This window comes from Pseudomonas sp. PB101, from assembly GCF_009764265.1.
In the GTDB taxonomy this organism is placed as follows: Bacteria; Pseudomonadota; Gammaproteobacteria; order Pseudomonadales; family Pseudomonadaceae; genus Aquipseudomonas.
In genome coordinates, this window is the sequence record NZ_RWIR01000060.1 from 1 (window position 1) to 55,806 (window position 55,806).

Here is a 55,806-nt window from a genome sequence, read left to right on the forward strand (position 1 = left end):
GCGATGGCGTTTTGAGGATCGCCATCGCCAGCAAGCCGGCTCCTACAAGGATGGGTGTTTATTGCGGGCGAACGCGCAGGGTCAGGCCCTTGAGGAAGTTGCGCAGCAACTGGTCGCCGCACGGGCGGTAGTTGGTGTGGCCGAACTTGCGGAACAGCGCGCTCAGCTCAGGCTTGGACACCGGGAACTCGGCGGCCTTGAGGATGGCGTGCATGTCGTCTTCCTTCAGCTCGAACGCCACCCGCAGCTTTTTCAGGATGATGTTGTTGGTCACCGGCACTTCGATCGGCTGCGGCGGACGGCTTTCGTCCTTGCCGCGCTTGAAGATCACCAGGCCGTCGAGGAAGTGCGCCATGACTTCGTCCGGGCAGCGTACGAAACCTTCCTCGTCTTCCTCTTTTTTGTCGAGGTAGGTCAGCAGGTCCGGCAGGGTCACGTCCAGGCCGCCGAGCTTGATGATCTCGATGACTTTCTTGTCGCTGATGTCGAGCATGTAGCGCACGCTGCGCAGTACGTCGTTATGAATCATGTGTGCAGTCCTGATAATCAGCTGTGGGCGTCGCGGCCAGGCGCGGCGCCGAAATGTGTGGCGGCGAGAAAAGCCTTAGAACTTCTCTTTGCCGGACAAGTAGCGCCATTGCCCCACGGGCACCTTGCCGATGGACACGCCGCCGATGCGGATGCGGCGGATGGCGACGACCTTCAGGCCGACGGCCTGGCACAGCAGGGCGATGATGCCCGGTTGCGGATTCTTCATGGCAAAGCGCAGGCGGTTTTCGTTCTGCCAACTGGCCTTGACCGCCGGTAGCTCCTTGCCCTTGTAGGTCAGGCCGTGGTTCAGGCGGTTCAGGCCGTGAGCCGCCATCTCGCCTTCAACCTCGACCACATACTCTTGCTCGATCTTGTTGGAGTCGGCGGTGAGTTTGCGCAGGATTTTCCAGTCCTGGGTGAACACCAGCAGACCGCTGGCGTTGGCTTGCAGGTCGGTGCTGGCGGTCAGGCGCAGGAAATGCCCGCGCAACGGACGCTTGCCGTAGCGGTGCTCTTCGCTCAGGGTTTCGGCCCCGAGGGTGGCCATGGCGGTGTCTGCGTCCATGCCGGCCGGCACATTGAGCAGCAGGGTCACCGGTTCCGGCGCGGTGGCCTTGGCTTCTGGATCAAGTTCGACTTTCTGGGTATCGACCTTGAATTGCGGCTCGTCGATGACTTCGCCGTCGACGGTGACCCAGCCGCCCTCGATGAACAGCTCAGCCTCCCGACGGGAACAGCCGACGAGTTCGATGAGGCGTTTGGAGAGACGAATCGGGTCAGTCATGTCAGGGCCGTAACAAAAAAGGGGTGGGCATTGTACCTGCCTGGCGCCGGTTAATCCCGGTTCCATTTCAATGCATGTTTTTTGGTCTTATGGTGTATCAGCCATTGCGGGTGAGTTTTTCAGCCTGACGCACACGCATGTGCAGCAACGGATACGGCTGCCCCATGCCATCGACCTCCGAGCGACCGATGACCTCGAAACCCTGCTTGAAGTAGAAGCCGAGGGCCTGCGGGTTCTGTTCGTTGACGTCCAGTTCGTAGGCATTCAGGTGTTCCAGGGCATAACGCAACAATTTCTTGCCCAGACCCTGGCCGCGATGGTCGGGGTCGATGAAGAGCATTTCGATCTTGCCGGCCGCGACGCCGGCGAACCCGGTGATGCGTTGGCTCGAATCCTTGGTGCAGATCAGCATCACCGCGTCGAGGTAGCGGGTCAGCACCAGGTTTTTCAGCAGTTCGATGTAGCTGTCGGGCAGAAAGTCGTGGGTCGCGCGTACCGAGGCCTCCCAGACCCGGGTCAATTCTTCGTAGTCGCCGAGTTTCGGCGTGTGGATGACCGAATGCTGACGCATGCCCGTCTGCCTCTCATGCAGTGGTTGATAGGAATCCTTTCAACCTCAAACGATAGCCGTAAAAAAGCCCCGCATCTCGCAAGAGGGCGGGGCTTTGCGTATTTTTTGCGTTTAGATCTGTTCAGCCCACAGGTCGTATTCGTCGGCGTCGGTCACTTTGCACCAGACCTTGTCGCCCGGCTTCAGGTTGCTGCCGTTGTCGATGAATACGTTGCCGTCGATTTCCGGGGCGTCGAAGAAGCAGCGGCCCACCGCGCCTTGCTCGTCGACTTCATCGACCAGCACTTCGATTTCACGGCCGATGCGCATCTGCAGGCGCGCCGAGCTGATGGCCTGCTGGTGCGCCATGAATCGATCCCAGCGGTCCTGCTTGACGTCGTCCGGGACGACTTCGAGGTCCAGGTCATTGGCCGGTGCGCCTTCTACCGGCGAGTACTGGAAGCAGCCGACGCGGTCGAGCTGGGCTTCGGTCAGCCAGTTCAGCAGGTACTGGAAGTCTTCTTCGGTTTCACCCGGGAAGCCGACGATGAAGGTCGAGCGGATGATCAGGTCCGGGCAGATTTCGCGCCAGTTCTTGATGCGGGCCAGGGTCTTGTCTTCGAAGGCCGGGCGCTTCATCGACTTCAGCACTTTCGGGCTGGCGTGCTGGAACGGAATGTCCAGGTACGGCAGGATCTTGCCGGCGGCCATCAGCGGGATCAGCTCGTCAACGTGCGGGTACGGGTAGACGTAGTGCAGGCGAACCCAGACGCCGAGGGTGCTCAGGGCTTCGCAGAGTTCGGTCATGCGGGTTTTCACCGGCGCGCCGTTCCAGAAACCGGTGCGGTATTTCACGTCGACGCCGTAGGCGCTGGTGTCCTGGGAGATCACCAACAGCTCTTTGACGCCGGACTTGACCAGACGCTGGGCTTCGTCGAGCACGTCGCCCACCGGGCGGCTGACCAGCTTGCCGCGCATCGACGGGATGATGCAGAAGCTGCAGCTATGGTTGCAGCCTTCGGAAATTTTCAGGTAGGCGTAGTGGCGCGGAGTCAGCTTGATGCCTTGTGGCGGCACCAGGTCGATCAGCGGGTTGTGGTCCTGGCGTGGCGGCACGACTTCGTGCACGGCGTTGACCACTTGCTCGTACTGCTGCGGACCGGTCACGGCCAGCACGCTCGGATGCACGTTGCGAATGTTGCCTTCTTCGACGCCCATGCAGCCGGTCACGATGACCTTGCCGTTTTCCTTGATGGCTTCGCCGATCACTTCCAGGGACTCGGCCTTGGCCGAATCGATGAAGCCACAGGTATTGACCACCACGACGTCGGCGTCCTGGTAGGTGGACACGACGTCATAGCCTTCCATGCGCAGCTGGGTAAGGATGCGCTCGGAGTCGACCAGTGCTTTGGGGCAGCCCAGGGATACGAAGCCAACCTTTGGATTGGCCGACGCAGGAGTGGTGGACATGTCTAACCTCGGTATTTGTGACGCCTCGTGCCGAGTACGGCAAGACGACGGACGGGCGCTTATGGCGCCTCTGATCAAAAAGTGCGCAATTCTAGCGATGGTAAGCCCACTTGACCAGCTTTATGCAGGGAAATACGACGAGTGCTGCGCTATGCTTCGCGCCGTTACGCTTTACTGGTTTTTTACAGTCAACAAAACGTCTGTAACGAGAAGTAAAACAGCGCATGCTGCACGTCAAAGCATAGTGCTTCTTTCAAAGAGGCCCGAGTCTGGGTAGTAGGAGTGGTGGATGGGTCAGGCAAGTAGTCAGACTGCGGGCGCCGAGCATTCGGCGGTGAAGCCGATCGGCATGCTGGTCGCGGCAGTCGGGGTGGTTTATGGCGATATCGGCACCAGTCCGTTGTACACCCTCAAGGAAGTGTTTTCCGGAGGCTACGGCGTGCCGGTCACTCATGACGGGGTGCTGGGGATTCTGGCACTCATTTTCTGGTCGCTGATCTGGGTCGTGTCGATCAAGTACATGATGTTTGTACTGCGCGCCGACAACCAGGGCGAAGGCGGGATCATGGCCCTGACCGCGCTGGCCCGGCGGGCGGCGGCGGGGCATGCGAAGCTGCGCGGCTTCCTGGTGGTCTGCGGGCTGATCGGTGCGGCGCTGTTCTATGGCGACAGCATGATCACCCCGGCGATCTCCGTGCTGTCGGCGATTGAAGGCCTGGGGTTGGCGTTCGACGGGATCGACCATTGGGTGGTGCCTATCTCACTGGTGGTGCTGGTGGCGCTGTTCCTGATCCAGAGCCATGGTACGGCGCGCATCGGTATCCTGTTCGGGCCGATCATGGTGACCTGGTTCCTCGTGCTGGCTGCGCTGGGTGTCTATGGCATCAGCCAGCATCCGGAAGTCCTGCAAGCGATGAATCCGGTGTGGGGCGTACGCTTCTTCATCGTGCACCCGGGCATGGGCGTGGCGATTCTCGGCGCCGTGGTGCTCGCACTGACCGGTGCCGAAGCGCTGTACGCGGACATGGGCCACTTCGGCCGCAAGCCGATCGCTCGTGCCTGGTTCATTCTCGTGCTGCCGGCGCTGGTGCTGAACTATTTTGGTCAAGGCGCCTTGCTGCTGGGCGACCCGGAAGCTGCCCGCAACCCTTTCTACCTGTTGGCGCCGAGCTGGGCATTGATCCCGCTGGTCGGCCTGTCGACCATGGCCACGGTGATTGCCTCGCAAGCAGTGATTTCCGGTGCGTTCTCCCTGACCCGTCAGGCGATCCAGCTCGGTTACATCCCGCGCATGCACATCCAGCACACCTCCAGCGCTGAACAGGGCCAGATCTACATCGGCGCGGTGAACTGGGCGCTGATGGTCGGCGTAGTGCTGTTGGTGCTGGGCTTCGAATCTTCCGGCGCCCTGGCCTCGGCCTACGGTGTGGCGGTGACGGGGACCATGCTGATGACCAGCATTCTGGTGTCCGCGGTGATCCTGTTGCTGTGGAAGTGGCCACCGGTGCTTGTGGTGCCGGTCCTGCTGGGTTTCCTGCTGGTAGACGGTGTGTACTTCGCCGCCAACGTGCCGAAAATCGTTCAGGGCGGCGCATTCCCGGTGATCGCCGGTTTCGCGTTGTTCGTGCTGATGACCACCTGGAAGCGCGGCAAACAGTTGCTGGTCGATCGTATCGATGAGGGTGGATTGCCGCTGCCGATCTTCATCAGCAGCATCGCGGTACAGCCACCGCATCGTGTTCAGGGCACCGCCGTGTTCCTGACCGCGCGGCCGGATGCCGTGCCCCACGCGCTGTTGCACAACCTGTTGCATAACCAGGTACTGCACGAGCAAGTGGTGCTGCTGACGGTGGTGTACGAAGACATCCCGCGGGTGCCGCCAGCACGGCGGTTCGAGGTCGATGCCTATGGCGAAGGCTTCTTCCGGGTGATCCTGCATTTCGGCTTCACCGACGAGCCGGACGTACCGAAGGCGTTGAAGCTGTGTCATCTCGATGAGTTGGACTTCAGCCCGATGCGCACCACGTATTTCCTCAGCCGGGAGACGGTCATTGCCTCCAAGCTTGAAGGCATGTCCCGCTGGCGTGAGGCGCTGTTTGCGTTCATGTTGCAGAACGCCAACGGCAATTTGCGCTTCTTCAATCTGCCGCTGAACCGGGTGATTGAGCTGGGGACGCAGGTGGAGATGTAGGAGCGAGCTTGCTCGCGATGAACCTGAGATCACCACTGGGTGTCAGGTGTTCAGCGTTATCGTTGAAGTCCATCGCGAGCAGGCTCGCTCCTACAGGGATTTGTGGCGTTGAATGAAAAAGCCCCCGCTATCGTGAGATGGCGGGGGCTTTTCTTCAGCGAGGCTCAGCTCACTCTTGAGCTTCTGCTTCTTTGGCTTGCCGCTTCTCGATCACATCCACCAGACGCTTGGCCAGCGCCGGGTAGTTCTCGTCGAAGTGGTGGCCGCCAGGCAGCTTGATGGCTTCGCCCACCGCTGTCTTGTCGGTGCAGCCGCTTTCGTCGGTTTCTTCTTCGCCGTAGATGCACACCACTTTGGCGGCTGGCAGCTTGGCCATTTCCGGGCCGGTGGCGGCTTCCTTGCCGGCGTTGCCGAGCCAGCCTTCGACTTCGATCTCGAAGCTGCCGGTACGGGCGAAGGCCAGCAGGATGATCGCGTCGACGCGATTCTGTTCCGATTCGGCCAGACGGTTGTAGATCGCCGGCAGGACATCGGCGCCGAACGAGTAGCCGGTCAGGATGAAGCGCTTGGTGCCCCATTTCTGCCGGTAGTGTTGCATCAGTTCAGCCAGGTCCAGTGCGCTTTGCTCCGGGCTCTTGTGCTGCCAGTAGTAGCGCAGGGTGTCGATGCCGACCACCGGGTAGCCGATCTTGGCCATCTCGCCCGCCACGTCGCGGTCGAGGTCGCGCCAGCCGCCGTCACCGGACAGGAACAGGGTCACGGTGTCCCTGGCCTGGCCTGCCGGCACTTCGACCACCGGGATCTGCAGCCCGCCAGCGGACTTGTCGCCGCCGACGAGGATCTTGCGCAGTTCGTTGTTCAGCACCTGCGGGAGGTTGATGTCGTAGTCGCTGATGCTGGTTTCGGCGTTCGGTTGATCACGCACGAAGCCGGCACTGGTGTCGTCCGGGTTGTCGTTCCACGCGACCAGCCAATGACCGTGGGCGGCGCTTTTGGGCAGCAGGTGAGTGCAGCCGCCCTTTTCCAGGGCCAGGTCGACCGAGACGGCCTGGGCCTTGTCATTCTTCTGCTCGGACAGCCAGCGCCAGGCCAGCACGGCGCCCGGGCCGATGCCGCTGACCAGGGTGGCCGGGCCTTTGAGTTCCCGCAGGCCCGCTTGCAGGGCACGGCTTTGCAGCAGGCAGTCCTTGGGCAGGATCACCTGGACAATCTGTGCCGAGCCGCTGCGGCTCAGGGTCAGCAATTGCTTGTCGCTGAGTTTCTGGTCTTCGTTGACCGCCACCAGCACCTGGGCTTGTGGCGTGGTGCCGGGGATGACGCGGGTCATCGGCGCACCGTCGGCCGGGGTCAGCAATTGGAGGGTCGGTTCCGGTGCCGGGCGTTTCAGGTACCAGAATCCGCCACCAAGAATCAGGGCCACTACCACCAGTGTGCCCAATACATACCGCAAGGAGCGTTGAATCATCAGCGTTTCACCAATCCGGTCAAGCCGCCCGCGATCAGGGCGGCAGTGTCGGCCAGCGCAACCAGCGGATCGAGTCCGGCGGGCACGGCCATATAACGGGGTTCCCAATCAGGCTGGAACTTGTCTTTGAAGCGGCGCAAGCCTTGGAAGTTGTACAGCTGCTCACCACGGCGGAATACCATCGAGCCCAGGCGCTGGGTCAGTGGTGCGCCGCGACGGGGTTGCAACCCCGACAACGGCACCATGCCCAGGCTGAAACGCGCGTATCCATGATTTTTATAATGTTGAATCAGGCCGACCATCATGAATTCCATGGTCAGCTTCGGGGCGTCCGGGTGCGCGCGCATCAGGTCGAGGCTGGCCAGGTCGTGGCCGTAGGTCTCGAGCAGGTTGGCGAACGCCACCGGGCGTCCTTCGAAACGAATCACCGCGATGCGGAAATGCTTGAGGTAGTCATCGCTGAAGCGGCCCAGCGAAAAACCTTTCTCGCGCACGTTCTTGCCGCTCAGCCAGGCATCGGAAATCACCTTGAGCTCCTCCATCGGCGCCTGGCCCGGCTCATGGATTTCCAGCGACAGGCCGTCACGGGTGCCACGGTTCCAGGTGTAGCGCAGGTCCTTCATCTCCTTGCCCTTGGCTTCGAGATCAAAACGCTTGAGGTCGACCCGGGCTTCTTCACCGAGCTTGATCGCGGTCAGGCCGATGTCCATGTAGTACGGCAGGTTCTCGGCGCGCACTTGATAGAACACGGGACGGGCGTGGTGGATGTCGCACAGGTCGCGGAACTGCCAGATCATTTCCGCCCGTTGCTGGCCCGGGCCGATCGGGTCATACAGCGCCACCAGGCTGCGGCCGCGACGGGCGTACATCAGGAAGGCTTCGTCATTGGGGTGAAACAGCAGGGCCTTGTCACCGGTCAGGGCAAGGCCGCCATCCGGTTGGGCCGATGCCATCAGGATCTTGCTGGCGCGTTCCAGTTCCTCGGGTGTCGGCAGATGAATGACCGGGCGCGCGGTACGCAGCAGCCAGGTCAGGGACACCACCACCAACAGCACAGCGGCGCCGAGCAGCGAACGCAGGCCGCGAGGGGCATCGGCGTCGAGGGTGAACTGCCACCAGAGTTGGTGGCTGTACGGAACGTCCTGGTAGGCAAATAGCAGGAGCCACATCGATGCACCGAGTACGCACAGGCTGGCCACCAGATACAGCGGCGAGAACGGCAGTTCGGTCAGGCGGCTGGGGCGATAGAACGAGCGGCGGAAGACCCCGAGCAGGCTCGCCGTCAGTACCATCAGGCTGGCTTCTTCCCAGTCGAAGCCTTTGAGCAGCGAAAGCAGGGCGCCGACCAGCAACAGTATGGTGGTCAGCATCCACGCGGCCGACAGCCGGCGGCGCAGTCCTTGGGCCAGCAACAGGCAAAGCACGCCGACCAGGCTGGCGCCAAAGTGCGATGCATCGACCAGGCGATGGGGGATCAGAAAACCGATGTGTTCCAGGCGGGTATCGATCTCCGGGGTGGCGCCGGAGAACAGCAGGACAACACCGGACAGGAATACCAGCACCGCCAGTATCGGCGCCGCCAGGCCTGAGGCTGCGCGCAAGGTCTGGCGTGTCTGGAACAGACGCTGGCCTTCGTTGATCAGCAACAGCAGGCAGGCGACCAGCAAGGGCAGGACCACATAGATCAAGCGATAGAGCAGCAGGGCGGCCGCCAGTGGCGCGGCACCGAGGGTGTCGGAAAAGGCCGCCAGCAAGATCGCTTCGAAGACCCCGACACCGCCCGGCACATGGCTGAGCACGCCGGCGGCGAGGGCCAGCAGGTAAACCAGAAGGAACACACCGAAGGGCGGCGTTTCCGGCAGCAGCAGATAGAGCACGGTCGCGGCGGCCGCCACGTCGAGGGCAGTGATGAGCAATTGCAGGAACGTCAGGCGACGCCCGGGCAGGCGCAAGGTGCGGCGACCGATCCTGACCAGCAGGTTGTCCGGGTAAGGCTGATCCGGCAGGCGACGACGATAGATACCGATCGCCAGCACCGAAAACAGCACGAGCACTACGCTTGCCACCATGCCCAGCAACGTCTCGGAGAGCCCCAGGGCGGTGGACGCGGCAGGCAGGTCGCTGAGCGTCGCCAGGGCGGCCAGCGGTGGCAGTGCGCAACCCAGCGAGAGGCTGGCGAACAGCGTCATCTGGGCGACTTCAGCCGCCCCCAGGCCGTGACGGGCGTAGAGGCGATAGCGCACCGAGCCGCCCGACAGCATTGAAAGGCCGATGGCGTTGCCGATGGCAAAGGCTGTGAACCCGCCCAGTGCCAGGGTGCGCGGCGCCAGGCTCACCCCGGCATAGCGGCTGGCCGACCATTCGTAGCCGAGCAGAATGATGAAGCCCACCACGGTTGCGCCGAGCGCGCCCATCAAGGCAGGTTTGGGAACTTCGAGGATCGAGTCGTGCAGCGCGTAAAGGTCGAGCTCGCTCAGCAGGTGGCGACAGGCAATCAGCGCGATCGCGAACAACAGCAGGGTAATCGCCAGGCCGATGGGTTGGCGGTATTTGCTCAACCGATCAAGCAGGCGCAGACGCTCAGCCTTGATCGGTTGTGTCGCTGTGACAGTGTCTTGTGAATCAGACGAGTTGGCGCGCATCAATCACCTCTTGGATTGTGCGCGACAGGATGGGGGTATCCAGCCAAGTTACCAATCCCTGTAGAAAAAAATAATCACAAATATTAACGCCTGTCAGCGGAGACGGCGCGACATCGGTCGTGAAGGCTTCAGCCTGCGATAGAGCATAGTCTGAACCCGGCGCATGGGTGGCCCCAAACGGCTTGCTACACAGTGACAGATCATTGTTGCGAAAGGACTTTTTCAACAGATACAAAAAAGGCCACTCTTTCGAGCAGCCTTTTTTGATGTTTGGTTGCGGGAGCCGGATTTGAACCGACGACCTTCGGGTTATGAGCCCGACGAGCTACCAGACTGCTCCATCCCGCGTCTGTGTGGCGGCATTCTATAGAGAATCGCCGGGGTGTCAACCGTTAATCCCGAACCAGGTCAAATAAACGTTGAATCGCGTCAAACGGTCGCAGGCTTGCCCTAAGTTTCGGAATCAGAACGATTTTTGCTTACGGCTCGAGTCCATAGGGAAGTGGGTTCAGGTGCCCGGCGCTACAAAACAAGCACGCACAAAAAAGGCCACTCTTTCGAGTAGCCTTTTTTGATGTTTGGTTGCGGGAGCCGGATTTGAACCGACGACCTTCGGGTTATGAGCCCGACGAGCTACCAGACTGCTCCATCCCGCGTCTGTGTGGCTCATTCTATAGAGATGCGCCGGGGTGTCAACCTTCAATTCAGATAAAACCTGTTCTGCTTCAATCGGTTAGCTTGTCGAAGGGGAGGGTTTTCGGTCTGTGAGGCAGGCGGGGCAAGGCCTGTGGCTCTATTGGGAATGATTTTCCGATTGAAAAAATAAATTCATCAGCGACATTTCCCACGCGTCGAAAAGAACATTCAGACTACTGGTGCTATATACAGGTGTCGGTGAGATACTGCATATCCGTCAAACAAAGACGCCATTTCCTTGCCATGAACATTGCTTTGCCATGACTCAGCGAAAGATCATCCACGTCGATTGCGACTGTTTCTACGCCGCCATTGAGATGCGCGACGACCCGCGTCTGGCCGGCAAGCCATTGGCGGTGGGCGGGTCGGCGGATCGGCGCGGGGTGATCGCCACCTGTAATTACGAGGCGCGGGCGTACGGCGTGCGTTCGGCAATGTCCTCCGGGCACGCCCTGAAACTGTGCCCGGACCTGACCATCGTGAAGCCACGCATGGATGCCTATAGAGAAGCGTCCAGGGAAATTCACACGATCTTTCGCGACTACACCGAGATCATTGAACCGCTTTCGCTCGATGAGGCCTACCTGGATGTGTCGGACAGCGCGCATTTCGCGGGCAGTGCCACGCGAATCGCCCAGGATATCCGCCGCCGGGTCTCCAACCAGTTGCACATCACCGTGTCGGCGGGTGTGGCGCCGAACAAGTTTCTGGCCAAGATCGCCAGTGACTGGAAAAAGCCCAACGGCCTGTTCGTCATCACTCCGGACCAGGTCGAGGACTTTGTCAGTGGCTTGCCGGTGAACAAGTTGCACGGGGTCGGCAAAGTCACTGCCGACAAGCTCGGCAAGCTGGGTATCACCGATTGCCTGCAATTGCGCGAGTGGGACAAGTTGGCGCTGGTGCGTGAGTTCGGCAGCTTTGGCGAGCGACTCTGGAGCCTGGCCCGCGGGATTGATGAGCGAGTGGTGCACAACGACAGTCGTCGTCAGTCGATCAGCGTTGAAAATACCTACGACGTTGATCTGCCTGATCTGAAGAGTTGCCTGGATAAACTGCCCGAACTGCTGGAGACCCTGGCCGGTCGCATGGCGCGAATCGACAGCAGTTATCGTCCGGGCAAGCCATTCGTCAAAGTGAAGTTCCATGACTTCACTCAGACCACACTGGAGCAAGCCGGGGCAGGGCGGGATCTGGGGAGTTATCAGTTGATGCTGACCCAGGCTTTCAATCGCGGCGGTAAACCGGTGCGGTTGTTGGGGGTCGGGGTTCGGCTGGAAGACTTGCGGGGCGGGTTTGAGCAGATGGAGTTGTTTGAGCGGTAGTGGTCACCCTGATCGCGAGCAGGGTGACAACTAAGCTTTTCAATTCAATCCCGGGTTCGCTACCAGTCGTTCGCCATTCTGGGCCAGCGACTTGAGGAATTCGGTCTGCAATTCGGGATCATTGCGCGTCAGTTCGATCAGGCTCTGTTCCAGCTCGGTGGCTTCTTCTTCGAGACCCAACTCCGACAAGCGTTTGACCCGGTGAACCCATTGGCTGACCTCGTCGCCTTCGAGATCGTCATGAATCAGCCCGTGGGCCTCATAGAGCTTGCTGCGCAAGGTGCTGCTGATGGCCAGGGTCGCGTCGTTGCGGACATTGTCCTGGCCATCTTCGACACGAATCAGCAGCCGGGTCAGATGATTGATGTCATGTTCGGCGAACGGGTTATCCAACAGGTTCAGGCGCAGTACGCCGTTTTTGTCGGTGGTCAGTTCGAAGGTTTCCTTGCCGGCCTTGACCTCGACCGGGCGCTCGCTCCAGGGCAGGCTCGAGTACTCCGTGCGTTTGTCACGCTGGATTTCATCGATGCCGGCCAGGTTCTGCTGAGCGCGGCCATGGGACTGCACGTTCATGAACGGATTGAGCCCGGCGAAACCGTAGCTCAGCCAGTCTTTGGTCACGCTGTCCGGCAGGTTGCCGAGGGCGAACACATTGACCACGTTGGCACCGATACCCGCCACCACGGCCACCGCGCCCAGCGGGATTTCGTAAACCTCCCGCCAGGGTTGGTAGGGCGTATAGCGGTCGTAGTGACGAGTGACTTCGTACTCGGTGACTTCGAAAGTCTTTTGCTCGTGAATTTTCACGCGCCGTTGCGGCAGCTCAAGCACCGTGGGCTCGCCGACATCGATCTGGAGGCTGTGATCGAGCAATTTGCGCTCGACACGTTCCTCGTGCTCGCTGCGTTGTGACATCTGATTGGCACAGCCGCTGACCAGCAGGGTGCCGCACAGGGCGGCAGCACCGAGGCCTAAGGTGTTTCGCTTGAACATGACGTCTCTATCTGGTTTCAGCGGCGGATACGGGCCTGAAGGAACGACAGTACTTCAGCGACCGGCAGCGCTTGCGGCTCGGCCTCGGTACGGCTCTTGTATTCCAGGTTGCCATCGGCGAGGCCGCGGTCGCTGACCACGATCCGGTGTGGAATCCCGATCAGTTCCATGTCCGCGAACTTGATGCCCGGGCTGGTTTTCTTGTCGCGGTCGTCCAGCAGCACTTCGAAGCCGGCAGCGGTGAGTTGCGCGTACAGCTTGTCGGTGGCTTCGCGAACCTGCTCGGTTTCGTAGCGCAGCGGCACCAGGGCAATCTGGAACGGCGCGAGTGTGTCGCTCCAGATGATCCCGTTTTCGTCGTTGTTCTGCTCGATGGCAGCCGCCACCACGCGGGACACGCCGATACCGTAGCAACCCATTTCCAGGGTGATCGGCTTGCCGTTCTCGCCCAGCACTTCGCACTTCATCGCTTTGCTGTATTTGTTGCCCAGCTGGAAGATGTGCCCGACTTCGATGCCGCGCTTGATTTCCAGGGTGCCTTTGCCGTCCGGGCTCGGGTCACCGGCCACGACGTTGCGCAGGTCGGCAACGGTCGGAACAGGCAGATCGCGCTCCCAGTTCACGCCGAAGTAGTGTTTGTCGTCGATGTTGGCACCGATGCCGAAGTCGCTCATCAGTTCGACCGAACGGTCGATGATGATCGGCAGCGGCAGGTTCAACGGGCCAAGGGAACCGGCGCCGGCGCCAATGGCCTCGCGCAGTTCGCTTTCCGAGGCCATGACCAGCGGGCTGGCTACGCCAGGCTGGTTGGCGGCCTTGATTTCGTTCAGCTCATGGTCGCCACGGATGATCAGGGCAATCAGCTTGCCTTTCTCTTCGGCGTGCACCACCAGGGTCTTGATGGTTTTCTCGATCGGCAGGTTGAAGCCTTCGACCAGTTGCGCAATGGTCTTGGCGTTCGGGGTGTCGACCAGACGCAGTTCTTCGGTCGCAGCGGCGCGCGAGGTTTCCCGTGGCACGGCTTCGGCTTTTTCGATGTTCGCGGCGTAGTCGGAGCCGTTGCTGAAGACGATGTCGTCTTCACCGGACTCGGCCAGCACGTGGAACTCGTGGGAGCCGGCACCGCCGATGGAGCCGTTGTCGGCTTCAACAGGGCGGAACTTCAGGCCCAGGCGGGTGAACACGTTGCAGTAGGCCTGGTGCATGCGGTCGTAGGTGACCTGCAGCGAAGGCTGGTCGGCGTGGAACGAGTACGCGTCCTTCATGATGAATTCGCGGCCGCGCATCAAACCGAAGCGTGGGCGGATTTCGTCACGGAATTTGGTCTGGATCTGGTACAGGTTGATCGGCAGCTGCTTGTAGCTGCTCAATTCGTTGCGCATCAGATCGGTGATGACTTCTTCGTGGGTCGGGCCTGCGCAGAAGTCGCGGCCATGGCGATCCTTGAAGCGCAGCAATTCAGGGCCGTACTCTTCCCAACGCCCGGATTCCTGCCACAGCTCGGCCGGTTGGGTGCTCGGCATCAACACTTCGAGAGAGCCGGCGGCGTTCATTTCTTCACGAACGACGGCCTCGACCTTGCGCATTACCCGCAGGCCCATCGGCAGCCAGGTGTACAGGCCGGAGGCGAGTTTGCGGATCATGCCGGCGCGCAGCATCAGCTGGTGGCTGATCACGACCGCGTCGGAAGGCGTTTCTTTTTGTGTGGCGAGCAAAAATTGACTGGTGCGCATGGTTGGCCGTTATCGATTGCTGATGACGAGAAATGACGGAGCATTGTACGGGCGAGATCCGCTGGCGTACAGGCGTGCGGTCGGCGGTGTGGCAGGAGGGCGCGATTCACTCGGCCCTCCGCGAATTTTCCTGGGTAAAGAGCCTACGACTCTTCGACGACCGGGGTCTGCACCGGTTCCGGTGTCGGTGTCGGTCCTGCGCGGCGGTTCTCCTGGAACCAGTGCAGGGCGATCAACAGCAGGGTCGGGACGCCGAGCAGCGCGGTAATCAGGAAGAAGTTGTGATAACCGAACTTCTCCACCATGACCCCGGAGTAGCCGCCGATCAGGCGTGGCAGCAGCAGCATGATCGAGCTGAGCAGGGCGTACTGGGTGGCGGAGAACTTGAGGTTGGTCAGGCTCGACAGGTAGGCGACGAAGGCCGAGGTGGCCAGGCCCGAACTGAAGTTGTCCAGGGAGATGGTCAGCACCAGCATGTTCAGGTTGGGGCCCATGTCGGCGAGCATCAGGAACAGGATGTTGGTGGCCGCGGAGGCGATGCCGCCGATGAACAGGATCGGCAGGATGCCGAAGCGCACGATCAGCAGGCCGCCCATGCCGGCGCCGACCAGGGTCATGATCAGGCCGAAGATTTTGCTGACGCTGGCGATCTGGTCCTTGGTGAAACCCTGGTCGATGTAGAACACGTTGGCCATCACGCCCATGACCGTATCGGACATCCGATAGGTGGCGATCAGGCCGAGCAGCAGCAGCGCTTGCCAGCGGTATCGCAGGATAAAGTCGTTGATCGGCGTCAGTACTGGCGCCAGGCCACGACGGCCCATGGCCGAGAGGCACAGGGCGGTGAGCGTGATGTAGAGGATGGCTCGCAGGAACGCGCGGTCTTGGAGCAGCAGGTCGAGCAGGCTTGCGCCTTCGAACAGAACGCTGGCGAAGTCGGTGTTGTAGAGCTGGGTGAACATGGCCGGCACGGACACCAGCAATATGATCAGCACGAACACCGAGGCCAGTTGGTGCGCGAAGCTGTAGCGCCCGGCCTGCAGTTGCGTGCGCAACGGCACGGGTGGTTCGCGCATGAACAGGGAGGTCAGCAGTGCCGGGATCATCAGCGCGCCGAACAGGATGTAGGTGCCGGCCCAGGCCGAATGCTTGTAGTTGAAACCGGTGGAGCCAAAGCCTTCGGCGAAGTACAGCGCGCCTGCGGTGGCCAGCAGCGCAGCGACCCGGTAACCGGACATGTAGCTGGCGGCGAGGGCGGCCTGACGATTGTCTTCGGCGATCTCCAGGCGGTAGGCGTCGACTGCGATGTCTTGGGTCGCCGAGGCGAATGCGACGACAACGGCGATGGCTATCAGCCAGGACAGATGCTTTTGCGGGTCGCAGAAACCCATCCCGATCAGGCCCAGGATGACCAGGGCCTGGGACAGTACGAGCCAGGATCGTCGTCGACCGAGTTTGCCGAGCAATGGCAGTCGCCATTGGTCGAGCAAGGGCGACCAGACCCATTTGAAGGCATACGCCAGGCCGATCAGGCTTGCATAACCAATGGTTTCGCGAGCCACGCCGGCTTCACGCAGCCAGACTGAAAGCGTCGAAAAGACCAGCATGTAGGGCAGGCCGGCGGCGAAACCAAGCAGCAACAGCACGAGTGTCGAGGGGCTGGCATAAGCGGCGAGCGCGGCGCGCCAGGTTTTACGGGGCATGGGCTGGAGTCTGCCTCAACAAATACGGAAACAAAGCGCGCACTCTAACCGCTGTGCTCTACCGGACGCCAGCCATGGCGCTGAATATCAACACGATTATTCAGGACACTGATGCCTTCCGTGCGTAATCGCGCGCGCTGCTCATCCCCCGAAGGGCTGCCGACCGGCAGGCTGATACGCCCGTTTGCACCCAGCACACGGTGCCACGGCAGCTTGCTGTCGCTCGGCAATTGGCTGAGTGTGCGGCCGACCCAGCGCGCGGCGCGACCCAGTCCTGCCAGCTCGGCCAACTGACCGTAGCTGACGACTTTGCCCTCGGGAACTTGCGCCAGTGTCAGATACAGCGCCGTGCGTCGGATTTGCGCTGCGCTCTCGGGTTCATCGGTTGGATCGGTCACGTGCGTCAGTCCTGAAGAATTCTGCTTTACCGTCTGTAGAGTAATTCCTGTACGGGTAGTTGAGAAATGAACTCAATAGAAATAGTCGGGTCAGTCCTTGTCAGGGCCTTGTTCCTACGGATAATGCCGACTTTTTTCGCAATGCCGAGTTTGTATCTTGCTTATGTTGTCCAGATCCCTGCTGTGCCTCGCCGTCCTCAGTGCCTCCACGCCCTTGCTCGCCGATACCATCTGGTTGAAGAACGGTGACAAGTTGAGCGGCAAGATCATCCTGTTCGATGGCGGCAAGCTATTGCTCAAGACCGAGTACGCCGGTGAGGTTCCGATCGAGTGGAGCAAGGTGAAAACCCTGGAGAGTGATCAGCATCTGCTGGTCAAGCAGGATGCCTATACCGGCGAGGTGGCCAAGTCGCTGCAGGCGGCGGGGGATGGCAAGGTTACCCTGGCCAACGGTGATGCACCCAGGACGGTGGAGTTGGCGAGTATTCAGCAGATGCTCAAGCCCAAGCCGGTCGTCGAGGATCTGGTCTGGAAGGGCAACATCGATGCCGCGCTGGATTACCAGCGCGCCGACAAGGACACCGACGACTACGATATCGACTTCAAGACCTCGGCACGTCATGGTCGCTGGCGACACACCGCCGAAGGCGAGTACAACCGCGAATTCCAGGATGACGTGGTCACGACGGACAACTGGCGGGCCGAGTACTCCCTTGACCGCTTCCTGACGGACAAATGGTTCTGGCAGGGTCGCCTGGTTTACAAGCGTGACAAGGTCGAAGATCTCTCGCGTCAGCGTACGGTCGGTACAGGTCCGGGTTACCAGTTCTGGGATAACGAACTGGGCGCATTTTCCCTGGGTTCGCTGGTCAACCGCACAGACTATGAGTTCGTCGATGGCAGCAAGGAAAATTTCTATTCCGTGGCCATGAAGTGGGATTACAACCGCTATCTGATTGGCAAGAAAGTCGAGTTCTTCACCAACGGCGAGGTGGGCAAACCGCTGACGGACGTCGCTGATTACGCCCTCGATTCCGAGATAGGCCTGCGCTACAAGGTGACTGACTGGGCTTCGCTCAATCTCAAGGCTGAACGCAACATCATCAGCGGTACCGACGACGCGGACCTGGACAAGACGCGCTACACCGCAGGGTTTGGCGTGACCTGGTAAGAAGGACTGATCGATCGCCGCTTTCGGCAGCTCCTGCGAGGTCAACGCAGGGGTTGTTGGAGGCGGCGATTTTTTTGTGGGCAAAAACACCCGCCCACAAAAAAGCCCCGCTGTTGAGGGCGGGGCTTTTTACTAAAGCAAGTACAAGTTAGATAACTTGAACTTCTTCAGCTTGCATGCCTTTCTGACCGCGGGTAGCGATGAAAGAAACCTGTTGGCCTTCTTTCAGGCTTTTGAAGCCGTCGGATTGGATAGCTTTGAAGTGAACGAACAGGTCGTCACCGGATTGTGGAGTGATGAAGCCGAAGCCTTTTTCATCGTTGAACCACTTAACGGTACCGGTTTGGCGATTAGACATGGTGTAACTCCTTGAACAAAGATAACTGCGACTCAGGAAGAACCCTGGCCGAGACTGAGTGCAAAGAGCAGGAAAAATTCTTGTAGATGGTTGGATCGAAATTCAACATATCGTGTAGAGATTCTCAGTGACACAAGCAGCACAGTGGCGCCACCTTAACCCTTTTTCCGGAACGTGCCAATGCTTCTTGCGAAGGTTTCTCTGTTTTAGGGATCGGCGGTGTGACGCTTCGTCGCCGGCGCCGGTAATTCCAGGCTGTTCGGCGAGAATTGCAGCGCGGACTTTGAACCCGGCGGCGCGCCCGGTAAGATGCCGGACAGAATTTTTCGACCTCGCTATTCAGGACACCCCGCCATGAGCATCAAATCGGACAAGTGGATTCGCCGCATGGCGCAGGAACACGGCATGATCGAGCCTTTCGTCGAGCGCCAGGTACGCGGCAGCGACGATAACCGTGTGATCTCCTACGGCGTGTCGAGCTACGGCTACGACGTGCGTTGCACCAATCATTTCAAGGTGTTCACCAACATCAATTCGGCCATCGTCGACCCGAAAAACTTCGATGCCGGCAGCTTCGTCGACATCCACAGCGACGTGTGCATCATCCCGCCGAACTCCTTCGCCCTGGCCAGCACCGTCGAATACTTCCGCATTCCGCGCAATGTATTGACCATTTGCCTGGGTAAAAGCACCTACGCGCGTTGCGGCATCATCGTCAACGTCACGCCGCTCGAGCCTGAGTGGGAAGGTCACGTGACCCTGGAGTTCTCCAACACCACCAATCTGCCGGCGAAAATCTACGCCAACGAAGGTGTGGCGCAGATGCTGTTCCTTGAGTCGGACGAAGAGTGTGAAGTGTCCTACAAGGACCGTGGCGGCAAGTACCAGGGCCAGCGTGGCGTGACCCTGCCGCGCACCTGAGTCAACCGTCCGACAAATTTCGGGAATTCCTGAGCGGGCGTACACTCTATGGAGTGTACTGTTCCGATCCGCGCAAGGCGGGTCGGACCATCGCCCTGGAGTGCCGAATGAAGATCGATCCGCGAATCAGTGCCGAACTGGCAAGGCTTGAACCCAATCAGGTTGGCGTTCTGGCCTGGTCGTTGCTGGCACATCCGCCCGTCAGCATGGCAGGGGGCATCCCCGGCCAGCCTGATCCCGATACCCCGAATGAACAGCCGATGGAACCTGGCGAACCTACATTGCCGGATGAGCCACCGCCTGCGCCTGTGGCCTGAATAGATCAGGCGGTAGAAATCAAATGTGGGAGCGAGCTTGCTCCCACAACAGGTATTGCTGTAGACGTTACTTCAGGTTGCCGCTGAGGAACTGCTTCAACCGCTCGCTCTTCGGGTTGCCCAGCACGTCTTTCGGCGCACCTTCTTCCTCCACCAGGCCCTGGTGCAGAAACAGCACCTGGCTCGACACTTTGCGGGCGAAGCTCATTTCGTGGGTCACCATGATCATGGTCCGGCCTTCTTCGGCCAGGCCCTGGATCACCTTGAGCACCTCACCCACCAGTTCCGGGTCCAGCGCCGAGGTCGGTTCGTCGAACAGCATGACTTCCGGCTCCATCGCCAATGCGCGGGCAATCGCTACCCGTTGTTGCTGACCGCCGGACAGGAAGGCCGGGTATTGGTCCGCCACACGGGAGGCCAGCCCTACCTTGTCGAGGTAGCGCCGGGCGCGGTCCTCGGCTTCTTTCCTGTCGCAGCCCAGCACCCGGCGCGGGGCCATGGTGATGTTTTCCAGCACCGTCATGTGGCTCCACAGGTTGAAGTGCTGGAACACCATGGCCAGGCGGGTGCGAATCCGCTGCAATTCGTCGGCGTCGGCCACGTGCATGCCGTGACGATCCTTGATCATGCGGATGTTCTGCCCATCGAGGCTCATGGCGCCGTCGTTGGGTTGTTCGAGGAAGTTGATGCAGCGCAGAAAGGTACTTTTACCCGAGCCGCTGGCGCCGATCAGACTGATGACGTCGCCGGTCTTGGCCTTGAGTGAAACACCTTTGAGGACTTCATGGTCGCCGTAGCTTTTATGCAGGCCTTCGATGGTCAGTTTGTACATGGGGCGTGCATCCTCAAGGCGAAAGTAGATAGCCGCTGCGATAGGCTTCGGTGCCCGCGACGTGGGCGATCACCATGCCGGCAGTGGCCATGCGGCGCAGCGAGCGGGCGTACATCAACCCGGCGGTGGCGCAATGAACGGGGGTGACCTGATCGTTGATCGGGTCGATGATTTCGGCGACCAGTTGTCCGGCTTCCAGGTATTGGCCTGGCAGTGCGGTGAACACCAGCAACCCGCCGACCGGCGTAGCCACCGGTTCTACGCCGGCAAGCGGCGTCGCCGGCCAGGGAAGGTCAGGCAGTGGCGCGGGTTCGCCGGCGATCGCGCCGAAACGGATCAGGTAGTCGATCAACGCCTGGCAGTCGCGGCTGGCCAGTGGGTGGTTGACGTCGCCCTGGCCGCGCAATTCGACGGTCACCGAAAAACTGCCTGGGGGGATGTCGAAGTGTTCGCCGAAGCGTTCTTTCAACTGCCACCAGAGCAGGGTGAAGCATTCGTCGAACGACTGGCCACCGGAATCGGTAGCCAGCAAGCTGGCTTCGGCGCCGATGTAGCGCGCCAGCGGCTCGACCTGCGGCCAGGCTTCCGGCGTGGTGTACAGGTGCGCGATCGCTTCGAAATCGCAATGCAGGTCGAGCACCATGTCGGCGTCGCAGGCCAGGCGCTGCAGGGTCAGGCGCTGGGATTGCAGTTGGGTGCTGGCGGTCTGCCGGGCGAGCGCATCGCGCAGGCTGCTGCGGATCAATTGCTGATTGTGTTGCGGGTCATCACCGAGCTTGCCTTCGATCGCGTTGCCGACTTCCTCGCTGAGGTCGACGAACCAGCGGTTGAAGTTCTGCCCGCTTTCCAGCTCGTAGCGGCCCAGCGGCACATCCATCAGCACCTGTTCCAGGCCGACCGGGTTGGCGACGGGCACCAGTACGATTTCGCTGCGCAGGCGGCCGGCGGCCTCCAGCTCCGCCAGCCGTTGCTTGAGGTGCCAGGCCACCAGCATGCCGGGCATTTCGTCGGCGTGCAGGGAGGCCTGGATGTAGATCTTGCCATTGGCCGGTTGAGGGCCGAAGTGAAAGCTGTGGATCTGTCGTGCGGTCCCTGGCAGCGGGGCCAGCAGGTCATGTTTCTGGTGGCGCATCTGTTGTTTCCTGAAACTGGTTGAGACCTAGTGGGTCGGCCCGAGGAAGGCCAGCCATCGGCGTTCGGCAAGGCGGAACAGGCCGACCAGCGCAAAAGTGACGGTCAGGTAGATCAGCGCGGCGATGCCGAACGACTGAAAGGTCAGGAATGTCGCCGAGTTGGCGTCCCGTGCGACTTTCAGGATGTCCGGGATGGTCGCTGTGAACGCCACGGTGGTCGAGTGCAGCATCAGGATCACTTCGTTGCTGTAGTAAGGCAGCGAGCGACGCAAGGCCGACGGCATGATCACGTAGGCATACAGCTTCCACCCGGTCAGGCCATAAGCTTTGGCCGCTTCCACTTCACCATGGTTCATGCTGCGAATGGCCCCGGCGAAGATCTCCGTGGTGTAGGCGCAGGTGTTCAGGGCGAAGGCCAGGATGGTGCAGTTCATCGCATCGCGAAAGAATGCGTCCAATACCGGCTGCGCCCGGATGGCGGCCAGGCTGTAGATCCCGGTGTAACAGATCAGCAGCTGGATATAGAGCGGCGTGCCGCGGAACAGGTAGGTGTAGAACTGCACCGGCCAGCGAACATAGACCCGCGACGAGACCCGGGCGATGGACAGTGGAATCGACACCAGGAAGCCGAAGAAAATCGACGCGCTGAGCAGCCACATCGTCATGGCCAGGCCGGTGATGTTGTTGCCGTCGCTATAAAGGAAGGGTTTCCAGTATTCCTGCAGGAGTTCGATCATCGTACGGCCTCCCGTGTACCGGCGGAGTAACGGCGTTCAAGCCAGCGCAGGATGAAGTTGGACGCGCTGGTGATCACCAGGTAGATCAGCGCGGCCAGCACCAGGAAATAAAACAGCTGATAAGTACTTTTACCGGCGTCCTGGGCAGCCTTGACCAGGTCGGCGAGGCCGATGATCGACACCAGGGCGGTGGCCTTGAGCATCACCATCCAGTTGTTGCCGATACCCGGCAGGGCATATCGCATCATCTGCGGGAACACCACGATCCAGAAACGCTGGCCGCGCTTGAGGCCGTAGGCGGTGGCCGCTTCGACCTGGCCTCGCGGGACGGCGAGAATCGCGCCACGGAAGGTTTCAGTGAAATACGCACCGTAAATGAAGCCCAGGGTGATGACCCCGGCGCTGAACGGGTTGATCTCGATGTATTCCCATTCCATGTAATCGGTAAACGAGGTCAGCCAGGTTTGCAGGCTGTAGAAGATCAGCAGCATCAGGACCAGGTCCGGAACGCCGCGAATGAGTGTGGTGTAGAGCTGGGCAGGCACGCGCATCAGTTTGACTTTTGACAGCTTGGCACTGGCGCCGAGCAGCCCGAGCAACACGGCCACCAACAGCGATAACGCCGACAACTTGATCGTCATCCAGGTGCCTTGCATCAGCAGCGGACCGAAGCCCTTGAGGCTGAAGGCAGAGAGCCCCAGATTTTCTAATAGGTTTTCGAACATAAATCAGCAACCTGATCGGATGAAAAAAGCGCCCATCGCGAGATGGGCGCCGGGCATTATTTGCCGCTGTACAGATTCAGATCGCCAAAGTGTTTCTTCTGAATGGTGGCGTAGGTGCCATCATCGTGTAACGCTTTGATACCTTTATCCAAAAGTGCTTTCAGCTCGGTGTTACCTTTCTTAATGCCGATAGCTGTTTTGGCCGGCAGCAAAGCGTTGTCGACCGGCTTGCTGACGTCGTAGTCGGCACCCTGTGGCGACTTCAGGAAGCCCAGTTCGGCTTGCAGCATGTCCTGGATGCCTGCGTCGAGACGACCGGAAGTCAGGTCGGCGTAGACCTGGTCCTGGTTGGCGTAGGCCTGGGTTTTCACGCCGGCCTTGTCCAGAACGGCTTTGGCGTAGGCTTCCTGAATGGTGCCTTGTTCGTAGCCGACGGTCTTGCCCTTGAGCGAGGCGACGTCTTCGGTCACGCCGGAACCTTTCTTGGACACGTAGGCGGTTGGGCCGGAGAACAGCTCGCTGGAGAAGTCGATGACTTTTTCACGGGCTTCGGTAACGGTCATCGACGAGATCACGCCGTCGAATTTATTGGCTTTGAGGCCAGGGATCATGCCATCGAAGTCACTTTCGACCCACTTGCACTTGACCTTCAGCTCGGCGCAGATCGCGTTCCCCAGATCGATGTCGAAGCCCACCAGGTTGCCATCGGCCGCTTTCGACTCGAACGGTGCGTAGGAAGGGTCAACGCCGAAACGCAGTTCTTTGTATTCTTTCGCCATGGCGGAGCCAGCAGCCATGCACAACGCCAGTGCAGAAAGGGTCAGCAATGCTTTTTTCATTATTCAATCCCTAAAACCAATATGAGCGCTTGTGGCGCAGAATTATTGTTACTGGAAAGCGTAAGACCTGTTGAAAGTAGCAATTTCCGAACCAGAGTGCCGAACAAGCGTTTTAAAAGGTGTCTGGAAATAGCCGGAGACAGATTTATGCACGAAAACGGGCGCAGGGAAATGGCCGCACCCGTTCGGTTCAAAAAGAAAAAATATCGAGGGTGAAAAGAGGGCTTAGCTGAGCAGGTTTTGCAGGGTCGCCAAGCTGTCTGCATCGTCGACCGACTTGTCTTTGCGCCAGCGCAACATCCGCGGAAAGCGCACGGCAATGCCGCTTTTATGGCGGCGGGAGAGGGCGATGCCCTCAAAACCCAATTCAAACACCAGGCTTGGCTCGACGCTGCTCACGGGCCCGAACTTTTCCACGGTGGTCTTGCGCACGATGCTGTCGACCTGGCGGATTTCGTCATCGCTCAGCCCGCAATAGGCTTTGGCAAACGGCACCAGTGTGCGCTCGCTGGCATCTGGCGGGCCGTCCCAGACGGCGAAGGTGTAATCGCTGTAGAGGCTGGCGCGGCGTCCTTGCCCCCGTTGTGCGTAGATCAGCACGGCGTCAATGCTGAACGGGTCGACTTTCCATTTCCACCAAACGCCCATGTCCTTGGTCCGGCCGACGCCGTACAAGGCATCGCGGGCCTTGAGCATGAGGCCCTCGACACCGAGGCTGCGGGATGCTTCGCGCTGGCGGGCGAGGTCGAGCCAGGTCTCGCCGGTCAACAGGGGCGAGAGGTGCAACCGCGGGTTGGCACAGTCACCGACCACCCATTCCAGTTGCGCGCGACGCTCGGCCTGAGTGCGGTTGCGCCAGTCTTCACCCTGCCATTCGAGCAAATCGAAGGCGAGCAGCACCACCGGCACTTCATCGAGGATCTTGCGGTCCAGGGTTTTGCGACCGATGCGTTGTTGCAGGAGGGCAAAAGGTTGCGCTGCCGGTTCAAACGCCTTTTCGGTGCCGGTTGGCGCAGATTTCCAGGCGACGATCTCGCCGTCGATCACCGTCCCGTCGGGAAGGCCCAGAATCAGGCTGTCCAGTTCAGGGAAGCGTTCGGTCATCAACTCTTCACCCCGCGACCAGATCCACAGGCGCCCGCCGCGCTTGATCACCTGGGCGCGGATGCCGTCCCATTTCCATTCCGCCTGCCAGTGCTGGACTGGGCCGAGCAGCGCTTCGAACTGCTCCACGGGTGGCGACAACCCATGGGCGAGAAAAAACGGATAGGGCTGGCCGCCACGCTGGGCGTGTTCATCCGCGGATTCGGCGGCGATCAGTTTCAGGTAATGGCTGGCGCTGGGGCGATGAGTCTGGTCGGTGTAACCCACCAGCCGCTGCGCCACGCGTTTGCTGTCCAGATGCGCCATGGCTGCCAGGGCACGGGTGACCAGCAGTTTGGAGACCCCGACGCGAAAGCTGCCGGTGATCAGTTTGATGCAGACCATCAGGCTCAGGCGATCCAGTTGCGCCCACAGCTCTGGCAACCTTTGCGAGAGCGATTGCGCGGTTTCGCCGCGCAGTGACAGCAATTTGTCTTCGACCCAGGTGGCCAGCCCATCGGTTGATCGGTGCGGCACTTCGGGCAGAACCAGCGAAATGGTTTCCGCGAGATCACCGACGGCCTGGTAACTTTCTTCGAACAGCCATTCCGGCAAACCGGAAAACTCCACCGCCAGCTCGCGCAGGACGCGCACGGGCACCAGTTGCCGGGGCCGTCCGCCCGACAGAAAGTACACCGCCCATGCGGCATCCTCCGGCGCGGCATGGGCGAAGTAGTGTTGCATCGCCGCCAGTTTGGCGTTGTTCGAGGTGGAGGCATCGAGTTCGGCGTACAGCTCGGCGAATGCTTTCATCACAGCACCTCGGCCAGCTCGGCTTCGGCCAGGGCAATGTCCTCTTCGTCTGCGCCGTATCGGGTTTCGAACGCCATGGCATCGAGCCCCTGCTCGCGCAGATGGCGTACCAGGGCGCCGGTCGAGCCATGGGTCACCATGACCCGTTCGGCACCGGTCTGTTCAATGGCCCAGAGCAATCCTGGCCAGTCGGCGTGGTCGGACAGGACGAAACCTCGATCCACTCCGCGCCGCCGGCGCGTGCCGCGCAAACGCATCCAGCCACTGGCGAAACCATCGCTGAAACAGTCGAACCGCCGCATCCAGCCGCTATTGGCCGCCGAAGGTGGTGCGAGCACGAGAGCCTTGCGCATCATCGGGTCGCTTTTTTTGATGTCGGCGGCAGGAATCGTCGGCGGCAGATCAATCCCCGCTTCGCGGTAGATCCCGTTCACCGGCTCTACGGCGCCATGCACGAGGATGGGCCCCAGCTGCGCGTCGATGCCATGGAGAATGCGCTGGGCCTTGCCGAAGGCGTAACAGAACAGCAGGCTGGTTTTTTCCACCGCTGCATTGGCTTGCCACCATTGATTGATCTCGGCAAACACTTGCGCCTGGGGTTGCCAGCGGTAGATCGGCAGGCCAAAGGTCGACTCGGTGATGAAGGTGTCGCAACGCACCGGTTCAAACGGTGTGCAGGTGCCGTCGGCTTCGGTCTTGTAGTCCCCGGACGCCACCCAGACTTCTCCACCGTACTCCAGGCGTACTTGCGCCGAGCCGAGCACGTGGCCGGCGGGATGAAAGCTGAGGAACACGCCATGGTGCAGCAGGCGCTCGCCATAGCGCAGGGTTTGCAGGTCGATGTCCTGGCCCAGTCGCGCACGCAGAATGGCCTCGCCGGGTGCTGCCGCCAGGTAGTGCCGATTGCCGGCGCGGGCATGGTCGCCGTGGGCGTGGGTAATCACGGCGCGCTCGACCGGCCGCCACGGATCGATATAGAAGTCGCCGGCGGGGCAGTACAAGCCTTCGGGACGCGAGATAACAAGGTCCATGGTGTTGCCAGAATGGGGGGACTTGTTAGCTATGAGGTTGGCGCGCAGCGAGAAGTTCTATTTGTTTTCCGGGGACCAGTATCGGCCCCTGTAGGAGCGAGCTTGCTCGCGATGGATTCAAGAGCGCCGCGTTTATCCAGCAAATACGCGTTAACGTTAACGACCATCGTCGGAACGCCGCCCGGAACTAGCTCGCCCCCACATTAGGCGGGGGTTTCAACTTACTTGCCGGGTGTCAGCGTCAGTCGATTCTTGCCATAGGCATTGTCGAAGTTCTGCGGCTGAATCGGCAGGCTCATGTATTGACCCTTTAACCACGGGTCGATGCTGTTGAAGTAGTTCGGGCTGGCCGGGTTGCCGGATTGACCGGTGCCGTTTTGCGCCATCAGCGGTTCGGACTGGCCGAAATCGACGATAAAGCGCATGGCTGGCGCCAGCGTAGTGTTGAAATCCTGGCCCCAGGCAAAGGCGGCGGTGTTGAGCGTGGTGTGGTCGCCACCGGCCGGCAGCGGACCGCGTACGACCTGGCCGCTGCTGTTCTTCCATTCATAGCGATGCAGTTTGCCCCATTGCCAGGCTTTGTGATCGGCGCCCAACTGGCTGTCGCCGGCGCTGATCGCGGCGGCAAGGCTGCGCGCGAGGATGGCCGGTTTGTCTTCTTTCTGCGCGGTGCGCACGTCATCCCAGAACGGGCTGTCCTCACGCCCGAGCAGGTGATCGGCCTGGGCTGCGTAGGACAACTTGCCATCGGTGACAAAGGCTTTCCACGCCGGGCTGCTCTCCGGGCCCAGTTCATCGAGGAAGATCTGCCGGGTGCTTTCCTGCAGGAACAGTTCGTAGATGGCCGCATCGGTGGAGGCCGGGCCGAGCTTGCCGTCGAACGCCATCAAGCGGCTGTAGGCTTCGTGAGCCTTGGCGCGATCGGCCGCCGGCAAGGCGTCCATGGCTTGTTTGAGCGGCTGGGCCATGCCCGGCGCTTCGAACATTTTCTTCAGCTTGGCAGCGAAAGTAGTGGTCTGGTCGTACTGCATGGCGATCACGCTGCGGCTGTCGTGCTTGCCTGCGCCGGCCAGTTCGGCCAGGCGCTCGCCGCGCTCCGGAGCGGCCCAGGAATTGGACAACTGCATGCCGTAGCCATGGGGAATGACCCGCTGGTTGGCGGTGCCGAGCCAGCCTTGGGCCGGGTCCTGGTCGTAGGGGTGCAGCATCGGGTCGGCGTAACCGTCCCAATCGTAACGGCCTTCCCAACCCGGTGAGGGCAGCAGGCCTTCGCCTTCACGGCGGTTCGGGTAACGACCGGTGACTTGCCAGCCGATGTGGCTGGCATCGGCGAACACCAGGTTCACCGCGATGGCGCGGATTTCACGGCTGGCATCCGAGGCTTTCTCGACACTCTGGGCACGGGACAGGTCGAAGAACGCGTCCAGGCTCTTGTCGTCGGTGAAGCTCGGCATCTGCAGGGCCAGGCCGAAGCCATTGGCCAGCGTGCTGCCCTGGGCGCTGTTGAGCAACGGGCCATGGCGGGTTTCATACACGGCTTCGCGAATCGGGCGCTGGCCTTTGACGAAATAGGTTTCGTTGCGCACGATCGCCGGCTGCCATTTCCCGGCGTTTTCGTAGGTCAGGCCGTTGCCCTGGCGCTTGATCTTTTCCAGAAACAGGTCCTGGTTGTCGCCCATCACGGACGTCATGCTCCACGCCACTTTGCCGTTGAAACCGCCCAGCACCATCGGCAGGCCCGCGATGGTCACACCGGACGCCTGATACTTCGGTGCGCGAATCTGCACGTAGCTGAACAACGAAGGCACGCCCAGCGGGCCGTGACTGTCACTGGCCAACAGGCTCTTGCCGCTGCGGCTGCGTTGCGGGGCGATGGCCCAGTTGTTCGACGAGGCAGCGCCCGGCAGATTGAGGTCCGCCAGTTGCCCGGTGGCCTTACTGAGTTCGGCCAGCCCCGGCACTTGCCCGTTGAGCTTGATTCCTTGCAGTTTCTCGCTTTCGGCGAGCGGCAGTTTTTCGTCCGGAGCCGATGGCGTCAGCCACGCGAGTTTGTCGGTAGTGACGGTCTGGGCCAGCACCAGCGAGGAAATTTCTTCCGGCAGGTTGGTCGACTGGCTGAAGTTCAACAGGCAGAAAATCAGCGCCGAATCTTCCGGCTGCCAGTATTCAGGCTTGTAGCCGGTGGCCGCGAGGTCCGCCGGCAGTTTGTCGCGGTAGCGGAACAGGTAGGCGTTGACGCCCCGCGCATAGACTTCGAAGAAACGCTTGAGGCGCGGCGAAGAGGCCTTGTACAACTCGCCCGCACTTTTCTTCAGGTTGACCGCGCGCATGTAGCGGTCGGCATCCAGCAGGTCCGCACCGTGCATCTCGGCCAGACGGCCCTGGGCCAGCAGGCGCAGGGTGACCATCTGGGTGATGCGGTCGCTGGCATGCACGTAACCGAGGCTGAACAGCGCGTCGTGGAAGCTGTTGCTTTCGATCAGCGGCATGCCCATGGCATTGCGGCGCACCGAAACGTTCTGTGCCAGGCCCTTGAGCGGTTGTACGCCGGAGGCCGGCGGCAGGGTGTCCTGGGCGTTGTAGGTCTGACAACCGGTCAGGCTCAAGACGCCGGCCACTGCTGCGGCAACGCCGAACCGGGGTAGAAAATGAGTAAGGGCTGGCGAGGCCATGGCAAAGCTCCTGCGGGGGTAGAGGCGGCGGCGCGCAATAAAGGCGCTACGTTAGTGAGCGGGAGGTGGCCGTGCAAGCGGGGTGCAAGGTTATTTCAGGATTTGTCTGATAAACCGAAAAAAACACCGCCTTGCCGCTCGCAATGGGTGATGCTGAGGTGCGATACGGTCAACAATCCCGGAGAACAGGCGGCATGGAGCTCAAGGCAAACGCGGCACTGATCATCATCGATCAACAAAAAGGCATCCTGCATCCCAGGCTCGGCCGCCGGAATAATCCCCAGGCTGAAGAGCGCATGCTGGAATTGCTCGGCCATTGGCGGCGCACCGCTCGGCCGGTGATTCATGTGCAACACCTGTCCCGCTCGGAGGACTCGGTCTTCTGGCCGCAGCAGTCGGGGGTGGAGTTTCAGCAGCGGTTCGCGCCAATGACCGGTGAGCGCCTGATCCAGAAGCAGGTGCCGGATGCGTTTTGTTCGACTGGGCTGGAGGCGCAGTTGCGCGAGGCGGGGATCGGGCAGTTGATCATCGTCGGTGTCGCGACCCACAACTCGGTGGAGTCCACGGCGCGCACCGCGGGCAACCTGGGGTTTGATACGTGGGTGGCCGAGGATGCGTGCTTTACCTTCGACAAGGCTGATTTTTTCGGCCATGCCCATAGCGCCGAAGAGGTGCATGGGATGTCGCTGGGGAATTTGCACGGCGAGTATGCGACGGTAGTCAGCGCTGCATGTGTATTAAAGGCTGACTGAAAAACCTGTAGGAGCGAGCCTGCTCGCGAGGGTGTGTCAGCGACACAGATGTCGACTGACAGTCCATCGCGAGCAGGCTCGCTCCTACAGGGGAATGCATCAAGCGCCGTGGCACTTCTTGAATTTCTTGCCGTTGCCGCATGGGCACGGATCGTTGCGGCCGACGTCTTTCAGGGCATTGCGCACCGGTTCCTGGTGAGCGTGGCCGCAGTTCGGACCGTGGACATGACCGTGGTCGTGATCATGCTGGTGATGGTCATGATCGTGGTTGCAGTCAGGGCCGTGAACGTGGGGTTGCTGGGTCATCGGTGTTGCTCCGGAATTAAATCGGCGGCGATTATCACGCCATTGCGCGCCAGGTGCACGTAGTGGGCGATGAATATACCGGTTTCCAGTTCACCTTCCAGACGATAGGGAATGGGTTGATCGGCTTTTTTCAGCAGTTTGGCCATTTCACGGACTTTGGACCACAGGTTGGTGCGGATCGGCACCTTGAAGTAAGCGCTGTGCCGGGGGCTGATGGTGAACCAGTGTTCGTACTCGCCGTCGGCCAGCAGAATGTCGCCCAGGTGAATGCGGTATTCCAGGCTGCGCACCGTCAGTTCGCTGTCGTTGGGGTTGTCGATGCGAAAGTGCAGGAGGAACTTCTGTTCCAGCAGTTTGGCGCTGACCACCTCGACTTTCACCAGATGGACCTCGGGGTCCGGCAGGTCGTCGTCGAACCATGAGGCACAGCCGCCGAGTCCCAGAGTCAGGAACAACGTGAGCAGACAGCGTGCGCCGCAGCGGATGATCATCGTTCCATTTCTCCCTTGAGCCCCGGTCCAGACCCAAAAGATCGCCGCCTTCGGCGGCACCTGCGGGGTGCACAGGCATTACATCTCCTGGCTGCTGAAGTACCCCGCGCAACACTTCTTGAACTTCTGCCCGCTCGCGCACGGACAGGCGTCATTGCGTCCGGCCTTGAGCTGCACGGTGGGGTCGATGAAATACCAGCGACCGGTGTTCTGCACAAATGACGAGCGCTCGCGGTGACTGTGCTCGCCATTGCTGTCGTGCCAGCGCGCGGTGAAGGTCACGAAAGCATGTTCAGGCTGGCCACCCAGCACTTCGGAGCTTTCCACCTCAAGGCCCAGCCACGTACTTTGCGCGCTCCAGTCGCTGATCGATTGACGATCCAGGCCGGCCTGCTGGGCGGGCAGGGTGGTGGCCACCAGATAGTCGACCAACCCCAGCACGTAGGCGCTGTAGCGCGAGCGCATCAAGGCTTCGGCGCACGGTGCCGGGTGCCCGGCATGATAGTGACCGCAGCAGGCGTCGAGCAGGGTGCCGCTGCCGCAAGGGCAAATGGATGTACTCATTGCATTACCACCAGTATTTCCCGAAGTTTTCCGGATTGGCCCAGAAACGCGAGTTGAGCCAGTCGGGGACCTGCTTGTATTCAAGCAGATCGTAGGTAAACAGGGTCAAGACCTGTTCATCCCGTTGAAAGCGCTCGCTGGCTTGCAGGGCCAGGGAGAAAAAGTCGGTTTCCTGCCAGCCACAGGCCGACAGGTCCGCCAGCACGGCGATGCGGCTGGCGTTGAGGTTGCGGATGCCGCCCAGCAGGTTCAGGCCGTCGCGCTTGGGCAAATGCTCCAGGCAATCGACCGCCAGGGCCAGGTCGAAACGGCGGGCCGCCAACTCGTCGGGCAACGGCCCGGGGGCCGCGAAAGCGACGCTGCTGTCCGGGTGCGCGAGCTTGAACGCCTCCAGTGCCGGGAACTCACTGGCGCCGATCAACAACAGGCGCGCGGGGGCATATCGGTCAAGTAACGCAGCCAGTGCCTGTTGTGGTGTGCGTGAAGAATTACCTGCAATCATCGAAGATCCTCAATCAGATCTGCCAAGACTAGCCTGCCCTAACGTTCGGGCCTAGAGCGCCCTGACGACAAAAGCGCCAAGCTGCCGTTAATACGCGAATAAACAGCATGGCCTATTGCTGGCGGAGTTTAAAACTCGGGTCTTTACTACCTGAATCGGTTCTAAGCCGATCCCTCAGGAGAAAACTAGATGAGCATAGTTCGGACAGCATTACCCTTGGTTCTGCTAACCAGTGTGTTGACTGGTTGCGCAGGTTTGCAGAAAACCGACTGGCCGACCTGCGCGGCAGTCGGTGGTGTCGTGGGCGCGGGCCTCGGTGCGACCGAAAGCTCGGCATGGGCAGGGTATGGTGCTCTGCTCGTCGGCGGTACGGCAGCGGCTTATTGCTGGGTTCACGGTGATGGCGACGAAGACGGCGATGGTGTGCCGGACAGTCGCGACAAGTGCCCAGGCACGCCAAAAGGCGTTCAAGTCGATGCCAACGGTTGCCCTCCACCGGCACCTGTGGTCGAAGAAGCGGTTGTGGTCAAGGAAGAAACCATCGTCATTCGCGATGTTCACTTCCAGTTTGATAAAGCCACGCTTACCTCGTCCGACAAACAAGTACTCGACAAGATTGCCACTCGCCTGAAAGCCGAAGCCCCGACTGCCCAACTGACCGTGACCGGCCATACCGACAGCGTGGGCAGCGACGCCTACAACCAGAAACTGTCGGATAAACGCGCCCACTCGGTGGTTGAGTACCTCATCCAGGAAGGCGTACCTCGCAGCAACTTCGTCTCGGTTGTCGGTGCCGGTGAAAGCCAGCCGGTTGCGGACAACAAAACCGCTGACGGTCGTGCACAGAACCGTCGTACGGAAATCAAAATCCAGCGTTAAGCCCCCCTCGCATCCGCGCCTTGTGCAGTCGCGGATGCGGGTCTTTACTCCTGTGTAACCGGTATTGGCCGGTGACACAGGAGCTTTCAATATGATCGTTCTCACAAGGACCGTCTTGCCGGTTCTGCTACTTGGCAGCCTCTTGACCGGCTGCGCGACCCACAGTGATGGCACTGCCCCCCTCAATCAACGCACCTGGCCAATCTGCAGCCTCATCGGCGGCCTGGTCGGCGGTGGCCTGGGCGCAATCGAGAGTGGCGCCTGGGCCGCGGGCGGCGCGGCGCTGGGTATCTTGTCCGGCGGCTTGATCTGCTATGCCCAGGATGGCGACGAAGACGGCGACGGCGTTTTCGACCGGCGTGACCGTTGCCCTGACACGCCCGCCAATACCCCGGTGGACCATCGCGGTTGCGCGCTGCCGCAGTATCCGGCCAGCGTCGCGCCTGAGCCTGCGCAATCGGAAGTCATCACCTTGAGCGATGCCGGCGACGTGCTGTTTGCCTTCAATAAATCCGACCTGACCCCGACGGCGAAGAGTCAACTGGATGCGTTGATGAGCAAGTTCGAGGATGCCAGTGTGGTCAGCATCAAGGTGGTTGGTCATACCGACAGCGTCGGTTCGGATGCCTATAACCAGGCCTTGTCGGAGCGACGCGCCAGCAGCGTGGCGGAGTACTTGTTCAGCCAGGGTGTGGCGCCGAACAAAGTCACCAGCGAAGGCAAGGGCGAGAGTCAGCCGATTGCCGACAACGGGACGGATGAAGGTCGTGCGAAAAACCGTCGCGTGGAACTGCATATAAACCGCTGAGCCAAGAGATAGAGCCGTCGAGCGACAGTAGTAAACGCGTCGACGGCCGTTCGGCGGCCCTCATGAAGATTTTTCCGTTGCCCTCTGGCTTATCCCGCGTGGAAGCCGTTACTGTGCGTGCAAACAATAAATCTCATCGGGGGCGCGTATGAAAGTCTTATGGGGGCTAGGTCGGTTGTTGACCTTGCTTTTCTGGTTGGTGGTGCTGGTCAATCAGCTCATGCCATTGGTCTTTCCGCTGCATCCGTTGGTCAATCTGGCCGGCGGCCTGTTGGGGTTCATCCATCTGCTGGAAGCGCTGCTGTGCTATCGCAGCCTGCGCGGTCGCGCCCATCCCTGGCTTGACCGCCTGAAAATCCTCATTTTCGGCGTATTCCACCTGCAAACCATTCCAGCCCCCACCGCTTCTAAGGCTTCCCATGCGTAAACTCTGTCTGCTCGCCGCACTCATCAGCCCATTGGCCAGCGCACAGGTGGTGAGTGTCGAACCCAACTCGCTGATGCGCTTGCCCAACACCGCCAGCACCCTGCAACTGGAACGCCTGGAGGTGGCCGATTACGGCACCTTGCTGATTCCCTCGAACGTCACCGAAGTCACCGTGGGTGAATTGCACCTGGGGCGTGAAGCGCGCATCGCCATCGTGCCGGCGGAACAGGCGCTGGCGCTGAAGGTGCGCCGGGCCGATTTGTCCGAAGGCAGCCAGATCACCTCCCGTGGTGCCCCGGGTACCTATCACAAGGCCGCCCGCTCCGGGCGCACTCTCGATTTGCAGATCAAGACACTGAACGCACCGCAATTGAACGTTGATGCGCGTGGCGGTGCGGGTGCACCGGGGTTTGTCGGCCTCGATGGCGCCAACGGCCAGGAGCCGGGCTGCACGTGGGGACAGGCCGGTCGCGGTGCCGATGGCAGTGATGGCAGCAATGGTCAACCGGGTGCACCGGGGGCGCTGGTCAAACTGTCGGTGCCGCACGACTTCCCGGCAGACCGGATCAAGGTTCAGGTGGCTGGCGGTGCCGGTGGCCTGGCCGGCCCGGGTGGCAAACCGGGCGCGGGTGGCAAGGCCAAGGGTTGCCTGATCTACAAGGCCGATGGCGGCAAGAGCGGTAAGCCTGGGGCTGATGGTCAGCCGGGGCCGGAAGGCGCGACGGGTTCGGTGACAGTGCAGCGCATGTAAGCAACACCGAGAGCCCTGTGGTGAGGGGGGCAAGCCCCCTCGCCACAAAAAGCCCTCTACCGCCCATTCTTCAAAACATCGGCCGAGCCGCCCCAATCACCACCACAGCCAACCCCACCAACAGATTGATCCCCACCAACCGGCGAATCCGCCCCAGCACAGCCGCTCCTGCCGGCCAATCCTGCCCGGCCACGGCCGTGCGCAACTCCGGCAGCATCAACGCCTGGATACGGATAAACAGCGCGGTCATCACCACGTACAGCCCCATCATCACCTGCACATAACGTGGCGCAGTTTCAAAGCCACCGAAGTGCATGTGCAGCATGCCCACGCCGCTGACCGGCAACAGCACGACTGCCACCCAGACCCAGCGGAAAAAACCTTGAAACACTTCTACCCACAGCTTCAACCGGGCAGGGCCCTCCAGTGCCGTGATCGCTGCGGGGCGCAGGACCATCCAGGCGAAAAACATGCCGCCGACCCAGACCAGGGCCGCCAGTACATGCATGCTATAAATGAGGCTAAAAGGTGTCATTGGGGTACTCCGTTCTGCGCGGGATTCATTAGCGGGGTATGATAGCGGCCGAACCGAACTACTGAAAATTTATCCAGCGTTTTTGCGCCCGAAAATTCATGATCAGCACTGAACTCAAAACCACGATCCAGGGCGCCTACTCGCGTTTTCTCGAAGCCAAGAGCCTCAAGCCGCGCTACGGCCAACGCCTGATGATCGCCGAAATCGCCAAGGTCCTCGGTGACATCGACACCGACGACGAAGGCCGGCGCAGTGGCGACCCCGCGATTGTCGCGGTGGAAGCCGGCACCGGTACCGGCAAGACCGTGGCCTACAGCCTGGCGGCAATCCCGACCGCCAAGGCCGCGGGCAAGCGCCTGGTGATCGCCACGGCCACCGTGGCCCTGCAAGAGCAGATCGTCTACAAGGACTTGCCCGACCTGATGCGCAACAGCGGGCTGAACTTCAGCTTCGCCCTGGCCAAGGGACGCGGGCGCTACATGTGCCTGTCCAAGCTCGACATGTTGCTCCAGGAAGGCCACGCGCAGACCGCCACGGCGCAGTTGTTCGAAGAAGAAGGTTTCAAGATCGAGGTCGACGAGGCCAGCCAGAAGCTGTTCACCAGCATGATCGAGAAGCTCGCCGGCAATAAGTGGGACGGCGACCGCGACAGTTGGTCCACCGCCCTGGAAGACGCCGACTGGGCGCGCCTGACCACCGATCACAGCCAGTGCACCAACCGCCATTGCCCGAACTTCGGCCAGTGCGCCTTCTACAAGGCCCGCGAAGGCATGGGCAAGGTCGATGTGATCGTCACCAACCACGACATGGTCCTGGCCGACCTGGCCCTGGGCGGCGGCGCCGTGCTGCCGGACCCGCGCGACACCATCTACGTGTTCGACGAAGGCCATCACCTGCCGGACAAGGCCATCGGTCACTTTGCCCACTACACACGCCTGCGCTCCACCGCCGACTGGCTGGAAACCACCGCCAAGAACCTCACCAAGCTGCTGGCCCAGCACCCGTTGCCGGGCGACCTGGGCAAGTTGATCGAGCAGGTGCCGGAGCTGGCGCGGGAGATCAAGACCCAACAACAGTTCATGTTCACCGCGTGTGAACAGATTGCCGACTTCAAACCCGGCGAAGACGTCGAAGGCCGCGAGCGCCCGCGTCACCGTTTTGTCGCCGGGGTGATTCCCGAGCACATGCGCGAGATGGGCATCGAGCTGAAAAAAGGCTTCGCCCGTCTGACCGACCTGTTCACCCGCCTGACCGACCTGCTCAAGGAAGGCATGGACGGCGAAGTCAACATCGGCATCGCCAGCAACCAGGCTGAAGAGTGGTATCCACTGTTCGGCAGCCTGTTGTCGCGTTCTTCCGGCAACTGGGAGTTGTGGACCGCCTTCACCGTCGAAGACCCGGAAGACAACCCGCCCATGGCGCGCTGGCTGACCCTGGCTGAAAGCGGCTCGCTGTTCGACATCGAGGTCAACGCCAGTCCCATCCTTGCGGCGGAAATGCTTCGCCGCAACCTGTGGAACGTGGCCTACGGCTGCCTGGTGACCTCGGCGACCCTGACTGCCCTCGGCACCTTCGACCGCTTCCGCATGCGTGCCGGCCTGCCGAAAAAAGCCGTGACGGCGGTGGTGCCAAGCCCGTTCCATCACGCTGATGCCGGTGTGCTGCGGGTGCCGAACCTGAACGCCGATCCGCGTGATGCAGCGGCGCATACCGCCGCGATCATTCGTGATCTGCCTGAGCTGGTCGAAGGCTCGCGGGGCACGCTGGTGCTGTTTTCCTCGCGTAAACAGATGCAGGACGTGTTCGACGGCCTCGACCGCGACTGGCGCAAGCAAGTGTTCATCCAGGGCAACCTGTCGAAACAGGAAACCCTGAACAAGCACAAGGCGCGGGTCGATGGCGGGGACTCCAGCGTGTTGTTCGGCCTGGCAAGCTTCGCCGAAGGGGTCGACTTGCCCGGTGCCTATTGCGAGCACGTGGTCATCGCCAAGATTCCGTTCTCGGTGCCTGATGATCCGGTCGAAGCGGCCCTGGCCGAATGGATCGAAGCGCGCGGTGGCAATCCGTTCATGGAAATCTCCGTACCGGACGCCTCGCTGAAACTGGTCCAGGCCTGCGGCCGCTTGCTGCGTACCGAAGAGGACCGCGGCACCATCACCTTGCTCGACCGGCGCCTGGTGACCCAGCGCTATGGCAAAGCCATCCTCAACGCCTTGCCGCCGTTCCGTCGAGAAATTTCCTGAAACACCGGTGGGCAGTTTTGCCCGCCGCGTTGTCTATCTCTCTGCCACCGCTTTTCCACTGGCCCATTGAAGGTCGTTAGGGAGAATTTCGTTCTCATGATTTGCCGTTCGTTGCCTGCTGTTTTTGCCCTGATGTTCGCAACACCTCTGCTGGCCGCTCCCGCGAGCCAGCAGACGCTGTTCAACTTTGTGCGCCCCGCCGACGTGGTCCAGGTGGCGACTCAGGACGCCAGCCTGCCGCAATCCAACGCCGAGCAAACCGCCGAGGGCGAAGTGCTGCGCCGGGTGACGTTCAACCCGGTTGCCCGCCCGACTTTGCGCCTGACCCCGCAAACCGGCGCCTGGGACTGGTCGCAGTCCGGCGTGATGAGCCTGCGGATCCAGAGCGCGATGAACTGGGACTTGACCCTGTACGTGACCCTCCAGAGCAACGACGGCAAGACCCTGGTCAGCCGCGTCGACTTGCCGGCGGGGCCTGCGCAGACCCTGTTGGTGCCTTTGCAGGCGACATCGCCGCTGAGCCTGGGCATGAAGGCTGGCCCGCCGATGCCGATGACGGTTGATGGCCAGCGTGTGTTGCTGGCCAGTAGCGCCGGTGAGCTGGATCGCAGCCAGGTGGTAGCGGTGAGTTTGTCGATGGACCAGCCGAAAGCCGCGCAAAGCATCCTGCTGGAGCGCTTTGGTGTGCAGGGCGGTGAGTCGGTCACCCAGGCCGTTTACGGTGGATTGGTGGACGCCTATGGCCAGTCGACCCGGGCCAAATGGCCGGAAAAAATCAGCAACGACGAACAGCTCAAAGGCGCCGCCGGCAAGGAGCAGCAGCAGCTGAAAACCTGGCTGGCCGAGCGTGAGAAGTCGTCCCTGGACAAATTCGGTGGCTTGACCAAAGGCCCGTCGTTCAAGGCCAGCGGTTTTTTCCGCACCGAGAAACGCGATGGTCGCTGGTATCTGGTGACGCCTGAGGGGCACCCGTTCTACTCCCTGGGGGTCAATACCGTGGCCCCGGATGTCAACCAGACCTATGTTGCCGGTCGCGAGTGGATGTTCGAGTCCCTGCCCAAGCCCGACGAAGCGCTGGCCAGCCACTACGGCGAAGGCGACAACCGGGGCGGCAACGGTGTCGATCAGGGCCGCGGCTACAATGCCGGGCGCTGGTACGACTTCTACGCTGCCAACCTGCAACGCCTGTATGGCGATCCTTGTGCGTTGGGCAGCGCAACCAAAGCCGGAGTTGCCGCGGCGGCCAAGGCGGATGCGGTTGAAGCGACAGCAGCCAAGGCTGCGGAGCAACCCGTAGCGCCTGCAGCTGCCGAGTCCGGTGTCGCCGAAGCCGCCAAGACTGAAGCGACGACAGCGCAAGCCGCTGAGCCAAAATCTGTCGAGCCGTGCAAGGCGCTGTTCGACGAACAACGCTGGGCCAGCCACACCCTCGATCGCTTGCAGGCCTGGGGCTTCAACACCATCGGCAACTGGAGCGCCCCGGTACTGGGCAACGCTGATCGCGTGCCCTACACCTTGCCGCTGTCGATCGTCGGCGACTACGCCAGCATCAGCACCGGTACCGACTGGTGGGGCGGCATGCCCGACCCGTTCGACCCGCGTTTCGCCATGGCCACCGAGCGTGCCGTGGCGATTGCCGCCCGCGATCACCGTGACGATCCGTGGCTGATGGGTTATTACGCCGACAACGAACTGGCCTGGGCCGGTCCCGGCGATGATCCGAAAGCCCGTTATGCCCTGGCCTACGGCACTTTGAAAATGACCACCGATGTGCCAGCCAAGCGCGCGTTCCTCAAGCAACTGCGTGACAAGTACCGCAATCAGGCGGGCCTGTCGAAAGCCTGGGGCATTGACCTGCCTGCCTGGGAGCTGATGGAAGACCCGGGATTCGTGCCGCCGCTGCCAAGCGCCGAGCATCCGGAAATCGAAGCAGACTTCAAATACTTCCAGAAGGTCTTTGCCGACACCTATTTCAAGACCATCTCCGACTCACTCAAGTGGCACGCGCCAAACCAACTGCTGCTCGGCGGCCGTTTCGCCATCAGCACACCGGAAGCCGTGGAGTCCTGCGCGCAGTATTGCGACGTGTTGAGCTTCAACATGTACACCTTGCAACCACAGGACGGTTACGACTTCGCCAGGCTGCGCAGCCTGGATAAACCGGTGCTGATCACCGAGTTCAATTTCGGCTCGGCTGATCGTGGCCCGTTCTGGGGCGGTGTCACGCCGCTGGCGAAGGAGGAGGACCGCAGCGCGGCGTATGCCAATTTCCTCAAGCAGGCACTGAACGAGCCGTCGATTGTTGGCGTGCATTGGTTCCAGTACCTCGATCAACCGGTCACCGGACGCCTGCTTGACGGTGAAAACGGTCACTTCGGGTTGGTGGGCATCACCGATCTGCCGTTCCAGGGTTTTGTCGACAGCGTGCGCAAGAGCAACCTGGCGACTGTCGAGCAATTGGGCAAAGAGGCCGAGAAGGCCGCGGCCGCCGCCGACAAAACCAGCCACGACGCCGAGGGCGGTCGCAAGGCCGAGGCCGGCAAGGGGCCGGGGAAGGGCGCCGGTGGGCATTCCGGCCAAGGTCATTAATCGCTGAAACCGCGTCATCGTTCTTCGCGAGCAGGCTCGCTCCCACTTTGGAATGCATTCTCCTGTGGGAGCGAGCCTGCTCGCGAAGGCGTTATTAGCATCACCACTGCCTTTCAAGTTGATGGCAGAGCGACCGCCCGGCCCAACCCTGTTCCCAAAACCCTCAAGGGCTGGAACAATGCCCGCCACTTTGTAAAGCGTTAATCCGGGGAGTTGCGGGTGCAGATTCAGGGTCATTACGAGCTTAAGTTCGAAGCGGTGCGAGAGGCCTTCGCGGCGCTGTTCGACGATCCCCAGGAACGTGGTGCGGCGTTGTGCATTCAGGTCGGTGGCGAAACCGTAGTCGATCTGTGGGCCGGCACGGCCGACAAGGACGGCGCCGAGGCCTGGCACAGCGACACCATCGCCAACCTGTTCTCCTGCACCAAGACCTTCACCGCGGTCGCCGCGCTGCAACTGGTGGCCGAAGGCAAGCTGCAACTGGATGCCCCGGTGGCGCGCTACTGGCCCGAATTTGCCGCTGCCGGCAAAGAGTCCGTGACCCTGCGTCAACTGCTCTGCCATCAGGCCGGCCTTCCGGCATTGCGCGAGTTGCTGGCCCCCGAAGCCCTTTACGACTGGCAGACCATGGTCGACGCCCTGGCCGCCGAAACGCCGTGGTGGACGCCGGGCGAAGGCCACGGTTACGCGGCGATCACCTATGGCTGGCTGGTCGGCGAGCTACTGCGCCGTGCCGACGGTCGTGGGCCGGGGGAATCCATCGTGGCGCGGGTCGCCAAGCCCTTGGGCCTGGACTTCCATGTGGGGCTGGCCGACGAAGAGTTCCATCGCGTGGCGCACATTGCGCGGGGCAAGGGCAATGTCGGCGATGCCGCCGCCCAGCGCCTGCTGCAAGTGACCATGCGTGAGCCAACGGCCATGACGACGCGGGCGTTCACCAACCCGCCGTCGATCATGACCAGCACCAACAAACCCGAGTGGCGACGCATGCAGCAACCGGCCGCCAATGGCCACGGCAATGCCCGCAGCCTGGCCGGTTTCTACGCCGGCCTGCTCGACGGCAGCCTGCTGGAAAGCGAAATGCTCGATGAATTGACCCGCGAGCACAGCCTCGGCGAGGACAAGACTTTACTGACCCGGACCCGTTTCGGCCTGGGTTGCATGCTCGATCAACCGGACGTTGCCAATGCCACTTTCGGCCTTGGCCCACGCGCGTTTGGTCATCCGGGGGCCGGCGGCTCCATCGGTTTTGCCGACCCGGAGCACGATGTGGCTTTCGGATTTGTGACAAATACCCTGGGACCCTACGTCTTGATGGACCCGCGCGCGCAAAAGCTGGTGCGGGTTCTGGCCACCTGTCTGTAAAAGCGGCAATCCGGCTCCAGGGCTGGAACCCGATTGCCTTTTCAGTTTCAAAGCGTCTGTTTATGCGGGCCGATGTGGCCTGATTTTTTTGACTTCATTTTTGTGGATATCCAATGTCATCCAATAAAACCCTCGCCTTGGCCCTGTGCTTCGCCATTACCGGTTGCGCACAGACTCCACAAAAAGACGCGACGGCACCTGTCGCCAAGACTGAAAGCGCCAGCCACTGGTACTGGCCGTTCGGTTCCGACGACAGCGCCGGCAAGCCCGCAGCCAAGCCGGAGGTGAAACCCGAGGTCAAACCCGCCGCCGTGGCCAAGGCCGAAACCGATAGCGGCAGCAAGTGGTGGTGGCCGTTCGGTGGCAGCGAGCAGAGCACCGCCAAGGCTGTGCCGATGCCAGACCCGAAAGTCACCCAGGCCTGGCTTGACGACTACGAGCCGCGCTTGCGCGAGGCGGTCAAGGACAGCAACCTGCAACTCGAGCGCCGCGAAAACGTGCTGGTGGTGACCGCGCCGGTCGAAGGCTCGTTCAACCCTGATCGTCCGGCCATGCTGCTGCCGGTCACGCTCGGGCCGTTCACCCGCGTTGCGAAAATCCTCGAAGCCGATCCAAAGACCGCCGTGTTGATCCTCGGCCACAGCGATACATCCGGCGCTGCGCCGGCCAACGTCAAGTTGAGCCAGGAGCGCGCCCAGGCCGTTGCGGCGATTTTCCGTCTCAGTGGTTTGCAGCGTGATCGCCTGATGCTGCGTGGTCTGGGTGGCGATGCGCCGCGTGCCGCCAACGACAGCGTGCAAGGGCGTGCGCTGAACCGTCGCGTGGAACTGCTGGTGACCCCGCAAAACACCATGGTCGCGTTGCTGAGCAAGTACAACATGCCGGCACCGGCCCCTGTGACCCTGGTTGCTGCCGCTGACGTCAAGCCGGTGGCCAAGCCTGTGACACCGGCCCCTGCGACCAAGAAGGCTGCTGTTCCAGCGGTGAAAAAAGCCCCGGCGAAAAAAGCTGCGGCCAAGAAAACCCCTGCGAAAACTGCAACGCCGGCGAAGAAAACCACGCCAGCCAAAGCCGCTGCGGCAGACAAGAAAGTCGCCAGCACCGATACTGCAAAGCAGTGATTCGTTAATTAAAAGGAATGCGCCATGACCCAGGGCCTGGCTGATATGCGTCGCGACTACACCCGTGATGGCCTGACCGAGGCACAAGCCCCGGCCGAGCCGTTCGCGCTGTTTCACCAGTGGTTCGCCGATGCGGTTAAAACCGAACAGGCGCCGGTGGAAGCCAACGCCATGACCCTGGCCACCGTTGACCAGGACGGTCGACCGCACTGTCGCATTCTGTTGCTCAAGGGCCTGGACGAGCAGGGCTTCACTTTTTTCACCAACTACGAAAGCGCCAAGGGCCAGCACCTGGCCGCGAATCCGTTCGCAGCCATGACGTTTTTCTGGCCGGCGCTGGAGCGCCAGGTGCGCATCGAAGGGCGGGTGGTGAAGGTGACGCCCGAAGAGTCCGACGCCTATTACCAGGTCCGTCCGCTGGGCAGTCGCCTGGGGGCCTGGGCATCGCCGCAGAGCCGCGTGATCGCCGATCGTGGCGAACTCGAAACGCTGCTCAAGGACACCGAGCAACGTTTCAGCGACACCCAGCCGCATTGCCCGGAACATTGGGGCGGTTATCGCCTGCTGCCGGAGCGCATCGAGTTCTGGCAGGGCCGCGCAAGCCGCCTGCACGACCGCCTCAATTACCGTCAGCAGGGCGCCGACTGGATTCTTGAACGCCTGGCTCCCTGAACAGTCTACCGACCGGGATAGCTTGCCGCAGCGGCCTCCAGCCACTTCGGCAGGTCCCGACGCTTGATCTTCTGCGCCTGAGCGCTCGCCAACTGCGCAAGCATGAAGGCTTTTTTCTGCTCGTCCTTGCCGGCCAGCGCCAGTGCCAGGTCACGGTCCATCCAGCGCTTGATCCGCACGTACAGCCACCAATGGAAGTACAAACCGGCAACAGTCGTGACGACGATGATAAAGTAATCCATGAAAATCCTTGGCCAGTGGGCGGTTTTCCGATTTTGCCGCTACTGTGTGAGTTCGTGGAGGCGCCTTAACGGAGCCTGAATCAAAGCAATTTTACCCGGGCGTTGCCGTGACAGGCGTCAAGCTGCGGGGTTTAATGAAAAAATGTTTCTTTGGAGTTGATGCTATGCGTAAGTCTGTTCTGCTGGTTGCTTCTTTTTCCACGATGGCGATGTTGCTCACTGGTTGCCAATCGAGCCTGACCGGTGACTCCTATTCTCGTGACGAGGCGCGTCGGGTGCAGACCATTCGCATGGGCACCATCGAAGCATTGCGCCCGGTGAAAATCGAAGGCACCAAAACCCCGATCGGCGGCGCGGCAGGCGCAGTGGTGGGTGGTGTTGGCGGCAGCGCCATCGGTGGCGGCAAAGGCAGTATTGTTGCTGCGGTCATCGGCGCAGTCGCCGGCGGCCTGATCGGTTCGGCCGCTGAAGAAGGCATGACCCGCACCCAGGGCGTGGAAATCACCGTACGCGAAGACGACGGCAGCATGCGTGCCTACGTTCAGGAAGTTCAGCCGAACGAAGTGTTCCGCGTTGGCGAACGTGTGCGCATCTCCAGCGTGGGTGGCACCAGCCGCGTATCGCACTAAGCGCATACTGCGGATAAACAAAAAACCTGATCAGGTGACTGATCGGGTTTTTTGTTTTTCAACTGTGGTGAGTGTTGCCGGTTATCAGGATGCCAGGCTGGAGCGCTTGCGGCTCGCCATCGCCGTCACCCCATAACCGATCAGTGCGGCCAGGATCGAACCGGTCAGGATCCCCATTCGGTCCATTCCGGCAAATTCACTCACGCCCGGCTCAAAGGCCAGGGAGCCGACAAACAGGCTCATGGTGAAACCGATGCCGCAGAGAATCGCCACGCCCAGTATCTGGCCCCAATTGGCGCCTTGGGGCAGGGCGGCGATACCGGTTTTTACGGCCAGCCAGGTCAGGCCGAAGACACCGACGGTCTTGCCCAGCAGCAGTCCGGCGGCGATGCCCATAGGGACGTGGTGAGTGAAGCTTTCGACAGTGACGCCGCTCAGGGAAAGGCCGGCGTTGGCGAAGGCGAACAACGGCAGGATGCCGTAGGCGACCCAGGGGTGCAGCGCGTGTTCCAGGGTCAGCAGCGGCGAAGGCTCGGCGTTTTTCGTGCGCAGCGGAATGCAGAAAGCCAGGGTCACGCCGGCCAGCGTGGCATGGACACCGCTCTTGAGCACGCAGACCCAGAGGATCAGGCCAATGATCATGTACGGTCCGAGTTTGACCACGCCGAGCCGGTTCATCCCGATCAACGCCGCGATACAGGCCGCGGCCAGCGCCAGGGACAACGTCGACAACGCGCCGGAATAGAAGATCGCAATGATGATGATCGCGCCAAGGTCGTCGATGATCGCCAGGGTCATCAGGAACAGCTTCAGCGAAACCGGAACGCGTTTGCCCAGCAACGCCAGCACGCCAAGGGCGAAGGCAATGTCGGTGGCAGTCGGGATCGCCCAGCCATCGAGGGCCGGGGGCGTGTCGCGATTGAGGTACCAGTAGATCAGCGCCGGCACCACCATGCCGCCAATCGCCGCGGCGCCGGGCAGGACGATCTGCGACGGCTTGGACAACTGGCCGTCGAGGACTTCGCGCTTCACTTCCAGGCCGATCAGCAGGAAGAACAGCGCCATCAGGCCGTCGTTGATCCACAGCAGCAAGGGCTTGGCGATTTTCAGCGCGCCGATCTGGGCCACCACGGGGGTGTCCAGCAGGCCGTTGTACAGCCACGACAGCGGCGAGTTATTGATAATCAGAGCCAGAACGGCAGCGGCGATCAGTAACAGACCGCTGGCAGCTTCCAACTGAAAGAAACGCGTGAAAGTGCTACGCAGAGGCAAGGTCGCTCTCCATCTGTGAATTCAAAAGGTGTTACACCCTAACAAGTACTGTTAGTTGTTAAAACAAAAGTTATATTCTTTTTTGTTATATGCCGTTACAGAGTGATCCGCCAGCATCGGGCTGAGCCTAGCAGTTGTCGGGTGTATTGGATCTCAGCTGTACCTGTGCCGGATGCAGGATATTTCCTAAGCTTGGTGGATGAGCCTTGATAAAAGGCCGACTCCTGCCCGATTCAACGAGAAAACCATCATGAGCGACAACCGACAGTGGTCCCGCGAAGCGATCCGGATCATCGAAGCCGATTTCCAGCGCAGCGCCGATACCCATCTGATCCCCTTGCCGCTACCGGGTTTTCCGGGCATCGAGTTGTATTTCAAGGATGAGTCCAGCCACCCCACGGGCAGCCTCAAGCACCGCCTGGCCCGTTCGCTGTTTCTGTATGCACTGTGCAACGGCTGGCTCAAGCCTGGCGCGCCGGTCATTGAAGCTTCCAGTGGTTCCACGGCGATTTCCGAGGCGTACTTCGCGCGCATGCTGGGCTTGCCGTTCATTGCGGTGATGCCGGCGACTACCTCAAAGGAGAAGATCGCGCAGATCGCCTTCTACGGTGGCCAAAGTCATCTGGTGGACGACCCGACCCAGATCTACGCCGAGTCCGAGCGCCTGGCTCGCGAACACGACGGGCACTTCATTGATCAGTTCACCTACGCCGAGCGCGCCACCGACTGGCGGGCGAACAACAACATCGCCGAGTCGATTTTCCAGCAGATGCGGTTCGAGCGGCATCCCGAACCGAGCTGGCTGATTTCCAGCCCCGGTACCGGTGGCACCACGGCCACCCTGGGCCGATACGTGCGGTATCGCCAGCATTGCACCCGTGTGCTATGTGCCGATGCCGAGCGATCGGTGTTCTTTGATTATTACCAGACCGGCGATGCCAGCCTGCGCCTGGATCATGGCTCGCGCATTGAAGGCATCGGCCGGCCGCGTGTGGAAGCGTCGTTTCTGCCCAAGGTGATCGACGCGATGGTCAAGGTGCCCGATGCCTTGTCGCTGGCGGCCATGCACTACCTGGCGGAGCATCTGGGACGCCATGTAGGCGGGTCGAGCGGGACCAACCTGATCGGCGCACTGATGGCCGCCCTGCACATGAAAGCGGCGGGGGAGACGGGGTCGATGGTGGCGATTCTGTGTGACAGCGGCGAGCGTTATGCCACGACCTATTACGATCAGGACTGGCTCAAGGCTCAGGGGTATGACTTGGGTGACTTGATGGCTGCGGTAGCGGCGACGGTGGAGCGCGGTGAGGCGCTGCCGGCGAGCGTGCTGCGCGCCAATATCTAAGGCGCTGAATACCAATGTGGGAGCAAGCTCGCTCCCACAGGGTTTTGCATTGTTTCCGGGATCGCGTATCAGGCTTCCAGGCCAAGGATATCCCGAGCCACAGCCTCTGCAATGCGAATCCCGTCAACACCCGCCGACAGAATCCCGCCTGCATAACCGGCACCTTCGCCGGCCGGGAACAAGCCTTTCACGTTCAGGCTCTGCATCGACTCGTTACGGGTAATGCGCAGTGGCGAGGAAGTGCGGGTTTCGATCCCGGTCAACACCGCATCGTGCAGCGAATAACCACGAATCTGCTTTTCGAACGCCGGCAAGGCTTCGCGAATCGCTTCGATGGCGAACGCCGGCAGTGCCAGCGCCAGATCGCCCAGGGCAACGCCCGGCTTGTAGGACGGCTCGACGCTGCCCAGTTCGGTGGACGGTTTGCCTGCGATAAAGTCGCCGACCAGTTGCGCCGGGGCTTCGTAGTTGCTGCCACCGAGTACGAATGCGTGGGATTCCAGGCGTTCCTGCAGCTCGATACCGGCCAGCGGGCCGCCCGGATAATCGACTTCCGGGGTGATGCCGACGACGATCCCGGAGTTGGCGTTGCGCTCGTTACGCGAATACTGGCTCATGCCGTTGGTCACGACACGGTTCGGCTCGGACGTCGCCGCGACCACCGTACCGCCCGGGCACATGCAGAAGCTGTAGACCGAACGGCCGTTCTTGGCGTGGTGCACCAGTTTGTAGTCGGCGGCGCCCAGTTTCGGGTGGCCGGCGTACTTGCCCAGGCGCGCGCGGTCGATCAGCGACTGCGGGTGTTCGATGCGGAAACCTACCGAGAACGGCTTGGCTTCCATGAACACGCCACGGCCGTGGAGCATGCGGAAGGTGTCGCGGGCGCTGTGGCCGAGGGCCAGGACCACGTGTTTCGAGTGAATCTGCTCGCCGCCATTGAGTTCGACGCCGACCAGTTGGCCGTCCTCGATCAACACGTCGGTGACACGCTGCTGGAAGCGCACTTCACCGCCGAGGGCGCGAATCTGCTCACGCATGTTTTCCACCACACCGGTCAGACGGAACGTACCGATGTGCGGTTTGCTGACGTAGAGGATTTCTTCCGGCGCACCGGCCTTTACGAACTCGTGCAGGACCTTGCGACCGATGAACTTCGGGTCCTTGATCTGGCTGTAGAGCTTGCCGTCGGAGAATGTCCCGGCGCCGCCTTCGCCGAACTGTACGTTGGACTCGGGGTTGAGCACGCTTTTACGCCACAGGCCCCAGGTGTCCTTGGTGCGCTGGCGTACTTCGGTACCGCGCTCGAGGATGATCGGCTTGAAGCCCATTTGCGCCAGCAGCAGCCCGGCAAAGATCCCGCACGGACCGAACCCGACGACAATCGGCCGCGCGCTCAGGTCGGTCGGTGCCTGGCCGACCATTTTGTAGCTGACATCCGGCGCCACGTTGACGTTACGGTCATCGGCGAACTTGTGCAGCACCGCCGCCTCGTCGCGAACTTCGAGGTCGATGGTGTAGATGAAACACAGTTCGGAGGACTTTTTACGCGCATCGTAGCTGCGCTTGAACAAGGTGAAATCGAGCAGGTCATCGCTGGCTAGCCCTAAGCGCTGCACGATGGCAGGGCGCAGGTCTTCATCGGGATGGTCGATCGGCAACTTGAGTTCGGTGATTCGTAACATGGCGGGATCCGGTTCGCGGGGCGCACAACTGCGCCAGGGCGTTTGAAGCCCGCGATTATAAGCCCCAAAGGCGAAGGCCTGTGAGGCTTAAACGATCAGTCGTCGCGCGAGCCGCCGAAATACCCGCATCCACGCTGGACCTGTCCGTCAACCCGCAGCTCGGCACTCATGTGCTGGATGCTGCCGGTGCTGCTGTCGACGCAGCGTTGCGGTGCAACCCACAGTTCGATGTGCTGGTTGTTGGCTTCGGTGCTGAGGTTGAAACGGCCGTCGCCCAGTTGTTCCTCGACGTACGGCACGGCGAGGGCAGGCTGGCCGGCGCGCTCGATGACCATGCCTTTGCCGCTGACTTTCACGTTCCATTCCGGGGAGTGGCCGGCGGCGCGCAAAATCAGCAGCTTGAAGTTCGGATCATCGCACGCGCTGCCCGAGCGCTCGACGCGGTACAGCTGCTCCAGATCGAGCTGGCCGTCACCACCGCTGCCGGCCACAACCCGTCCGCGCACGTCGGCAAACAGCTTGCCCTGCTTGTCCGCCAGGCTCGCAGCCTGCTGCAGGACGCTGGTGCCGCCCGTGTCGTTGACCACGTAGCGGGCAGGCTGGTTGCACGGCTGGAACAGCAGTTTGCCGTCCGCCGCGGTCAACTGGCCTTGCATGCGTGTCTGGCCGACGTGGGAGGCGCTCTGCCGTTCACCGTCGAACAACTGGCAAGCGGCGAACAGCGGAAGCAAGGCAACGAGGACTAGGGAACGGGCAACACGCATCTTGGGGTCTCCTGACAAGTGCCGCCACGTTACTCAGCCTGACCGTTCATCACAACCCGTTATCGTCTGCGCTTTGTATTGGCGCTGACGCAGGCTGCGTTTTTTCATCTTCAGATGTGAAAGGTCTGACCCGTTTGCAGGCCTTCCACACTCTTGGCGTAGGCCAACGCCACATCCGCCGCAGGAACCGGTTTGAAACCACGGAAGTACGGTGCGTATTTGCCCATGGCTTCGACCAGGACGTTCGGGCTGATCGAGTTTACCCGCAGGCCGCGCGGCAGTTCGATGGCGGCGGCGCGGACAAAGCTGTCCAGTGCACCGTTGACCAACGCTGCCGAGGCGCCGCTGTAGATCGGATCGTGGCTGAGTACGCCAGTGGTGAAGGTGAACGAAGCGCCGTCGTTGGCGAACTCGCGGCCGATCAACAGCAGGTTGACCTGGCCCATGAGTTTGTCTTTCAGGCCCAGGGCAAAACTCTCTTCGGTCATCTCGTTGAGCGGGGCGAAGGTCACGTTGCCCGCGGCGCACACCAGCGCATCGAATTTGCCGGTCTGCTCGAACAGTTTGCGAATCGAGGCGCTGTCACTGATGTCCACGTGGAAGTCGCCGCTGGTGCGACCGATGCGGATGATTTCGTGGCGTGGCGACAGCTCTTTGTCGACGGCCGAACCGATGGTGCCGTTTGCGCCGATCAAAAGAATTTTCATGGAGGCTGATCTCGTGGTGGGTTGAACGAGGTATCAGTCTAGGGTGGTTTTTTCTGTAGATAAGCGCACTAATAGGCAACCTTTGGTTTTCAAATGGAAACAATCAATGAGCGAAATGGATGACCTTGCCGCGTTCGCCGTATTGATCGAAGCGGGAAGTTTCACCCTGGCGGCACAGCAGCTCGGTTGCAGCAAAGGCCAGCTGTCCAAGCGCATCAGCCAGTTGGAAGCGCAGTTTTCAGTGGTGCTGCTGCAGCGCACCACCCGCCGCTTGAGCCTGACCGCCGCCGGTGCTGCGTTGTTGCCGCAGGCCCAGGCGCTGGTGGTGCAAGTCGAGAGGGCGCGTCAGGCGCTGGCGAGATTGAAGGACGACATGGTCGGCCCGGTGCGGATGACGGTGCCGGTTTCGCTCGGCGAAACTTTCTTCGATGGCCTGTTGCTGGAGTTCTCCGCCAAGTATCCCCAGGTACAGATCGAGCTGGAGCTCAACAACAGCTACCGCGAACTGTCCCGCGACGGCTTCGACCTGGCGATTCGCTCGGAGGTGGCCGTTGACCAGCGACTGGTGGCGCGCCCGCTGCTGGCGTGGCAAGAGCTGACCTGTGCCAGCCCGGCTTACCTGGAGCAATACGGTGAACCGCAAACGCCCCAGGCGCTGGCCGAGCATCGCTGCCTGCTCAACAGCCACTACAGCGGCCGCGAAGAGTGGCTGTATCACCAGCAGCACGAGTTGTTGCGTGTGCGGGTGTCGGGGCCGTTTGCCAGTAATCACTACAACCTGCTGAAGAAAGCCGCGCTGGCCGGCGCGGGTATCGCACGATTGCCGTCCTATTGCTTGTCGGCGGAATTGGCTGACGGGCGTTTGCGATGGCTCCTGCGCGATTATCAGACCCGGACCATGCCGATGTACCTGGTGCACCCGTATCAGGGCGGATTGCCCAAGCGCACGCAGGTGCTGGCGGATTATTTGATGGGGTGGTTCAAGCGCAGTGGGGAAGCGCTGGATCGGTTGTAACGAGCCCCTTGTAGGAGCGAGCTTGCTCGCGATGGACGTTAACGATGACGGGGGCAGGCTGGATGAACGCGGTGTCTCTACGTTCTTCGCGAGCAAGCTCGCTCCTACAAGGGGTCTCATTGCGGGCATAAAAAAACGGCCCGCGAAGGCCGTTTTTTTGTTTACCGCGATGGCTTAGCCGCCGAGGTACGCTTCGCGCACTTTCGGGTCGGTCAGCAGGGCTTCACCGGTGCCTTGCATCACCACCCGGCCGTTCTCCAGAACGTAGGCGCGGTCGGCGATTTTCAGTGCCTGGTTGGCGTTCTGCTCAACCAGGAACACCGTTACACCGTCCTTGCGCAGTTGTTCGATGATGTCGAAGATCTGCTGGATGATGATCGGTGCCAGGCCCAGGGAGGGCTCGTCGAGCAGCAACAGCTTGGGCTTGCTCATCAGCGCACGGCCGATGGCGAGCATTTGCTGTTCGCCACCGGACATGGTGCCGCCACGCTGGCTGAAGCGTTCTTTCAGGCGTGGGAAAAGTCCGAGGACCTTGTCCATCTGTTCCTGATAGTCACCCTTGACCGTGAAGAATCCGCCCATGGACAGGTTTTCTTCCACGGTCAGGCGGGAAAACACCCGACGACCTTCCGGCACCACGGCAATGCTCTTGCGCATGATCTGCGAAGAGTCCTGGCCGACCAGTTCCTCACCCATGTAGCGGATGCTGCCGCTGTGGGCGCGCGGCGAACCGCAAAGCGTCATCAGCAGCGTGGACTTGCCGGCACCGTTGGCGCCGATCAGGGTCACGATCTCGCCCTGGCGGACTTCGACGTTGACGCTGTGCAGGGCCTGGATCTTGCCATAGAAGGTGGAAACGTTTTCGAACTGCAGCATTTACGCTTCCCCCAGGTAGGCTTTGATCACTTCAGGATTGTCGCGGATCTGATCCGGCGTGCCGTCGGCCAGGGGCGTGCCCTGGTTGATCACGACGATGTGGTCGGAAATGCTCATGACCAGCTTCATGTCGTGTTCGATCAGCAGAACGGTGACGTTGTGCTCTTCACGCAGCATGCTGATCAGCGCCTTGAGGTCCTCGGTTTCCTTCGGGTTCAGGCCTGCGGCCGGTTCGTCGAGCATGAGGATCCGCGGGCGGGTCATCATGCAGCGGGCGATTTCCAGGCGACGTTGCTGACCGTAGGCCAGGGTGCCGGCCGGGCGGTTGGCGAACTCTTTCAGGTTGACCTTTTCCAGCCAGAACTCGGCGAAGTCCATGGCCTCGCGCTCGCTTTTGCGGAACGACGGGGTCTTGAACAGGCCGGACAGGAAGTTGGTGTTCAGGTGACGGTGCTGGGCGATCAAGAGGTTCTCGACCGCGGTCATGTCCTTGAACAACCGTACGTTCTGGAAGGTACGCACCACGCCCTTGAGGGCGATCTTGTGGCCGGGCAGGCCTTCGATCGGCTCGCCGTCCAGCAGGATGCTGCCGCCGCTCGGCTTGTAGAAGCCGGTCAGGCAGTTGAACACGGTGGTCTTGCCGGCGCCGTTGGGGCCGATCAGTGCAACCACTTGTTTCTCTTTCACGCTCAAGGCAACGCCGTTGACCGCCAGCAAACCGCCGAAGCGCATGCTCAGGTTTTCTACTTTAAGGATCTCGCGGCTCATTTGCGCAGCTCCATGTGAGGACGTTGCATGGGCAGCAGACCCTGAGGGCGCCAGATCATCATCAGTACCATCAAGGCACCGAACATCAACATGCGGTACTCACTGAACTCACGCATCATTTCCGGCAGCAGGATCATCACCACGGCAGCGAGGATCACGCCCAGCTGCGAGCCCATGCCACCCAGCACCACGATGGCGAGGATGATCGCCGACTCGATGAAGGTGAAGGACTCCGGCGTCACCAGGCCTTGGCGGGCAGCGAAGAAACTACCGGCGAAACCGGCGAAGCTCGCGCCCAGGGTGAAGGCCGACAGCTTGATGATGGTCGGGTTCAGGCCCAGCGCGCGGCAGGCGATTTCGTCCTCACGCAGCGCTTCCCAGGCACGGCCCAACGGCATGCGCAGCAAACGGTTGATGACGAACAGCGCACCCAACGCAAGCAACAGCGCAACCAGGTACAGGAAGATCACCTTGTTGATCGAGTTGTATTCCAGGCCGAAATACTCATGGAAGGTTTGCAGGCCTTCCGCGGCCTTGCGTTCGAAGGTCAGGCCGAAGAACGTTGGCTTCTCGATGTTGCTGATGCCGTTCGGACCGCCAGTGAGGCCGGTCAGGTTACGCAGGAACAGACGGATGATCTCACCGAAGCCCAGGGTCACGATCGCCAGGTAGTCACCGCGCAGACGCAGCACCGGGAAACCCAGCAGGAAGCCGAAGGTGGCCGCCATCAGGCCGGCGATCGGCAGGCAGATCCAGAAGCTCAGGCCGTAGTAGTGCGACAGCAGCGCGTAGCTGTAGGCGCCGACGGCGTAGAAGCCGACGTAACCGAGGTCGAGCAGACCGGCCAGACCGACCACGATGTTCAGGCCCAGGCCCAGCATCACGTAGATCAGCACCAGGGTGGCGATATCCACCGCACCGCGAGAGCCGAAGAACGGCCAGACCAGCGCACCGGCGATCAGCGCGATGATGATCCAGCGTTGTGTGGTCGGCAGGGTCAGGAAGTTGCTGGCCTTGGCCGGAATCAGCGGCATGCTGGGCGAAGAACGCCAGGCCGAGCTGATCTGCTGGTCGAACAAGACACGCAGGAACATCAGCACCGAGCACACCGCGATGGTGATCAGGGTGGCGTCGCTGGTGCCATGAACTTCGAGGTTGATGCCGACGATGGTCAGCTTCAGACCGAGTACCGGGTAGGCCACGGCCCACACCAGCAAGGCGCTGAACAGCGCCTGTTTAAGATTCCTAGTCATACCTTCTCAACCTCCGGACGGCCCAGCAGGCCGGTTGGCCGGAACAACAGCACCAGAACCAGCAGGCCGAACGCCACGACGTCCTTGTACTGGTCGCCGAAGATATCGGCACCAAAGGCTTCCGCCACACCCAATACGAGCCCGCCGAGCATGGCGCCCGGAATGCTGCCGATACCGCCGAGTACCGCTGCGGTGAAGGCCTTGAGGCCGACCAGGAAACCGGCGTTCGGGTTGATCACGCCGTATTGCATGCTCAGCAGCACGGCCGCGATGGCCGCCAGCGCAGCACCGATGACGAAGGTCAGGGCGATGATGTTGTTGGTGTTGATACCCAGCAGGTTGGCCATCTTGATGTCTTCGGCGCAGGCGCGGCAGGCGCGGCCCAGGCGGGAGCGGGAGATGAACAGGGTCAGGCCGAGCATGGCGACCAGGGTCACCACGAACACCACGATTTGCATGTAGGAAATCAGCACTTCATGTGCGCCACCTGGCCCGAAGGCAAAGTTGCCCGGAATCAGGTTGGGGATGGATTTGTCCTTGGAGTCTTGCGCCAGCAGAACGGTGTTCTGCAGGAAGATCGACATGCCGATGGCGGAGATCAGCGGGATCAGACGGTTGCTGCCGCGCAAGGGGCGGTAGGCGATCCGTTCGATGCTGTAGCCGTAGGCACTGGTGACGACGATGGTTGCCAGGAAAGCGGCGGTCATCAACAGCGGAACGCTGTCGAGTCCCAGCATGGCCAGCCCGGCGATGGCGATGAACGCCACGTAGGAGCCGATCATGTACACCTCGCCGTGGGCGAAGTTGATCATTCCAATGATGCCGTAAACCATCGTATAGCCGATGGCGATCAGGGCATACGTGCTGCCAATGGTCAGGCCATTAACCAGCTGTTGGAAAAAGTGATAGATGTCAGGCATTACAGCGCTCCTAAAAACCTGATACGCATTTCACTGGTGGAGTCATTTTCCCGCCCGGGCCCCGTGGATCTGCATCCACTTCGAATCCGGGGTTTGCCAGCGAACCGCTGATGACGGTTTTGAGATTTTCAGGTGGGGAGACTGGCGGATCACGCCAGCGCGGCCCAAATACGTTCGTAAAACAAAGCCCACGGCACGCCGTGGGCTTTGTTGGCAGTCAGTCAGGCAACGCCTTACTGAGGCTTGGCTTCAGTTTTTGGTTTGCCGAAGTGCCACTCGTAAACCACGAATTTGAAGTCTTTCAGGTCGCCTTTCTCGTCGAAGCTCAGGTCGCCGGTCGGGGTCTTGAAGGTGCCTTTGTGGATAGCTTCAGCCACTTTGGCGGAGTCTTCGGACTTGGCAGCCTTGATACCTTCGGCGATCACTTCCACAGCCGAGTAGGCCGGGAACACGAACGGACCGCTTGGATCTTCTTTCTTGGCCTTGAACGCGTCAGCCAGGGCGATGTTGGCCGGATCCTGGTCGAAGGATTTCGGCAGGGTCACCAGCAAGCCTTCGGAAGCGTCCTTGGCGATCTGCGAAATGGAGTCGTTACCCACGCCTTCCGGACCCATGAACTTGGCTTTCAGGCCTTTTTCCTGGGATTGACGCAGGATCAGGCCCAGCTCCGGGTGGTAGCCGCCGTAGTAGACGAAGTCGACGTTGGCTTGCTTGAGCTTGGCGATCATCGAGGAGAAGTCCTTGTCGCCGGCGTTGACGCCTTCGAACACGGCAACCTTGACGCCTTTGCCTTCCAGGGTTTTCTTCACGGCGGTGGCGATGCCTTCACCGTATTGCTGCTTGTCGTGCAGGACAGCAACGATCTTCGGCTTGACGAAGTCGGCGATGTAGTTACCGGCGGCAGGGCCTTGGGCGCTGTCCAGACCGATGGTGCGGAACACCATTTTGTAACCACGGGCGGTGATGTCCGGGCTGGTGGCAGCCGGGGTGATCATGATCACGCCTTCGTCTTCGTAGATGTCCGAAGCCGGTTGAGTGGAGCTGGAGCACAGGTGACCGACCACGAACTTGACGCCGTCGTTGACGACCTTGTTCGCTACGGCCACGGCTTGTTTCGGATCACAGGCGTCATCGTATTCAACGGCTTCGAGTTTCTTGCCGTCTACGCCGCCTTTGGCGTTGATCTGTTCGATGGCCATTTTGGCGCCACTGAACTGC

At 61.2% G+C, this 55,806-nt stretch carries 53 protein-coding genes and 2 tRNA genes (1 of these 55 only partly in view); 18 read left to right on the forward strand and 37 right to left on the reverse strand.

Annotation, left to right across the window (positions count from 1 at the left end):
- Positions 1 to 58: 58 nt before the first annotated feature.
- From EI969_RS18170 to rimO, 4 genes are all read right to left on the reverse strand, one after another.
- A complete protein-coding gene (locus EI969_RS18170) occupies positions 59 to 529 on the reverse strand; it encodes a DUF1456 family protein (RefSeq protein ID WP_046041186.1) in 471 nt (156 codons plus the stop codon).
- 75 nt (positions 530 to 604) lie between these two features.
- The gene (locus EI969_RS18175) at positions 605 to 1,315 is read right to left on the reverse strand and encodes an rRNA pseudouridine synthase (RefSeq protein ID WP_160389015.1); all 711 of its coding nucleotides are present in this window, start codon (positions 1,313 to 1,315) and stop codon (positions 605 to 607) included.
- A 97-nt stretch (positions 1,316 to 1,412) separates the two neighbouring features.
- Complete coding sequence (locus tag EI969_RS18180) at positions 1,413 to 1,886, reverse strand: GNAT family N-acetyltransferase (protein WP_160389016.1); 474 nt, start codon at positions 1,884 to 1,886, stop codon at positions 1,413 to 1,415.
- A gap of 111 nt (positions 1,887 to 1,997) precedes the next feature.
- Complete coding sequence (gene rimO / locus EI969_RS18185) at positions 1,998 to 3,335, reverse strand: 30S ribosomal protein S12 methylthiotransferase RimO (protein ID WP_160389017.1); 1,338 nt, start codon at positions 3,333 to 3,335, stop codon at positions 1,998 to 2,000.
- Positions 3,336 to 3,624: 289 nt separating this feature from the next.
- On the opposite strand from rimO, the gene EI969_RS18190 reads away from it, so the two are divergent.
- A complete protein-coding gene (locus tag EI969_RS18190; RefSeq protein WP_160389018.1) occupies positions 3,625 to 5,526 on the forward strand; it encodes a potassium transporter Kup in 1,902 nt (633 codons plus the stop codon).
- Between the two features lie 169 nt (positions 5,527 to 5,695).
- Here the strand turns inward: EI969_RS18190 and EI969_RS18195 are convergent, their stop codons facing one another.
- The 5 genes from EI969_RS18195 to EI969_RS18215 all read right to left on the reverse strand — a co-directional run bounded on the left by EI969_RS18195 (position 5,696) and on the right by EI969_RS18215 (position 10,289).
- A complete protein-coding gene (locus tag EI969_RS18195) occupies positions 5,696 to 6,991 on the reverse strand; it encodes a virulence factor family protein (protein ID WP_160389019.1) in 1,296 nt (431 codons plus the stop codon).
- On the reverse strand, positions 6,991 to 9,633 hold the full coding sequence (mprF, locus tag EI969_RS18200; protein WP_160389020.1) for a bifunctional lysylphosphatidylglycerol flippase/synthetase MprF: 2,643 nt from the start codon (positions 9,631 to 9,633) through the stop codon (positions 6,991 to 6,993). The genes EI969_RS18195 and mprF overlap by 1 nt, the downstream gene beginning before the upstream one ends.
- A complete protein-coding gene (locus EI969_RS18205) occupies positions 9,614 to 9,868 on the reverse strand; it encodes a hypothetical protein (protein WP_160389021.1) in 255 nt (84 codons plus the stop codon). The genes mprF and EI969_RS18205 overlap by 20 nt, the downstream gene beginning before the upstream one ends.
- Positions 9,869 to 9,904: 36 nt before the next feature.
- Positions 9,905 to 9,981 (reverse strand) — tRNA-Met (locus tag EI969_RS18210).
- 231 nt (positions 9,982 to 10,212) lie between these two features.
- Positions 10,213 to 10,289: transfer RNA gene (locus tag EI969_RS18215), tRNA-Met, on the reverse strand.
- Positions 10,290 to 10,589: 300 nt separating this feature from the next.
- Here EI969_RS18215 and dinB point away from each other — a divergent pair.
- Complete coding sequence (dinB, locus tag EI969_RS18220; RefSeq protein WP_160389022.1) at positions 10,590 to 11,651, forward strand: DNA polymerase IV; 1,062 nt, start codon at positions 10,590 to 10,592, stop codon at positions 11,649 to 11,651.
- 39 nt (positions 11,652 to 11,690) lie between these two features.
- Here the strand turns inward: dinB and EI969_RS18225 are convergent, their stop codons facing one another.
- The 4 genes from EI969_RS18225 to EI969_RS18240 all read right to left on the reverse strand — a co-directional run bounded on the left by EI969_RS18225 (position 11,691) and on the right by EI969_RS18240 (position 16,478).
- A complete protein-coding gene (locus EI969_RS18225; RefSeq protein WP_160389023.1) occupies positions 11,691 to 12,644 on the reverse strand; it encodes a hypothetical protein in 954 nt (317 codons plus the stop codon).
- 17 nt (positions 12,645 to 12,661) lie between these two features.
- Positions 12,662 to 14,377: a proline--tRNA ligase gene (locus EI969_RS18230; RefSeq protein WP_160389024.1), complete on the reverse strand. Its 1,716-nt coding sequence runs from the start codon at positions 14,375 to 14,377 to the stop codon at positions 12,662 to 12,664.
- Between the two features lie 143 nt (positions 14,378 to 14,520).
- Positions 14,521 to 16,080 carry an AmpG family muropeptide MFS transporter gene (locus EI969_RS18235; RefSeq protein ID WP_160389025.1) on the reverse strand — a complete coding sequence of 520 codons (1,560 nt, stop codon included), beginning with the start codon at positions 16,078 to 16,080 and terminating at the stop codon, positions 14,521 to 14,523.
- Between the two features lie 44 nt (positions 16,081 to 16,124).
- The gene (locus EI969_RS18240; RefSeq protein ID WP_160389026.1) at positions 16,125 to 16,478 is read right to left on the reverse strand and encodes an MGMT family protein; all 354 of its coding nucleotides are present in this window, start codon (positions 16,476 to 16,478) and stop codon (positions 16,125 to 16,127) included.
- 163 nt (positions 16,479 to 16,641) lie between these two features.
- Here EI969_RS18240 and EI969_RS18245 point away from each other — a divergent pair, with 163 nt between their 5' ends.
- Positions 16,642 to 17,649 carry a DUF481 domain-containing protein gene (locus tag EI969_RS18245; RefSeq protein WP_160389027.1) on the forward strand — a complete coding sequence of 336 codons (1,008 nt, stop codon included), beginning with the start codon at positions 16,642 to 16,644 and terminating at the stop codon, positions 17,647 to 17,649.
- Between the two features lie 148 nt (positions 17,650 to 17,797).
- On the opposite strand, the gene EI969_RS18250 is transcribed toward EI969_RS18245, so the two are convergent.
- Positions 17,798 to 18,007, reverse strand: a complete 210-nt coding sequence (locus EI969_RS18250; protein ID WP_002554837.1) for a cold-shock protein — start codon at positions 18,005 to 18,007, stop codon at positions 17,798 to 17,800.
- 354 nt (positions 18,008 to 18,361) lie between these two features.
- On the opposite strand from EI969_RS18250, the gene dcd reads away from it, so the two are divergent.
- Both dcd and EI969_RS18260 read left to right on the forward strand, forming a co-directional pair.
- Positions 18,362 to 18,928, forward strand: a complete 567-nt coding sequence (dcd, locus tag EI969_RS18255; RefSeq protein WP_110658603.1) for a dCTP deaminase — start codon at positions 18,362 to 18,364, stop codon at positions 18,926 to 18,928.
- 107 nt (positions 18,929 to 19,035) lie between these two features.
- A complete protein-coding gene (locus EI969_RS18260; RefSeq protein ID WP_150718635.1) occupies positions 19,036 to 19,245 on the forward strand; it encodes a hypothetical protein in 210 nt (69 codons plus the stop codon).
- Positions 19,246 to 19,312: 67 nt separating this feature from the next.
- Here EI969_RS18260 and EI969_RS18265 read toward each other — a convergent pair whose 3' ends face one another.
- From EI969_RS18265 to EI969_RS18300, 8 genes are all read right to left on the reverse strand, one after another.
- Positions 19,313 to 20,077: an ABC transporter ATP-binding protein gene (locus EI969_RS18265; RefSeq protein WP_160389028.1), complete on the reverse strand. Its 765-nt coding sequence runs from the start codon at positions 20,075 to 20,077 to the stop codon at positions 19,313 to 19,315.
- A 13-nt stretch (positions 20,078 to 20,090) separates the two neighbouring features.
- On the reverse strand, positions 20,091 to 21,209 hold the full coding sequence (locus tag EI969_RS18270; RefSeq protein ID WP_160389029.1) for a succinylglutamate desuccinylase/aspartoacylase family protein: 1,119 nt from the start codon (positions 21,207 to 21,209) through the stop codon (positions 20,091 to 20,093).
- A gap of 27 nt (positions 21,210 to 21,236) precedes the next feature.
- On the reverse strand, positions 21,237 to 21,947 hold the full coding sequence (locus EI969_RS18275; RefSeq protein WP_160389030.1) for an ABC transporter permease: 711 nt from the start codon (positions 21,945 to 21,947) through the stop codon (positions 21,237 to 21,239).
- The gene (locus EI969_RS18280) at positions 21,944 to 22,672 is read right to left on the reverse strand and encodes an ABC transporter permease (RefSeq protein ID WP_007971646.1); all 729 of its coding nucleotides are present in this window, start codon (positions 22,670 to 22,672) and stop codon (positions 21,944 to 21,946) included. The genes EI969_RS18275 and EI969_RS18280 overlap by 4 nt, the downstream gene beginning before the upstream one ends.
- 56 nt (positions 22,673 to 22,728) lie before the next feature.
- A complete protein-coding gene (locus EI969_RS18285; protein ID WP_103394468.1) occupies positions 22,729 to 23,511 on the reverse strand; it encodes a transporter substrate-binding domain-containing protein in 783 nt (260 codons plus the stop codon).
- 225 nt (positions 23,512 to 23,736) lie between these two features.
- Entirely contained in the window at positions 23,737 to 25,407 is a 1,671-nt protein-coding gene (locus EI969_RS18290) for an ATP-dependent DNA ligase (protein WP_160389031.1), read from the reverse strand.
- On the reverse strand, positions 25,407 to 26,438 hold the full coding sequence (locus EI969_RS18295) for a ligase-associated DNA damage response exonuclease (RefSeq protein ID WP_160389032.1): 1,032 nt from the start codon (positions 26,436 to 26,438) through the stop codon (positions 25,407 to 25,409). Before EI969_RS18295 ends, EI969_RS18290 begins: the two co-directional genes overlap by 1 nt.
- A 221-nt stretch (positions 26,439 to 26,659) precedes the next feature.
- Positions 26,660 to 29,110 (reverse strand): penicillin acylase family protein, encoded by a 2,451-nt coding sequence (locus EI969_RS18300; protein WP_160389033.1) that lies wholly within the window; start codon positions 29,108 to 29,110, stop codon positions 26,660 to 26,662.
- 194 nt (positions 29,111 to 29,304) lie between these two features.
- Between EI969_RS18300 and EI969_RS18305 the strand changes: the two genes are divergently transcribed.
- Entirely contained in the window at positions 29,305 to 29,862 is a 558-nt protein-coding gene (locus EI969_RS18305) for a cysteine hydrolase family protein (protein ID WP_160389034.1), read from the forward strand.
- A 99-nt stretch (positions 29,863 to 29,961) separates the two neighbouring features.
- Here the strand turns inward: EI969_RS18305 and EI969_RS18310 are convergent, their stop codons facing one another.
- The 4 genes from EI969_RS18310 to EI969_RS18325 all read right to left on the reverse strand — a co-directional run bounded on the left by EI969_RS18310 (position 29,962) and on the right by EI969_RS18325 (position 31,725).
- The gene (locus EI969_RS18310; protein ID WP_008056806.1) at positions 29,962 to 30,168 is read right to left on the reverse strand and encodes an SEC-C metal-binding domain-containing protein; all 207 of its coding nucleotides are present in this window, start codon (positions 30,166 to 30,168) and stop codon (positions 29,962 to 29,964) included.
- The gene (locus EI969_RS18315) at positions 30,165 to 30,659 is read right to left on the reverse strand and encodes an LEA type 2 family protein (protein WP_160389035.1); all 495 of its coding nucleotides are present in this window, start codon (positions 30,657 to 30,659) and stop codon (positions 30,165 to 30,167) included. The genes EI969_RS18310 and EI969_RS18315 overlap by 4 nt, the downstream gene beginning before the upstream one ends.
- A gap of 78 nt (positions 30,660 to 30,737) precedes the next feature.
- Positions 30,738 to 31,223 (reverse strand): YchJ family protein, encoded by a 486-nt coding sequence (locus tag EI969_RS18320; protein ID WP_160389036.1) that lies wholly within the window; start codon positions 31,221 to 31,223, stop codon positions 30,738 to 30,740.
- Positions 31,224 to 31,227: 4 nt separating this feature from the next.
- On the reverse strand, positions 31,228 to 31,725 hold the full coding sequence (locus EI969_RS18325) for a DUF6231 family protein (RefSeq protein ID WP_160389037.1): 498 nt from the start codon (positions 31,723 to 31,725) through the stop codon (positions 31,228 to 31,230).
- A 189-nt stretch (positions 31,726 to 31,914) separates the two neighbouring features.
- On the opposite strand from EI969_RS18325, the gene EI969_RS18330 reads away from it, so the two are divergent.
- From EI969_RS18330 to EI969_RS18345, 4 genes are all read left to right on the forward strand, one after another.
- Positions 31,915 to 32,604: an OmpA family protein gene (locus EI969_RS18330; RefSeq protein ID WP_150718621.1), complete on the forward strand. Its 690-nt coding sequence runs from the start codon at positions 31,915 to 31,917 to the stop codon at positions 32,602 to 32,604.
- 91 nt (positions 32,605 to 32,695) lie between these two features.
- Complete coding sequence (locus EI969_RS18335; protein WP_160389038.1) at positions 32,696 to 33,412, forward strand: OmpA family protein; 717 nt, start codon at positions 32,696 to 32,698, stop codon at positions 33,410 to 33,412.
- Positions 33,413 to 33,560: 148 nt separating this feature from the next.
- A complete protein-coding gene (locus EI969_RS18340; RefSeq protein ID WP_150718619.1) occupies positions 33,561 to 33,839 on the forward strand; it encodes a DUF1145 domain-containing protein in 279 nt (92 codons plus the stop codon).
- Positions 33,832 to 34,590 carry a collagen-like protein gene (locus EI969_RS18345; protein ID WP_160389039.1) on the forward strand — a complete coding sequence of 253 codons (759 nt, stop codon included), beginning with the start codon at positions 33,832 to 33,834 and terminating at the stop codon, positions 34,588 to 34,590. Before EI969_RS18340 ends, EI969_RS18345 begins: the two co-directional genes overlap by 8 nt.
- Before the next feature lie 70 nt (positions 34,591 to 34,660).
- Here EI969_RS18345 and EI969_RS18350 read toward each other — a convergent pair whose 3' ends face one another.
- Positions 34,661 to 35,125, reverse strand: coding sequence for a CopD family protein (locus tag EI969_RS18350; protein ID WP_160389040.1), 465 nt, complete (start codon positions 35,123 to 35,125; stop codon positions 34,661 to 34,663).
- Between the two features lie 98 nt (positions 35,126 to 35,223).
- Here EI969_RS18350 and dinG point away from each other — a divergent pair, with 98 nt between their 5' ends.
- The 5 genes from dinG (at position 35,224) to pdxH (ending at position 43,115) form a co-directional block, all read left to right on the forward strand.
- Entirely contained in the window at positions 35,224 to 37,368 is a 2,145-nt protein-coding gene (gene dinG, locus EI969_RS18355) for an ATP-dependent DNA helicase DinG (RefSeq protein WP_160389041.1), read from the forward strand.
- A 96-nt stretch (positions 37,369 to 37,464) separates the two neighbouring features.
- Positions 37,465 to 39,957: a beta-galactosidase gene (locus tag EI969_RS18360; protein WP_160389042.1), complete on the forward strand. Its 2,493-nt coding sequence runs from the start codon at positions 37,465 to 37,467 to the stop codon at positions 39,955 to 39,957.
- Between the two features lie 219 nt (positions 39,958 to 40,176).
- Positions 40,177 to 41,322: a serine hydrolase domain-containing protein gene (locus EI969_RS18365; protein ID WP_160389043.1), complete on the forward strand. Its 1,146-nt coding sequence runs from the start codon at positions 40,177 to 40,179 to the stop codon at positions 41,320 to 41,322.
- Between the two features lie 113 nt (positions 41,323 to 41,435).
- Positions 41,436 to 42,443 (forward strand): OmpA family protein, encoded by a 1,008-nt coding sequence (locus tag EI969_RS18370; RefSeq protein ID WP_160389044.1) that lies wholly within the window; start codon positions 41,436 to 41,438, stop codon positions 42,441 to 42,443.
- A 24-nt stretch (positions 42,444 to 42,467) separates the two neighbouring features.
- Complete coding sequence (pdxH, locus tag EI969_RS18375; protein ID WP_160389045.1) at positions 42,468 to 43,115, forward strand: pyridoxamine 5'-phosphate oxidase; 648 nt, start codon at positions 42,468 to 42,470, stop codon at positions 43,113 to 43,115.
- A 5-nt stretch (positions 43,116 to 43,120) separates the two neighbouring features.
- Here pdxH and EI969_RS18380 read toward each other — a convergent pair whose 3' ends face one another.
- Positions 43,121 to 43,357 (reverse strand): hypothetical protein, encoded by a 237-nt coding sequence (locus EI969_RS18380; protein ID WP_160389046.1) that lies wholly within the window; start codon positions 43,355 to 43,357, stop codon positions 43,121 to 43,123.
- Between the two features lie 164 nt (positions 43,358 to 43,521).
- On the opposite strand from EI969_RS18380, the gene EI969_RS18385 reads away from it, so the two are divergent.
- Positions 43,522 to 43,986 (forward strand): glycine zipper 2TM domain-containing protein, encoded by a 465-nt coding sequence (locus EI969_RS18385; protein WP_150718610.1) that lies wholly within the window; start codon positions 43,522 to 43,524, stop codon positions 43,984 to 43,986.
- Positions 43,987 to 44,070: 84 nt separating this feature from the next.
- Here the strand turns inward: EI969_RS18385 and nhaA are convergent, their stop codons facing one another.
- Complete coding sequence (gene nhaA, locus EI969_RS18390) at positions 44,071 to 45,258, reverse strand: Na+/H+ antiporter NhaA (RefSeq protein ID WP_160389047.1); 1,188 nt, start codon at positions 45,256 to 45,258, stop codon at positions 44,071 to 44,073.
- A gap of 247 nt (positions 45,259 to 45,505) precedes the next feature.
- Between nhaA and EI969_RS18395 the strand changes: the two genes are divergently transcribed.
- Complete coding sequence (locus EI969_RS18395; RefSeq protein WP_371925999.1) at positions 45,506 to 46,603, forward strand: PLP-dependent cysteine synthase family protein; 1,098 nt, start codon at positions 45,506 to 45,508, stop codon at positions 46,601 to 46,603.
- A 68-nt stretch (positions 46,604 to 46,671) separates the two neighbouring features.
- On the opposite strand, the gene EI969_RS18400 is transcribed toward EI969_RS18395, so the two are convergent.
- The 3 genes from EI969_RS18400 to EI969_RS18410 all read right to left on the reverse strand — a co-directional run bounded on the left by EI969_RS18400 (position 46,672) and on the right by EI969_RS18410 (position 49,756).
- Positions 46,672 to 48,285: an NAD(P)/FAD-dependent oxidoreductase gene (locus EI969_RS18400; protein WP_160389049.1), complete on the reverse strand. Its 1,614-nt coding sequence runs from the start codon at positions 48,283 to 48,285 to the stop codon at positions 46,672 to 46,674.
- Positions 48,286 to 48,380: 95 nt separating this feature from the next.
- Complete coding sequence (locus EI969_RS18405; RefSeq protein WP_160389050.1) at positions 48,381 to 49,049, reverse strand: COG3650 family protein; 669 nt, start codon at positions 49,047 to 49,049, stop codon at positions 48,381 to 48,383.
- Positions 49,050 to 49,159: 110 nt separating this feature from the next.
- Positions 49,160 to 49,756: a short chain dehydrogenase gene (locus EI969_RS18410; protein ID WP_160389051.1), complete on the reverse strand. Its 597-nt coding sequence runs from the start codon at positions 49,754 to 49,756 to the stop codon at positions 49,160 to 49,162.
- Between the two features lie 106 nt (positions 49,757 to 49,862).
- Here EI969_RS18410 and EI969_RS18415 point away from each other — a divergent pair, with 106 nt between their 5' ends.
- Positions 49,863 to 50,771 (forward strand): LysR family transcriptional regulator, encoded by a 909-nt coding sequence (locus EI969_RS18415; protein WP_160389052.1) that lies wholly within the window; start codon positions 49,863 to 49,865, stop codon positions 50,769 to 50,771.
- A gap of 174 nt (positions 50,772 to 50,945) precedes the next feature.
- Here the strand turns inward: EI969_RS18415 and EI969_RS18420 are convergent, their stop codons facing one another.
- The 5 genes from EI969_RS18420 to EI969_RS18440 form a co-directional block, all read right to left on the reverse strand.
- A complete protein-coding gene (locus tag EI969_RS18420) occupies positions 50,946 to 51,647 on the reverse strand; it encodes an ABC transporter ATP-binding protein (RefSeq protein WP_160389053.1) in 702 nt (233 codons plus the stop codon).
- Positions 51,648 to 52,415: a high-affinity branched-chain amino acid ABC transporter ATP-binding protein LivG gene (gene livG / locus EI969_RS18425; protein WP_160389054.1), complete on the reverse strand. Its 768-nt coding sequence runs from the start codon at positions 52,413 to 52,415 to the stop codon at positions 51,648 to 51,650. It abuts the gene before it with no gap.
- A complete protein-coding gene (locus EI969_RS18430) occupies positions 52,412 to 53,668 on the reverse strand; it encodes a high-affinity branched-chain amino acid ABC transporter permease LivM (protein ID WP_160389055.1) in 1,257 nt (418 codons plus the stop codon). Before EI969_RS18430 ends, livG begins: the two co-directional genes overlap by 4 nt.
- Positions 53,665 to 54,588 carry a high-affinity branched-chain amino acid ABC transporter permease LivH gene (gene livH / locus EI969_RS18435; RefSeq protein ID WP_007947264.1) on the reverse strand — a complete coding sequence of 308 codons (924 nt, stop codon included), beginning with the start codon at positions 54,586 to 54,588 and terminating at the stop codon, positions 53,665 to 53,667. The genes EI969_RS18430 and livH overlap by 4 nt, the downstream gene beginning before the upstream one ends.
- A gap of 233 nt (positions 54,589 to 54,821) precedes the next feature.
- Positions 54,822 to 55,806, reverse strand: partial view of a branched-chain amino acid ABC transporter substrate-binding protein gene (locus tag EI969_RS18440; RefSeq protein WP_160389056.1) — the 3' portion only. Its footprint extends 143 nt past the window's final position; only the last 985 of its 1,128 coding nucleotides appear in the window; the start codon falls outside the window, past its right edge; its stop codon occupies positions 54,822 to 54,824.

Bases quoted from the DNA above. Each gene is read 5' to 3' on its own strand.
- EI969_RS18400 (WP_160389049.1), bottom strand. From the start codon at position 48,285: ATGTTACGAATCACCGAACTCAAGTTGCCGATCGACCATCCCGATGAA.
- EI969_RS18315 (WP_160389035.1), bottom strand. From the start codon at position 30,659: ATGATCATCCGCTGCGGCGCACGCTGTCTGCTCACGTTGTTCCTGACT.
- EI969_RS18320 (WP_160389036.1), bottom strand. From the start codon at position 31,223: ATGAGTACATCCATTTGCCCTTGCGGCAGCGGCACCCTGCTCGACGCC.
- EI969_RS18290 (WP_160389031.1), bottom strand. From the start codon at position 25,407: ATGAAAGCATTCGCCGAGCTGTACGCCGAACTCGATGCCTCCACCTCG.
- EI969_RS18235 (WP_160389025.1), bottom strand. From the start codon at position 16,080: ATGCCCCGTAAAACCTGGCGCGCCGCGCTCGCCGCTTATGCCAGCCCC.
- EI969_RS18175 (WP_160389015.1), bottom strand. From the start codon at position 1,315: ATGACTGACCCGATTCGTCTCTCCAAACGCCTCATCGAACTCGTCGGC.
- EI969_RS18265 (WP_160389028.1), bottom strand. From the start codon at position 20,077: ATGTACAAACTGACCATCGAAGGCCTGCATAAAAGCTACGGCGACCAT.
- EI969_RS18415 (WP_160389052.1), top strand. From the start codon at position 49,863: ATGAGCGAAATGGATGACCTTGCCGCGTTCGCCGTATTGATCGAAGCG.
- EI969_RS18180 (WP_160389016.1), bottom strand. From the start codon at position 1,886: ATGCGTCAGCATTCGGTCATCCACACGCCGAAACTCGGCGACTACGAA.
- EI969_RS18410 (WP_160389051.1), bottom strand. From the start codon at position 49,756: ATGAAAATTCTTTTGATCGGCGCAAACGGCACCATCGGTTCGGCCGTC.
- EI969_RS18340 (WP_150718619.1), top strand. From the start codon at position 33,561: ATGAAAGTCTTATGGGGGCTAGGTCGGTTGTTGACCTTGCTTTTCTGG.
- EI969_RS18295 (WP_160389032.1), bottom strand. From the start codon at position 26,438: ATGGACCTTGTTATCTCGCGTCCCGAAGGCTTGTACTGCCCCGCCGGC.
- EI969_RS18245 (WP_160389027.1), top strand. From the start codon at position 16,642: ATGTTGTCCAGATCCCTGCTGTGCCTCGCCGTCCTCAGTGCCTCCACG.
- EI969_RS18350 (WP_160389040.1), bottom strand. From the start codon at position 35,125: ATGACACCTTTTAGCCTCATTTATAGCATGCATGTACTGGCGGCCCTG.
- EI969_RS18305 (WP_160389034.1), top strand. From the start codon at position 29,305: ATGGAGCTCAAGGCAAACGCGGCACTGATCATCATCGATCAACAAAAA.
- EI969_RS18430 (WP_160389055.1), bottom strand. From the start codon at position 53,668: ATGACTAGGAATCTTAAACAGGCGCTGTTCAGCGCCTTGCTGGTGTGG.
- EI969_RS18280 (WP_007971646.1), bottom strand. From the start codon at position 22,672: ATGTTCGAAAACCTATTAGAAAATCTGGGGCTCTCTGCCTTCAGCCTC.
- EI969_RS18335 (WP_160389038.1), top strand. From the start codon at position 32,696: ATGATCGTTCTCACAAGGACCGTCTTGCCGGTTCTGCTACTTGGCAGC.
- EI969_RS18370 (WP_160389044.1), top strand. From the start codon at position 41,436: ATGTCATCCAATAAAACCCTCGCCTTGGCCCTGTGCTTCGCCATTACC.
- EI969_RS18345 (WP_160389039.1), top strand. From the start codon at position 33,832: ATGCGTAAACTCTGTCTGCTCGCCGCACTCATCAGCCCATTGGCCAGC.
- EI969_RS18260 (WP_150718635.1), top strand. From the start codon at position 19,036: ATGAAGATCGATCCGCGAATCAGTGCCGAACTGGCAAGGCTTGAACCC.
- EI969_RS18230 (WP_160389024.1), bottom strand. From the start codon at position 14,377: ATGCGCACCAGTCAATTTTTGCTCGCCACACAAAAAGAAACGCCTTCC.
- EI969_RS18405 (WP_160389050.1), bottom strand. From the start codon at position 49,049: ATGCGTGTTGCCCGTTCCCTAGTCCTCGTTGCCTTGCTTCCGCTGTTC.
- EI969_RS18385 (WP_150718610.1), top strand. From the start codon at position 43,522: ATGCGTAAGTCTGTTCTGCTGGTTGCTTCTTTTTCCACGATGGCGATG.
- EI969_RS18170 (WP_046041186.1), bottom strand. From the start codon at position 529: ATGATTCATAACGACGTACTGCGCAGCGTGCGCTACATGCTCGACATC.
- livH (WP_007947264.1), bottom strand. From the start codon at position 54,588: ATGCCTGACATCTATCACTTTTTCCAACAGCTGGTTAATGGCCTGACC.
- EI969_RS18300 (WP_160389033.1), bottom strand. From the start codon at position 29,110: ATGGCCTCGCCAGCCCTTACTCATTTTCTACCCCGGTTCGGCGTTGCC.
- rimO (WP_160389017.1), bottom strand. From the start codon at position 3,335: ATGTCCACCACTCCTGCGTCGGCCAATCCAAAGGTTGGCTTCGTATCC.
- EI969_RS18270 (WP_160389029.1), bottom strand. From the start codon at position 21,209: ATGCGCCACCAGAAACATGACCTGCTGGCCCCGCTGCCAGGGACCGCA.
- EI969_RS18285 (WP_103394468.1), bottom strand. From the start codon at position 23,511: ATGAAAAAAGCATTGCTGACCCTTTCTGCACTGGCGTTGTGCATGGCT.
- pdxH (WP_160389045.1), top strand. From the start codon at position 42,468: ATGACCCAGGGCCTGGCTGATATGCGTCGCGACTACACCCGTGATGGC.
- EI969_RS18275 (WP_160389030.1), bottom strand. From the start codon at position 21,947: ATGATCGAACTCCTGCAGGAATACTGGAAACCCTTCCTTTATAGCGAC.
- EI969_RS18325 (WP_160389037.1), bottom strand. From the start codon at position 31,725: ATGATTGCAGGTAATTCTTCACGCACACCACAACAGGCACTGGCTGCG.
- EI969_RS18195 (WP_160389019.1), bottom strand. From the start codon at position 6,991: ATGATTCAACGCTCCTTGCGGTATGTATTGGGCACACTGGTGGTAGTG.
- EI969_RS18250 (WP_002554837.1), bottom strand. From the start codon at position 18,007: ATGTCTAATCGCCAAACCGGTACCGTTAAGTGGTTCAACGATGAAAAA.
- dcd (WP_110658603.1), top strand. From the start codon at position 18,362: ATGAGCATCAAATCGGACAAGTGGATTCGCCGCATGGCGCAGGAACAC.
- dinB (WP_160389022.1), top strand. From the start codon at position 10,590: ATGACTCAGCGAAAGATCATCCACGTCGATTGCGACTGTTTCTACGCC.
- EI969_RS18310 (WP_008056806.1), bottom strand. From the start codon at position 30,168: ATGACCCAGCAACCCCACGTTCACGGCCCTGACTGCAACCACGATCAT.
- EI969_RS18420 (WP_160389053.1), bottom strand. From the start codon at position 51,647: ATGCTGCAGTTCGAAAACGTTTCCACCTTCTATGGCAAGATCCAGGCC.
- livG (WP_160389054.1), bottom strand. From the start codon at position 52,415: ATGAGCCGCGAGATCCTTAAAGTAGAAAACCTGAGCATGCGCTTCGGC.
- mprF (WP_160389020.1), bottom strand. From the start codon at position 9,633: ATGCGCGCCAACTCGTCTGATTCACAAGACACTGTCACAGCGACACAA.
- EI969_RS18380 (WP_160389046.1), bottom strand. From the start codon at position 43,357: ATGGATTACTTTATCATCGTCGTCACGACTGTTGCCGGTTTGTACTTC.
- dinG (WP_160389041.1), top strand. From the start codon at position 35,224: ATGATCAGCACTGAACTCAAAACCACGATCCAGGGCGCCTACTCGCGT.
- EI969_RS18190 (WP_160389018.1), top strand. From the start codon at position 3,625: ATGGGTCAGGCAAGTAGTCAGACTGCGGGCGCCGAGCATTCGGCGGTG.
- EI969_RS18225 (WP_160389023.1), bottom strand. From the start codon at position 12,644: ATGTTCAAGCGAAACACCTTAGGCCTCGGTGCTGCCGCCCTGTGCGGC.
- EI969_RS18330 (WP_150718621.1), top strand. From the start codon at position 31,915: ATGAGCATAGTTCGGACAGCATTACCCTTGGTTCTGCTAACCAGTGTG.
- EI969_RS18360 (WP_160389042.1), top strand. From the start codon at position 37,465: ATGATTTGCCGTTCGTTGCCTGCTGTTTTTGCCCTGATGTTCGCAACA.